The organism is Bacillus sp. MM09(2025) (assembly GCF_050496725.1).
GTDB classification, from domain to species: domain Bacteria; phylum Bacillota; class Bacilli; order Bacillales; family Bacillaceae; genus Bacillus; species Bacillus pumilus.
Window position 1 is genome coordinate 1,092,663 of record NZ_JBNWEN010000004.1, and the last position, 57,671, is coordinate 1,150,333.

General features: G+C 42.6%; 60 protein-coding genes and 2 riboswitches (1 of these 62 only partly in view). Of the genes, 14 read left to right on the plus strand and 46 right to left on the minus strand.

All coding sequences use genetic code 11. The features are described 5' to 3' along the window. From cydD to ACQYAC_RS12035, 14 genes are all read right to left on the minus strand, one after another. Nucleotides 1–840, minus strand: the beginning of a protein-coding gene (gene cydD, locus ACQYAC_RS11970) for a thiol reductant ABC exporter subunit CydD (protein ID WP_429943358.1). Its footprint begins 897 nt before the window's first position; only the first 840 of its 1,737 coding nucleotides appear in the window; the start codon lies at nt 838–840; the stop codon falls past the left edge of the window. Next, nucleotides 840–1,856, minus strand: coding sequence for a cytochrome d ubiquinol oxidase subunit II (gene cydB, locus ACQYAC_RS11975; protein ID WP_429943359.1), 1,017 nt, complete (start codon nt 1,854–1,856; stop codon nt 840–842). The genes cydD and cydB overlap by 1 nt, the downstream gene beginning before the upstream one ends. Next, nucleotides 1,843–3,258 (minus strand): cytochrome ubiquinol oxidase subunit I, encoded by a 1,416-nt coding sequence (locus ACQYAC_RS11980; RefSeq protein WP_003214979.1) that lies wholly within the window; start codon nt 3,256–3,258, stop codon nt 1,843–1,845. Before ACQYAC_RS11980 ends, cydB begins: the two co-directional genes overlap by 14 nt. A gap of 321 nt (nt 3,259–3,579) precedes the next feature. Next, a complete protein-coding gene (isdG, locus tag ACQYAC_RS11985; protein WP_429943360.1) occupies nt 3,580–4,701 on the minus strand; it encodes a heme oxygenase in 1,122 nt (373 codons plus the stop codon). Nucleotide 4,702: 1 nt separating this feature from the next. Continuing rightward, complete coding sequence (locus ACQYAC_RS11990; protein ID WP_429943361.1) at nt 4,703–5,716, minus strand: FecCD family ABC transporter permease; 1,014 nt, start codon at nt 5,714–5,716, stop codon at nt 4,703–4,705. Further along, complete coding sequence (locus tag ACQYAC_RS11995) at nt 5,713–6,651, minus strand: ABC transporter substrate-binding protein (protein ID WP_429943362.1); 939 nt, start codon at nt 6,649–6,651, stop codon at nt 5,713–5,715. The genes ACQYAC_RS11990 and ACQYAC_RS11995 overlap by 4 nt, the downstream gene beginning before the upstream one ends. Before the next feature lie 18 nt (nt 6,652–6,669). Further along, on the minus strand, nt 6,670–7,422 hold the full coding sequence (gene srtB / locus ACQYAC_RS12000; protein WP_268497375.1) for a class B sortase: 753 nt from the start codon (nt 7,420–7,422) through the stop codon (nt 6,670–6,672). Between the two features lie 26 nt (nt 7,423–7,448). Continuing rightward, nucleotides 7,449–8,219: an ABC transporter ATP-binding protein gene (locus tag ACQYAC_RS12005; protein ID WP_061410003.1), complete on the minus strand. Its 771-nt coding sequence runs from the start codon at nt 8,217–8,219 to the stop codon at nt 7,449–7,451. Beyond that, complete coding sequence (locus ACQYAC_RS12010; protein WP_429943363.1) at nt 8,206–9,192, minus strand: FecCD family ABC transporter permease; 987 nt, start codon at nt 9,190–9,192, stop codon at nt 8,206–8,208. Before ACQYAC_RS12010 ends, ACQYAC_RS12005 begins: the two co-directional genes overlap by 14 nt. Nucleotides 9,193–9,225: 33 nt before the next feature. Further along, nucleotides 9,226–10,113 carry a heme ABC transporter substrate-binding protein IsdE gene (gene isdE / locus ACQYAC_RS12015; RefSeq protein WP_429943364.1) on the minus strand — a complete coding sequence of 296 codons (888 nt, stop codon included), beginning with the start codon at nt 10,111–10,113 and terminating at the stop codon, nt 9,226–9,228. A 75-nt stretch (nt 10,114–10,188) separates the two neighbouring features. Further along, entirely contained in the window at nt 10,189–12,096 is a 1,908-nt protein-coding gene (locus ACQYAC_RS12020) for an NEAT domain-containing protein (RefSeq protein WP_429943365.1), read from the minus strand. A gap of 18 nt (nt 12,097–12,114) precedes the next feature. Further along, on the minus strand, nt 12,115–12,768 hold the full coding sequence (isdC, locus tag ACQYAC_RS12025; protein ID WP_339164465.1) for a heme uptake protein IsdC: 654 nt from the start codon (nt 12,766–12,768) through the stop codon (nt 12,115–12,117). A gap of 20 nt (nt 12,769–12,788) precedes the next feature. After that, a complete protein-coding gene (locus ACQYAC_RS12030) occupies nt 12,789–13,247 on the minus strand; it encodes an NEAT domain-containing protein (RefSeq protein ID WP_058013342.1) in 459 nt (152 codons plus the stop codon). A gap of 370 nt (nt 13,248–13,617) precedes the next feature. Continuing rightward, on the minus strand, nt 13,618–13,950 hold the full coding sequence (locus ACQYAC_RS12035) for a winged helix-turn-helix transcriptional regulator (RefSeq protein ID WP_058013341.1): 333 nt from the start codon (nt 13,948–13,950) through the stop codon (nt 13,618–13,620). Between the two features lie 178 nt (nt 13,951–14,128). Here ACQYAC_RS12035 and ACQYAC_RS12040 point away from each other — a divergent pair, with 178 nt between their 5' ends. From ACQYAC_RS12040 to fosM, 4 genes are all read left to right on the plus strand, one after another. After that, nucleotides 14,129–15,022 (plus strand): VOC family protein, encoded by an 894-nt coding sequence (locus tag ACQYAC_RS12040; RefSeq protein WP_429943366.1) that lies wholly within the window; start codon nt 14,129–14,131, stop codon nt 15,020–15,022. After that, a complete protein-coding gene (locus ACQYAC_RS12045; RefSeq protein WP_012011730.1) occupies nt 15,000–15,761 on the plus strand; it encodes a GTP cyclohydrolase II in 762 nt (253 codons plus the stop codon). Before ACQYAC_RS12040 ends, ACQYAC_RS12045 begins: the two co-directional genes overlap by 23 nt. Beyond that, nucleotides 15,748–16,839, plus strand: a complete 1,092-nt coding sequence (ribD, locus tag ACQYAC_RS12050; protein WP_429943367.1) for a bifunctional diaminohydroxyphosphoribosylaminopyrimidine deaminase/5-amino-6-(5-phosphoribosylamino)uracil reductase RibD — start codon at nt 15,748–15,750, stop codon at nt 16,837–16,839. Before ACQYAC_RS12045 ends, ribD begins: the two co-directional genes overlap by 14 nt. Nucleotides 16,840–16,901: 62 nt before the next feature. Beyond that, the gene (gene fosM / locus ACQYAC_RS12055; RefSeq protein WP_339164469.1) at nt 16,902–17,327 is read left to right on the plus strand and encodes a FosM family fosfomycin resistance protein; all 426 of its coding nucleotides are present in this window, start codon (nt 16,902–16,904) and stop codon (nt 17,325–17,327) included. 119 nt (nt 17,328–17,446) lie between these two features. On the opposite strand, the gene ACQYAC_RS12060 is transcribed toward fosM, so the two are convergent. From ACQYAC_RS12060 to ACQYAC_RS12090, 7 genes are all read right to left on the minus strand, one after another. Next, on the minus strand, nt 17,447–18,301 hold the full coding sequence (locus ACQYAC_RS12060) for a polysaccharide deacetylase family protein (protein WP_268497367.1): 855 nt from the start codon (nt 18,299–18,301) through the stop codon (nt 17,447–17,449). A 65-nt stretch (nt 18,302–18,366) separates the two neighbouring features. Then, nucleotides 18,367–18,696 (minus strand): PTS lactose/cellobiose transporter subunit IIA, encoded by a 330-nt coding sequence (locus ACQYAC_RS12065; RefSeq protein ID WP_024423898.1) that lies wholly within the window; start codon nt 18,694–18,696, stop codon nt 18,367–18,369. Nucleotides 18,697–18,715: 19 nt separating this feature from the next. Further along, the gene (locus ACQYAC_RS12070; RefSeq protein WP_058013336.1) at nt 18,716–19,039 is read right to left on the minus strand and encodes a PTS sugar transporter subunit IIB; all 324 of its coding nucleotides are present in this window, start codon (nt 19,037–19,039) and stop codon (nt 18,716–18,718) included. Between the two features lie 12 nt (nt 19,040–19,051). Next, entirely contained in the window at nt 19,052–20,485 is a 1,434-nt protein-coding gene (locus tag ACQYAC_RS12075) for a glycoside hydrolase family 1 protein (RefSeq protein ID WP_429943368.1), read from the minus strand. Continuing rightward, nucleotides 20,482–21,546 (minus strand): mannonate dehydratase, encoded by a 1,065-nt coding sequence (locus ACQYAC_RS12080; RefSeq protein ID WP_429943369.1) that lies wholly within the window; start codon nt 21,544–21,546, stop codon nt 20,482–20,484. The genes ACQYAC_RS12075 and ACQYAC_RS12080 overlap by 4 nt, the downstream gene beginning before the upstream one ends. 14 nt (nt 21,547–21,560) lie before the next feature. Next, complete coding sequence (locus tag ACQYAC_RS12085) at nt 21,561–22,871, minus strand: PTS sugar transporter subunit IIC (RefSeq protein WP_050944554.1); 1,311 nt, start codon at nt 22,869–22,871, stop codon at nt 21,561–21,563. A gap of 87 nt (nt 22,872–22,958) precedes the next feature. Then, nucleotides 22,959–24,917 carry a BglG family transcription antiterminator gene (locus ACQYAC_RS12090; RefSeq protein WP_429943370.1) on the minus strand — a complete coding sequence of 653 codons (1,959 nt, stop codon included), beginning with the start codon at nt 24,915–24,917 and terminating at the stop codon, nt 22,959–22,961. Nucleotides 24,918–25,053: 136 nt separating this feature from the next. Here ACQYAC_RS12090 and ACQYAC_RS12095 point away from each other — a divergent pair, with 136 nt between their 5' ends. Continuing rightward, on the plus strand, nt 25,054–25,266 hold the full coding sequence (locus tag ACQYAC_RS12095) for a hypothetical protein (protein WP_429943371.1): 213 nt from the start codon (nt 25,054–25,056) through the stop codon (nt 25,264–25,266). 45 nt (nt 25,267–25,311) lie between these two features. Here the strand turns inward: ACQYAC_RS12095 and ACQYAC_RS12100 are convergent, their stop codons facing one another. From ACQYAC_RS12100 to ACQYAC_RS12125, 6 genes are all read right to left on the minus strand, one after another. Then, entirely contained in the window at nt 25,312–25,737 is a 426-nt protein-coding gene (locus tag ACQYAC_RS12100) for a YwqH-like family protein (RefSeq protein ID WP_003214784.1), read from the minus strand. A gap of 281 nt (nt 25,738–26,018) precedes the next feature. Continuing rightward, a complete protein-coding gene (locus ACQYAC_RS12105) occupies nt 26,019–26,282 on the minus strand; it encodes a YwqI/YxiC family protein (RefSeq protein ID WP_058013332.1) in 264 nt (87 codons plus the stop codon). Nucleotides 26,283–26,318: 36 nt separating this feature from the next. Then, nucleotides 26,319–26,744 (minus strand): YwqH-like family protein, encoded by a 426-nt coding sequence (locus ACQYAC_RS12110; protein ID WP_050944558.1) that lies wholly within the window; start codon nt 26,742–26,744, stop codon nt 26,319–26,321. Nucleotides 26,745–27,041: 297 nt separating this feature from the next. Beyond that, nucleotides 27,042–28,448 carry a Na+/H+ antiporter NhaC gene (gene nhaC, locus ACQYAC_RS12115; RefSeq protein WP_429943372.1) on the minus strand — a complete coding sequence of 469 codons (1,407 nt, stop codon included), beginning with the start codon at nt 28,446–28,448 and terminating at the stop codon, nt 27,042–27,044. A 143-nt stretch (nt 28,449–28,591) separates the two neighbouring features. Then, complete coding sequence (gene aspA / locus ACQYAC_RS12120) at nt 28,592–30,013, minus strand: aspartate ammonia-lyase (protein ID WP_012011744.1); 1,422 nt, start codon at nt 30,011–30,013, stop codon at nt 28,592–28,594. A 28-nt stretch (nt 30,014–30,041) separates the two neighbouring features. Then, nucleotides 30,042–31,031, minus strand: a complete 990-nt coding sequence (locus ACQYAC_RS12125; RefSeq protein WP_058013330.1) for an asparaginase — start codon at nt 31,029–31,031, stop codon at nt 30,042–30,044. 207 nt (nt 31,032–31,238) lie between these two features. On the opposite strand from ACQYAC_RS12125, the gene ACQYAC_RS12130 reads away from it, so the two are divergent. Next, a complete protein-coding gene (locus ACQYAC_RS12130) occupies nt 31,239–31,586 on the plus strand; it encodes a helix-turn-helix domain-containing protein (RefSeq protein ID WP_003214932.1) in 348 nt (115 codons plus the stop codon). 57 nt (nt 31,587–31,643) lie between these two features. Here ACQYAC_RS12130 and ACQYAC_RS12135 read toward each other — a convergent pair whose 3' ends face one another. From ACQYAC_RS12135 to ACQYAC_RS12155, 5 genes are all read right to left on the minus strand, one after another. After that, a complete protein-coding gene (locus tag ACQYAC_RS12135) occupies nt 31,644–32,111 on the minus strand; it encodes a helix-turn-helix domain-containing protein (RefSeq protein WP_169055997.1) in 468 nt (155 codons plus the stop codon). Between the two features lie 107 nt (nt 32,112–32,218). After that, nucleotides 32,219–32,737, minus strand: a complete 519-nt coding sequence (locus ACQYAC_RS12140) for a YfjD family protein (RefSeq protein ID WP_429943373.1) — start codon at nt 32,735–32,737, stop codon at nt 32,219–32,221. 21 nt (nt 32,738–32,758) lie between these two features. Further along, nucleotides 32,759–33,517: a hypothetical protein gene (locus ACQYAC_RS12145; RefSeq protein ID WP_429943374.1), complete on the minus strand. Its 759-nt coding sequence runs from the start codon at nt 33,515–33,517 to the stop codon at nt 32,759–32,761. A gap of 12 nt (nt 33,518–33,529) precedes the next feature. Beyond that, complete coding sequence (locus tag ACQYAC_RS12150) at nt 33,530–34,726, minus strand: DUF6861 domain-containing protein (protein WP_268497358.1); 1,197 nt, start codon at nt 34,724–34,726, stop codon at nt 33,530–33,532. A gap of 4 nt (nt 34,727–34,730) precedes the next feature. Then, nucleotides 34,731–35,054 (minus strand): WXG100 family type VII secretion target, encoded by a 324-nt coding sequence (locus ACQYAC_RS12155; RefSeq protein ID WP_429943375.1) that lies wholly within the window; start codon nt 35,052–35,054, stop codon nt 34,731–34,733. A 226-nt stretch (nt 35,055–35,280) separates the two neighbouring features. Here ACQYAC_RS12155 and pepT point away from each other — a divergent pair, with 226 nt between their 5' ends. Together pepT and ACQYAC_RS12165 are read left to right on the plus strand one after the other, a co-directional pair. Further along, the gene (gene pepT / locus ACQYAC_RS12160; protein ID WP_429943376.1) at nt 35,281–36,513 is read left to right on the plus strand and encodes a peptidase T; all 1,233 of its coding nucleotides are present in this window, start codon (nt 35,281–35,283) and stop codon (nt 36,511–36,513) included. 287 nt (nt 36,514–36,800) lie between these two features. Next, on the plus strand, nt 36,801–36,980 hold the full coding sequence (locus tag ACQYAC_RS12165) for a hypothetical protein (RefSeq protein WP_041816054.1): 180 nt from the start codon (nt 36,801–36,803) through the stop codon (nt 36,978–36,980). A gap of 79 nt (nt 36,981–37,059) precedes the next feature. Here the strand turns inward: ACQYAC_RS12165 and ACQYAC_RS12170 are convergent, their stop codons facing one another. Next, complete coding sequence (locus ACQYAC_RS12170) at nt 37,060–37,737, minus strand: DUF3298 and DUF4163 domain-containing protein (protein WP_058013325.1); 678 nt, start codon at nt 37,735–37,737, stop codon at nt 37,060–37,062. 161 nt (nt 37,738–37,898) lie between these two features. On the opposite strand from ACQYAC_RS12170, the gene ACQYAC_RS12175 reads away from it, so the two are divergent. The 5 genes from ACQYAC_RS12175 (at nt 37,899) to ACQYAC_RS12195 (ending at nt 44,053) form a co-directional block, all read left to right on the plus strand. Further along, on the plus strand, nt 37,899–38,756 hold the full coding sequence (locus tag ACQYAC_RS12175) for a MurR/RpiR family transcriptional regulator (protein WP_186306799.1): 858 nt from the start codon (nt 37,899–37,901) through the stop codon (nt 38,754–38,756). Between the two features lie 196 nt (nt 38,757–38,952). Further along, nucleotides 38,953–39,846: a 2-hydroxy-3-oxopropionate reductase gene (gene garR, locus ACQYAC_RS12180; protein WP_058013323.1), complete on the plus strand. Its 894-nt coding sequence runs from the start codon at nt 38,953–38,955 to the stop codon at nt 39,844–39,846. A 7-nt stretch (nt 39,847–39,853) separates the two neighbouring features. Then, on the plus strand, nt 39,854–41,275 hold the full coding sequence (locus ACQYAC_RS12185; protein ID WP_429943377.1) for a four-carbon acid sugar kinase family protein: 1,422 nt from the start codon (nt 39,854–39,856) through the stop codon (nt 41,273–41,275). Nucleotides 41,276–41,327: 52 nt separating this feature from the next. Further along, a complete protein-coding gene (locus tag ACQYAC_RS12190; RefSeq protein WP_410581504.1) occupies nt 41,328–42,647 on the plus strand; it encodes a gluconate:H+ symporter in 1,320 nt (439 codons plus the stop codon). Nucleotides 42,648–42,728: 81 nt separating this feature from the next. Beyond that, nucleotides 42,729–42,841: riboswitch (SAM riboswitch) on the plus strand. Between the two features lie 87 nt (nt 42,842–42,928). Then, a complete protein-coding gene (locus ACQYAC_RS12195) occupies nt 42,929–44,053 on the plus strand; it encodes a 5-methyltetrahydropteroyltriglutamate--homocysteine S-methyltransferase (RefSeq protein ID WP_058013320.1) in 1,125 nt (374 codons plus the stop codon). Between the two features lie 54 nt (nt 44,054–44,107). Here the strand turns inward: ACQYAC_RS12195 and ACQYAC_RS12200 are convergent, their stop codons facing one another. The 11 genes from ACQYAC_RS12200 to ACQYAC_RS12250 form a co-directional block, all read right to left on the minus strand. Next, complete coding sequence (locus tag ACQYAC_RS12200) at nt 44,108–45,526, minus strand: glycoside hydrolase family 1 protein (protein ID WP_429943378.1); 1,419 nt, start codon at nt 45,524–45,526, stop codon at nt 44,108–44,110. Then, a complete protein-coding gene (locus ACQYAC_RS12205) occupies nt 45,498–47,405 on the minus strand; it encodes a beta-glucoside-specific PTS transporter subunit IIABC (protein WP_429943379.1) in 1,908 nt (635 codons plus the stop codon). Before ACQYAC_RS12205 ends, ACQYAC_RS12200 begins: the two co-directional genes overlap by 29 nt. Before the next feature lie 327 nt (nt 47,406–47,732). Next, the gene (gene licT / locus ACQYAC_RS12210; RefSeq protein ID WP_058013317.1) at nt 47,733–48,566 is read right to left on the minus strand and encodes a BglG family transcription antiterminator LicT; all 834 of its coding nucleotides are present in this window, start codon (nt 48,564–48,566) and stop codon (nt 47,733–47,735) included. A 224-nt stretch (nt 48,567–48,790) separates the two neighbouring features. Then, the gene (locus tag ACQYAC_RS12215) at nt 48,791–49,606 is read right to left on the minus strand and encodes a YwqG family protein (RefSeq protein WP_429943380.1); all 816 of its coding nucleotides are present in this window, start codon (nt 49,604–49,606) and stop codon (nt 48,791–48,793) included. 172 nt (nt 49,607–49,778) lie between these two features. Next, the gene (locus ACQYAC_RS12220; RefSeq protein ID WP_169056010.1) at nt 49,779–50,618 is read right to left on the minus strand and encodes a methyl-accepting chemotaxis protein; all 840 of its coding nucleotides are present in this window, start codon (nt 50,616–50,618) and stop codon (nt 49,779–49,781) included. 150 nt (nt 50,619–50,768) lie between these two features. Then, the gene (locus ACQYAC_RS12225) at nt 50,769–51,503 is read right to left on the minus strand and encodes an energy-coupling factor transporter transmembrane component T family protein (protein WP_058013314.1); all 735 of its coding nucleotides are present in this window, start codon (nt 51,501–51,503) and stop codon (nt 50,769–50,771) included. Beyond that, nucleotides 51,493–53,091, minus strand: coding sequence for an ABC transporter ATP-binding protein (locus ACQYAC_RS12230; RefSeq protein ID WP_429943381.1), 1,599 nt, complete (start codon nt 53,089–53,091; stop codon nt 51,493–51,495). The genes ACQYAC_RS12225 and ACQYAC_RS12230 overlap by 11 nt, the downstream gene beginning before the upstream one ends. After that, on the minus strand, nt 53,066–53,665 hold the full coding sequence (locus ACQYAC_RS12235) for an ECF transporter S component (protein WP_429943382.1): 600 nt from the start codon (nt 53,663–53,665) through the stop codon (nt 53,066–53,068). Before ACQYAC_RS12235 ends, ACQYAC_RS12230 begins: the two co-directional genes overlap by 26 nt. Continuing rightward, nucleotides 53,662–54,348 carry a thiaminase II gene (gene tenA, locus ACQYAC_RS12240; RefSeq protein WP_429943383.1) on the minus strand — a complete coding sequence of 229 codons (687 nt, stop codon included), beginning with the start codon at nt 54,346–54,348 and terminating at the stop codon, nt 53,662–53,664. Before tenA ends, ACQYAC_RS12235 begins: the two co-directional genes overlap by 4 nt. 87 nt (nt 54,349–54,435) lie before the next feature. Further along, a riboswitch (TPP riboswitch) is annotated at nt 54,436–54,539 on the minus strand. Nucleotides 54,540–54,595: 56 nt separating this feature from the next. Beyond that, a complete protein-coding gene (locus ACQYAC_RS12245; protein WP_058013310.1) occupies nt 54,596–55,723 on the minus strand; it encodes a hypothetical protein in 1,128 nt (375 codons plus the stop codon). A gap of 141 nt (nt 55,724–55,864) precedes the next feature. Next, nucleotides 55,865–56,521: a type 1 glutamine amidotransferase domain-containing protein gene (locus ACQYAC_RS12250; protein WP_169056014.1), complete on the minus strand. Its 657-nt coding sequence runs from the start codon at nt 56,519–56,521 to the stop codon at nt 55,865–55,867. A 254-nt stretch (nt 56,522–56,775) separates the two neighbouring features. On the opposite strand from ACQYAC_RS12250, the gene ACQYAC_RS12255 reads away from it, so the two are divergent. Next, nucleotides 56,776–56,940: a hypothetical protein gene (locus ACQYAC_RS12255; RefSeq protein ID WP_003214630.1), complete on the plus strand. Its 165-nt coding sequence runs from the start codon at nt 56,776–56,778 to the stop codon at nt 56,938–56,940. A 34-nt stretch (nt 56,941–56,974) separates the two neighbouring features. Here ACQYAC_RS12255 and ACQYAC_RS12260 read toward each other — a convergent pair whose 3' ends face one another. Beyond that, entirely contained in the window at nt 56,975–57,346 is a 372-nt protein-coding gene (locus ACQYAC_RS12260; RefSeq protein WP_429943384.1) for a DUF1304 domain-containing protein, read from the minus strand. A gap of 5 nt (nt 57,347–57,351) precedes the next feature. Beyond that, on the minus strand, nt 57,352–57,606 hold the full coding sequence (locus tag ACQYAC_RS12265; protein ID WP_012011773.1) for an ORF6C domain-containing protein: 255 nt from the start codon (nt 57,604–57,606) through the stop codon (nt 57,352–57,354). Nucleotides 57,607–57,671: the final 65 nt, after the last annotated feature.

A 57,671-nucleotide genomic window follows, 5' to 3' on the forward strand; every position in this document is an offset into this window, starting at 1 on the left:
CGGTGCCAGCATGAGCGCCGTCAGAGCCGGCAATAACAGAAGCTCTCCTTCAATCAATCGCAAGCCAAGAAAGACAGCGACAGTAGCAATCGACAGCATGGAAAAGAAATCAAGCGCAAACGATGAAAGAAATGCGACCTTCAGCGTGCTCATGGTCGCCTTTCGATATCGCTTTGACACTTCTCCGATATTGCGGGAGTGTTTTTTGCTAATGCCTAAGTAACGAAGCGTTTCAAGGCCGCGGAGAGAATCAGTGAAATGATTGGATAATTTCTCATACGATCTCCATTGTTTGGCCGCTTTACGCTGAGCGACAAGACCTAGCAATATCATAAAGACAATTAAAATTGGCAGCGTCACGATTAAAATGACGGCAGATGTTTCGTCTAATGTCCAAACATAGATGAGAACCATTGCCGGTATCACAGCCATGTTCACCATTTTCGGTAAAAACAGCTGTAAATACTGACGATATTGAGCAATCCCCTCCATCGCTAATGTGACAAGCTTTCCTGTACCCTTTTTCTTTGTGAAAGCAGGACCTAAACGAAAGAGTTGGTCTAACAGCTGTTTTCTGACGTCTGCTCCAATTCGGGAAGAGTAGGTAAACATGACCTTCTCCCGAATCAAGGTGAGACCGTGCCGCACCAGAAAGGCAGCAAGAAACAGCAGGACATAAGGCGTTGCCTGCGAAAGGCTTTTCCCGTCAAACAGCGTAGTAATGGCATGTGCCAGCCACTGTGCTTGGAAAATAATACTTGCTCCTTGGATGAGTGACACAATACCTAAGAGGGCAAGAAGCCCTCTCATTCCTTTTAATTGAAGCAAACGTTTATCCATTAGTAGGTCATTGGCTCCTTACCGCTTACACGTTTACGGAAGACGTAATAGCTCCAAATTTGATACCCAAGCACAAAGGGCAGCAAAGAAATGGCAACAATCGTCATGACCGTCAGTGAATAAGATCCAGATGCAGCGTTTTGAATGGTCAGATCAAATGTATGGTTGATTGAACTAATCATGACGCGCGGGAACAATGCAGTGAAAAGCATCGTCACTGTCACCATGATGCCCGCACCTGTGAATAGGAATGTCCAGCCATCACGTTTCTTTTTCATAAAGAATAGAGCCGCTACGTAACAAACCACAATGAGGACAGTTAACGGAATGGTGATGATCGGGCGTACCGTATAAATGTCTGTCTCCATGATAGATACACCAACAAATAGGACAAGAACTGGCAGCGCAATAAGCAGGACACGCTTGCCAAGCTTTCTCGCACGATCTCTTAAATCACCCTCTGTACGAAGTGTAACGAAAATCAATCCGTGCAGAAGGCAAAGAACCGTTACAGCTAACCCGCCAATCACTGAATAAAGGTTCACAAAATCCGTAAAACCAGCGTACATGTTCATGTCTTGATCAATTGGCATCCCGCGTAAAATACTTGTGAATAGCACACCGAGTAAAAACGGCGGCAGCAGACTGCCAAAGAAGATGACCCAGTCCCATGCTTTGATCCAAGAGGCTTTCTCAACCTTCCCTCGGAATTCAAAGGCGACGCCGCGCCCGATAAGTGCTAAGAGGAGAACCGCAAACGGTATATAGTATCCACTGAACATCGTGGCATACCAGTGAGGGAAAGCAGCGAAAATAGCGCCCCCAGCTGTAATCAGCCAGACCTCATTCGCATCCCAGAAAGGACCAATCGTGTTAATTAAAATGCGGCGTTCGTCCGCATCCTTTCCAAGCAGCTGCATGGACATCCCAACACCAAAATCAAACCCCTCTAAGAAGAAAAATCCAATAAACAATACTGCGACAAGAATAAACCAAATCTCGTTAAGATATGCCATGATATGCGCCTCCATCAAATGGATCTGTAGACAGGTCCGTTTCATCCTTTTGATCTGTATCCTCTTCCGAATGTGCACCTTTTTTAATTTCTCGAATGAATAGGTAGGCAAGCAAGATGGCAAGAATCAGATACATCGTCGTAAAGCTAATGACTGAGAATAACAGCATGCCGTACGATACGTTTGGCGAAATCGATTGAGCCGTCGTCATCATACCAAAGACCGTCCACGGCTGACGCCCAATTTCAGTCATGATCCAGCCAGCTGAGTTCGCAATAAACGGGAATGCAATCATCCCTACCATGAAACGTAAAAACCATTTGTTCGTTTCGAGTTTTTTTCTAAAGCTCAAGTACAAGCCAATCATACTGGCAAAAATCATCAGCATACCGGCACCAACCATAATTCTAAAGCTCCAGAAGGTTGTTTTTACTGGCGGAATATAGTCTCCAGGACCAAACTTTGCTTCATATTCTTTTTGAAGTGTCAGCATGCCTGGCACATCTCCACTAAACTTCGAATAAGCCAAGTAACTTAAAGCAAACGGAATATTGATCTCCGCAGAGTTTTCTTTTTTATCTGTATCAATGTTGGCAAATAGTGTCCAAGCCGCTGGATCTCCACTATCCTTCCAAAGGGCTTCACTTGCCGCCATCTTCATCGGCTGTGATTCCATTAAGTGCTTCGCTTGATCATGTCCAGAGAACGCCACACCTAAGCCAGAAATTAAAGCGAGAACCATGGCAATCTGGAAGGACTTTTTGAAAAAGGCAATTTCTTGTTTTTTGATCATTTTATAGGCACTAACTCCTGCAATAAAGAATGCACCTGTAGCAAGCGCACCAAACAGAACGTGCGGGAATTCAACCCAAAGCTGCGGGTTTGTTACAAGTGCGCCAAAGTCATTCATTTCTGCACGGCCATTTTTAATGACAAACCCAACTGGCTCTTGCATAAATGAGTTGGCGAGTAAAATCCAAAAAGCCGAAAAGATCGTACCAAGGGAAACAAGCCAAATACACAATAAATGAATCTTCTTCGGCAGACGATCCCAGCCGAATATCCAAAGTCCAATAAATGTAGATTCAAGGAAAAAGGCAAGCAGTGCTTCAATGGCAAGCGGTGCACCAAATACATCACCGACAAACCTTGAATAATCTGACCAGTTCATCCCAAATTGGAATTCCTGGAGAATCCCTGTCACCACACCTACTGCAAAATTGAGTAAGAATAGATGACCCCAAAACTTCGCCATTTTTTTATAAATCTCTTTTTTCTTGACAACATAAAGGGTCTGCATCAATGCAACGATAAACACCAAACCTATTGACATAGGAACAAAAATAAAATGAAATAATGTCGTTGAAGCAAATTGAAATCTTGCTAAAAACAGCTCACTCACAGCCTTACATCCTCCCTTACTTTCACATGCCGAATGATTGGAAACGCTTATGCTCATCACTTCACAAAATATTCACTATTTGTTCATTGGTTCACAAATAATAGCCTGTTTGAAATGATTTACTCGGTGAAATTTTACTCTTGCTTTTCATTCGGTTAGTTATTTATACCTGTACTTTACACCCATACGCTTCAAAAATAAAGTAAATTTTACCTAAAAATTGGGTGGTATTGTGTCAGTTGTTTGAATACTTTGTCAAAAATATGTGACAGAAAGTAAAAAAATAGCGCTGCACGTGAGCTGCAGCGCTGTGTTTCTTTTTTAGGCTTTTTTCTGTAAAGCTGGTCTAGTGACTTGCACTTCATAGTACGTAATTTTATTTTTTAATAGGCCTTCAGGTTTCGCTTTTCCATGAGCATGCGCATCACCAAATGCCTGAGATTTTGTCCAATTCACAAAGTCTTCTTTTCGATTCCAGCGTGTATGAATGGTCACTTCATCGTAATCGGTTGTCTGCTGTGTGACCCATACTTCCATACCTAAAAATCCTTCCATGAATTCTACTTGTCCCTGCTTGTTAAAACGCTTGACGAGGTGGTCGGCACTGCCTTTTTCTACTCTTACCTGGTTGTTGACAATGATCATGTTTTGTTCATCTCCCTTTTGTTGTTGAATCGAAGCGATTGGAATAATCAGCGGCTGCTCACCGTCTAAGTGAACCTCAGCCTGAATCCCAAAGACCTCTTTGAAAAAGCTTTCTGTTAATACTTCTTTTGGTGTCCCTATTTGATAAACCTGACCACGCTTCATCGCAATAAGGCGGTCACAATATTTTGCTGCCTGCTGCAGGTCGTGAAGAACCATTAAAATGGTGATTCCATGCGTCTTATTCAGCTGTTTGAGCAACTCTAGTAAATCAAGCTGATGCGCAATATCTAAGTAAGTCGTCGGCTCATCCAGAATAATCGTCTCTGTCTTCTGAGCGAGTGCCATCGCAATATACGCTTTTTGCCTTTCTCCGCCAGACAATGTATGCAGCATTCTATTTTCATTGATACGGCTATTGGTCACATCAAGCGCCCACTCAATCGCTTCTCGATCTGTCTTCGAGCTTTTTTTCCAGATCGAACGATGCGGGCTGCGTCCAAGTGCGACCAGCTCCCGTACGGTCATAGATGGAATGGCTGTTCTCGTTTGCATGAGAACGGCGATTTCCTTTGCAATCTCCTGAGCTGTCATCTCTTTTTGCGGTATATCGTGAATGTATATCGTGCCGCTTTCGATTGACGTAAGACGTGCGGCTGCTTTGATAAAAGTCGACTTCCCTGATCCATTTGGTCCAATAATGCCTGTCACGCTTCCTTTAGGAACAGCTGCTGATATAGAGGACAACTGAAAGCCTCCTTGACTGAGACTCACGTCATCCATAGCGATCACATCCAACTTAACCCCTCCCTTTCTTTTTTAATAAATAGAGGAAGAAAGGTGCACCGATGCAGGCAAGCAGGATACCGACAGGCAGTTCAACTGGTGTAAACCATACCCTTGCCGCTGTATCTGCAAAAACCACAAGCACGCCTCCGCCCAGCATCGAGATCGGCAGCAGGTACCTATAGTCATCTCCAATTAAAAGACGGATAAAATGAGGAACGACCAGTCCGACAAAGCCAATTAAGCCGCTCACACTTACTGCTGCACCAGCTAAAAGTGCCGCCAGTGCAATCAAGAAAAACCGGGTGCGCTCTACTCTGAGACCGAGCAGCTGAGCCGATTCATCGCCAAGCAAAAGAAGATTTGCCGGCTTGATGGCAAAAAAACAAAGGCACAGCCCAGCGAGCGCATAAGGCGACACGAAGGTTAGATGATGCCAGCTCCGTCCATTTAATCCTCCTGATAAAAAGGGCAGGACTGCCTGCACACGCTCACTATAAAGCACCATAAACCCATTCATCACCGCCCCAAGCAGGGCATTGACTGCCACTCCCGCCAAAATCAGCTTCAGCGGTGAAACCCCTTGATCAAATGAGAGCATATACACCACAAGTGCCGCTAATAAAGCGCCAAGGAAAGCAGCGGCTGGCAGCAAATACGTGAATTGCGGAAACACAATCATGCTGAGCACAGCAGCCAATCCGCCGCCAGCCGTCACACCGATGATGCCAGGGTCAGCGAGTGGATTTCGGACGACTCCTTGTAAAATCGCCCCTGATGCCGCGAGACATGCCCCAACGATGAAACCGATGAGAACGCGCGGCAGGCGTAAATCCATCACAATTTTCTCATGGACAGGCTGACCTGATCCCGTCAAAGCAGCGAATAAATCTTGCAGTGATAAATGAACAGAACCTAATGCAAGCCCTAGGCATGCACCTACAACTAACGAGATGAATAGTCCGGGTATCAGCCATCTTCGCCTCGACTGTCTTTTTTGAAAATCTAATTCTGCATTCATTTTCATGATGATAATCGCTTCAATCTTTTCTCTAGCTCATCAATCGCTCTGATCACGTCTGTGCCTGGATTCGTTCCAAATAGATCACTAGGCAGAATCTCGACGTGTCCATGTTTGACGGCTGATACATCGTGCCATGCAGCATTCTGTTTCATTTCACTCATAAAGCCCGCTTTCACATCTTCAGGATTGCTATGGGTCATGAGCAGGATAAGATCAGGATCAGCTTCGATGACCTTTTCTGCATTGATTTGAGCGTATTGAGGGAATTTCTCGAGTGCTGGTTCATTCTCAGCAATGTTCGTCCCTCCAGCGATGTGTAGTAAATCTCCGCTTAAGGATTGAGGAAGAGCCGCCATATATGTGCCAGGTGCCCCGTACACAACGAGTGTCTTCACTTTTTTCTGAGGCTGTTTGACCTGCTTTTTCCGCTGATCGATTTGCTTGTTAAGCTCTTTTGCCTTTTGCTGCTTCCCTAGCAAATCTCCGAATAACGTAATTTGGCGCTGGATGTCCTTCACAGAATTGGCACTTGTCAAAAGAAGCTGTGAACCAATTCCTTCTATTGTAGAGATGTCCTTGCTGTTTAATTGTTCATTCCCAAGTACAACATCGGGCTTTAAGCTTGTGATGAGCTCTACATCAAATTGATGTGTTGTACCAATTGTTTGGACTGATGCAGCCTGTTGTAAGCTGTCTGGTAATTCGGCGGCCGGACGACCGACCACCTCACCGCCTAAGGCATATAGGATGCTCATGTCTCCAGTGGACAATGAGACAATGCGCTGAGGGGATTCTTCAAACGACAGCGTTCTGCCGGCAAAGTCCTTAATCTTCAGCGCACCTTGACCGCTCCCTTTCTCTACAGGTGCTGCCTGACTGCATCCGCCGAGGAGAAGCATCAAGACAAGTCCCATGAAGATCACATGTGAAAATTTCAACCGCCTGTCTCTCCTTTTCTAGTAAACTTTCTTTAGCTTTGCCTGTACCACGAGACGCCCGTTTTTCGGTGCCAGCACATGATCACAGGTCGATAGAGTGAGAATGAGGTCATCTGTGGACACGTCTGTCTTCGTTTGGTAGATTGATTTTTTTCGCACAGATTGCAAGTAGTGCGCATATTCGCCAAGATCTTGAAAATCGGTTTGTATATAATCAAAGTCCACCGTTGTTTCATACACGGCAAAAATCTCCGCCTCATAGCTTTGATACAGCGTATCGTACTGAAATGTCCGATGCTCATCGAAGAAATCCTCTTTTAAATAGTTTGTGAGTCCAGCGAACATGGACCCATCCCTCATTCGATGCCCGTACACCACAGTATTCGGGCTTTCATGCAAGACATCATTGCGATAATCCATAAAAATACTGCCTGCCCTAGTGTCGTTTTTTAAGTAATTACGGGTTAAGTAGAACGCATTGTCGCGAGATTGGACAATTGGGTACTGGATCATCGTGTCCTTCATATTGATCCAGCCGACAATGTCGTCGTTTACCTTCCGCAGTTCATCAAATGACGTACGAATGGTCCCCGGCTCCCGGTTTTCATTCATTCCTTGCTCATGTCCATACATCGTCTGAGCCTTTGCTAGCACCTGACGATTTTGATAATAGCCGAACAGTTCTAAGCCAATGGCCGAACCACTATAAATGAATACACCTAAACAGACGATTGTCAGCACACGCTGACAGACCCGTTTTCCTCTTTTCACACTGTCTCACCTGCTTTTTGCACAGCTTATATCCCAACAGGCACGATGTACATCCCTGTTTCTGCATCCTGTTTAATCGTGACAGACACATCATAAATGTGCCGCACATTCTCTTCTGTTAACACATCGCTTGGCTGTCCTTCACTCATAATCCGGCCATTCTTCATCGCAATGATGACATCACTGTAGCGGACAGCCTGGTTCATGTCGTGCAGTACCATAACAATTGTTAGTCCATGTACGACATTGAGTTCACGGATCAGCTCAAGAATGTCAAATTGATAGTAGATATCCAAATAGGTTGTCGGTTCATCTAAGAAAAGGATTGGTGTTTTTTGCGCAAGTGCCATCGCGATCCATACTCGCTGCCGCTCACCACCTGACAATGAGGCGAGCGGCACCTTTCGTTTTTCCGTTAGCTTTGTACTGGAAAGTGCCCACTCTATCGCTCTCTCATCCTCTTCCTTGTCTCCACCTCGCATCGTCTGGTACGGCGTTCTGCCGAATGCCACGACCCTCTCGATCGTTAAATCAAGTGGCGCTTCGTTTTGCTGATGGACGACCGCCAGCTTTTTTGCCAGCTCCTTTGGCTTAAACGCATTCAACGCTTGGCCGTCTAAATGAATCTGCCCTTTGTTTGGCGCATGGTTATGCGCCATTAATGAAAGCAGTGTGGATTTCCCTGAGCCATTCGGACCGATAATGGTTGTGATTTTTCCCTTTTCAATCTGTGTTGTGACCGATTGAAGGATGTCCTTCTGCTGGTCATATGAGAATGACACCTCACGAATGTCCATGGCGACGATCCCCCCTTCTTAGTAAAAAGATCAGAAATGGCCCGCCAATCACGGCCATGATCGTAGAAGCAGGAATTTCATTTGGCGCGACAAGCGTCCTGCCGAGCGTATCAGCCGTCAGAATCAGCAACGCCCCGCTTAACGCAGAAAATGGAATGAGTACCCGGTGATCCGACCCGACAAGTCTTCTTGAAATGTGCGGGATAAGCAAACCGACAAAGGCAATCACGCCCGCTACCGCTGCTGTCACCGCCGCAAGCAATACAGCTGTGATGGAAATCAAAAGGCGCATTCTGGTCACACGCAATCCTAAATTTTTCGCTGTCTTGTCCTGAAGAGCCAAGAGGTTACACCATCTGCTAAAGAAAAGGGCTACGACAAGGCCGACGACGCCATAGACTCCGATTAAACGGACATCCCCCCACGTTTTCATCGTGAGATTCGACTGTCCTGACTGATTGATCGTGATATTGAAATAACTGCAAATGGTCACAAATGCTTCAGCCATTCCAGTAAACATGGCATTGATGGCGATCCCAACCAAAATCATACGGATGGGGCTTAATCCACCCTTCCAAGACAGAACGTATACGAGGAAACACGCAATGGCTCCGCCTAACACCGAAAATAAAGGAGAGTAGAAATAAAATTGAGGAAGTGCTGTTATTGCCATTAAAGAAAAAAAGCTGGCTCCTGATGAAATTCCAATGACGCCGGCATCAGCTAATGGATTCCTCATGACCGACTGCAGCAGTACACCGGAGACAGATAAGGCGGCCCCTGTAAACATGGCAATGAGTATGCGAGGAATTCTGAGATCTTTAATGATTTCTACCTGTGCATGTTGACCGGTGATGAGCCCTTCCAATAATTCAATCGGGGTGACATGAATGCTCCCAGTAATGGCGGAATAAATAAACACGCACACCAGTAAGACACTGACTGTCAGAAATAAAATCCCTGTTTTTTTCATCTTAAACGTCCTTTTATCATTCAGATTCGTCACTTATAACGGATACAGCATACGCGTTAGTTCATCTAATGCTTCAGCTGCTTTTAAATTGCCCGTTGTCCCAAATAAGCTTTCTTCGAGGTCATACACTCGATCTTGCTTGACTGCATGAAAATGCTTCCAAATGTCATTTGTTTTAAATTCTTGATCAAACATGCGGACGACTTCATCTGGCATCCCATGTGCGGCCCGGAGGATGATATCTGGATTGGCTTTTTGTAAATACTCCGTATTGGAAGCCAAGTACTCCATTTTCTCACCTTTGACAATATTCTCCCCGCCTGCGATACGTACAAGATCACCAATATATGAATGCTCTGTCGCCACCAAATAACTGCCTGGTACACCAAGCAAAATCAGAACGGATGGCTTTCGTTTTCCCTTCGTCTTCTCTTGTATGTCTTTCTTTTTTTGCTCAAAATCAGACACAATGCGCTTGGCTTGTTTCTTTCTGTCATACTGATCTCCGAGCTTCGTGATCGCCTTCTCCATGTTAGCCATGCTCTCGAGATTTAAGTATGTGGTAGGGACACCTGCTTGCTGAAAGGGTGTCTCTAAATCATATTGAAGGGTTGTCACAGACAGGACATCTGTCGGTTGAAGTGATTGGATGATTTCCATGTCCGGGCTCATTGGATTGCCGACTTCCGGCAGTCCTTTATAACGAGCTGGCAAGGATTTTTGGCTTGTTGGCACCCCGACAAGATCGATCTCTAAGGCATCCATAATCTCCACAGCGGCTACAGTCGTTGCCACAATGCGTTCACTTGATTCTACGCTTTTTTTGCCTTTTGCTGAGCTTGCAGCTGACTGTGAGCAGCCCGATAAGATCACGCACACACTAAGGGCAGCGATCAAGGCACATAACATTCGATGCTTCAAAAACAAAAGCCTCCTTTCGAAAAAAGAGAGTGGATGCGTCGATGATCTCGGCGCATCTCACTTCAACTAAACCATCTATCTTGTTCTTGTTTGATACTTTCTGACGAGTACGAATAATGACCCGCCGAATAAAAGAATATACACCCAAAGAAGAGAGGTATCTCCTGTTTTTGGATTCAACTGTCCAGTCTCAGACTTGGTTTGGTCATCTGATGGAGTAAATGTTAGCTGCTCTGCGCCTGTTTCCTCTGGCGCTAAATTCTCAAGTTGATTTGGTTGATTTGATTGAGAATCGCGATCATTTGGATTTTTGACAAAGCCGATACTCTCATCGTCTCCGATGATCGATCGAATCCCGCTTCCTTCACCAAGAGCAATTCCTTTTGTGTCATAGATAAGTTTGACATCGTACTGCTCATGATAATTCGCAGCTGGAATATCAATTTTCACGCGTGCTGCCTGAGCCGTGCTTAAGCTTTTGGCTTCGTATTGAATCACTCGTGTATCTGATTTTTGATCTGTTTTTGCAACAAGCGTCTCTTCAAACTTTCCACCTGATCCTACTTGGAAGGACGTGATAGCTGAGCTATTCTTCACTGTATAAGAAACGAAATGGCGGCCATTTTTCACAACCAATGTCGCAGGGCTCACGACGTAATCGTTCATACGAGAAAGCTCATCCTTGTCTGCTTTCTTCATTGAGAAAGGAAGCTTGTATACACCATCTTTAAGCTGAGCCGTCTCTTGAGGAGCTCCGCCGTTATTTGTTTCTGGTGATGGTGTGTTTGGTTTTGGTGTTTCTGGTGCAGCAGGTGTTTCTTCCTCTACCTGTCCGCCTTTAAGTGGCGCGATACTCTTTGCATCGAATTGAAAACGAATATCGTAGGTTTGCTCATAGTGAGCGGCTGCTACTACAACGTGTACTTTTCCTTTGACCGCTTTTTTCAAATCAGCGACATCAAATGACACCACTCTTGTGTTCTTTGCTTTATCTGTGCTGACAGTCTTCACTTCTTGAAAAGAACCGTTTTTCTCTGTTTTCAAGGAAGCGACAGATGTATCGTCCTTCACCGTAAAGGAGATGGTTAGCTTCCCATTTTTGATGGTTAAGGATGCAGGATGTGAGAAGTATTGGTTCATCCGAGATGCCTCATCCCCATCTCCTTTGAGCACACTGTAATTGATGCGGTACTCGCCATCTTTCAGTTGATTTTGCGTAGAATCCACTGGCTTTGTGCCATTTTGATCATCCGGCTTTGTTTCGTTATCGTCTGGCTTTGTGCCATTTTGGTCATCCGGCTTTGTTTCGCTATCGTCTGGCTTTGTGCCATTTTGGTCATCCGGCTTTGTTTCGCTATCGTCTGGCTTTGTGCCATTTTGGTCATCTGGTTTTGTTTCGTTATCGTCTGGCTTTGTGCCATTTTGGTCATCTGGTTTTGTTTCGTTATCGTCTGGCTTTGTGCCATTTTGGTCATCTGGTTTTGTTTCGTTATCGTCTGGCTTTGCAGGTGTAACGAGCGTTAGGCTGCTTTGATCGAATGCAAGCTGTACGTCATATGCTTCGTCATAGATAAGGCCGCCTAAATCCCAGTAAATTTTCACCCAGCCGTTTAATTTGGCTGATAAGTCGGCAACATCAAACTTGATTACACGTGTATTGGCAGTTTCATCCTCACTGACGGTTTCAGTGGTGACAAGCGCGCCATTTTGTTCAACCTTGAAATCTGTAATCTCTTTGCTTTGCTTCAGTGTGACATAGGCAGTCGTCTTGCCATTTTCCACAATCAGCTTAGCTGGCTTTTCTGTATACGTATCCATCATGGACGCTTCTGTGCTGCCATTTTTTAAAATGGTGAATCCGACCGTGTATTCACCATCAACAAATGATGCAGCTTGAGCCGTTCCTTGAGGAATCTGAAATGCAGTCAATAAACTGAATAAAACGAGCAGAATGGCTGCCTTTAGATGAAAAAGACGTTTCAAATGGTGACACTTCCTTCCTTAATGCTTAATGATCCACTTTCTTGCTAAAAATCCGCCTGAGCATAGAGCAAGCACAAGGAGCCACCCTGTCTGGTTTGTATCACCAGTTTGAGGATTCTCTTCTTGTTTTGTCGTGGATGAATCAGATGTTTTCGTTGATTCTTTTGATGGCTGCTGCTTTTCTGCTTCACCTGCTGTTTTGTTTGTGCTGTTAGACGAAAGTGATTTCATGCTGCTCTCATCAAATTTCAGCTGAATGGTATAATCATGATCATAATCAGCAGATTTTACAGTGACATGAATTTTTGATTTGATTGGTTTAGACAAGCTCTGAGCTTTGAACTGAACAATCCTTGTGTTGGCTTTTTTATTGGTTGAGAGAACCGTTGTATCGACATAGCCGCCATTTCCGGGAACTTTAAATTCCGTCACCCAGCTGCTATTTTTAATGGTCATTTGTACTGTCAGCTTCCCATTTTTTGCAATCACTTTTGCTGGCTTCAGCCAGTAGTCATTTGCCATGGAGACCGCATTTCCTTCAGCCTTGAGCACAGTATAGTTGACGGAGTATGTACCATCCTTTAACGTGGCAGCCTGTGCGTTTGAAAAAGGCAGCATGAGTGCCAATAATAAAGCGGTCATGAAGACTGATAGCCTCATCATTTTTTTCATCAAGCGAATTTCCTCCCTTTTTATTGAACAGATGCTGCATCAAACTTGAGACGGATGTCGTAATTGCCTGTATATCCAATGACCGGTACAGTCACGCTCACTTTTGCTGGTACGACTTCCGTCAGGCTGTTCACGTTAAATTCTACTGTTCTCTTATTCGCAGCTGTGTTTGTACTGATCACTTTCGCATCTTTGTAGACACCTTGTTCAAGTGTTTTAAAGCTAGTGATCCAAGAGCTATTCGTTAACGTGACTTGTGCTTTGATTTTTCCATCCTTCACGACAAGCTTTGCTGGTTTTTCAAAATACGTATTCGCTGTTGAAGTCGAATCGCTATCTGCCTTCCATACCACATATTGTGCCGAATGTTGACCATCTGCTAAGCCTGCTGCTGAGGCTGAGCTAATCGGAGCTAGAGCAAATAATAGAACAAAACTAAAGAACAATAATGCGTGTGATGTTGAACGAATGGCTTTCATGTGAACCCCCCTAAATGATATTGATAATTATTCTCAACAGACAATAAAAAAAATAACCTTCATAAGCGCTTGAACACACTTATAGATGATTATGATAATCATTATCAATTGGGTTGAAAAAATAAATCTTTGCTTCCTAAAAGCCAAAGATTTCTGTTTCTAAATGATGATTTGACACGTGTTTTAGGCAATCTGTCCCATTCATGATTCCATGGCATGACCTCCATTCCATTACAGGGAAAAGAACCCTCTTCTTCTTGATCTTATATGATGGGTGAATTTATTGTCAACATCATTTTTCATACTATTGACTTAGATTTCTGGAAAATCGCACAAAAAAATTTCGATCAGACAGACTGATCGAAATCGATTAGGAAGGAACATGTTCCACTTTTTTGCTATTTTTACGTTCTAAAGACCAAGCATACATTTCACGAATAATCGGCTCTATTTTCTTCCCTTGCGCTGTTAATTCGTATTCAATCCGTACTGGAATGTCAGGGTATACGTTTTTCTCCACGAGTCCTTCAGCCTCTAAATCCTTCAGCCTTTCAGATAATAATCTGCCGCTGATGTTCATTTCATTTTCAAGCTGACAGAAACGCTTAGGGCCTGTCAGAAGCTGATTGATGATGAGAATGACCCACTTCTTGCCTAGAATCTCCATGGCATCTGTGATTGGACAGCCATCTACTTGAGCCATACCTTACTCCCTCCCGCTTTTCTCTCTTTTTTTCATTATAACATAATTAATTACTTGAAATAAGTCACTAACTATTATATAGTTCAGTTACTAAAAGTAACAAGGTATTCATTTTTATCAATTTTCAATAAACCATTGAACATGCAGATGCATATAACATGAAGGAGATGACCGAGCTTTGAATACAATAGAGCAGGTAAGATTAGGTGTAACAGAATTACATGTATCCAGCTTTGAGCGTTCTTTGCCTTTTTATACAGACATTTTAGGTTTTACTTTATTAGAACAGACGGAATCCACCGTCACTCTTGGAAGCAATGCAAAGGAACCAATCCTTTTGTTAAAAGAAGATGCACAGCTCAAGGAGAAGCCTGATCATGAGCCAGGACTTTATCATTTTGCTGTTTTATTACCTACCAGAAAAAACCTGGGCACATGGCTGGCACATGTGATCAAAAAAGGCTATCCTTTAATTGGAGCAAGCGATCACTTTTTCAGTGAAGCCATTTATTTAAGTGACCCTGACGGCATTGGCGTAGAAATATATGCTGATCGCCCTGAGGACGTTTGGGTAGGTGAGCATGGAGAACTGAAAGGTGGCGGAAATGCACCTCTTGATGGAGATGTTCTCCTGCAAGAAGCCGCTGATACGACGTGGGAAGGAATTCCAGCTGGGACAGTCATGGGACACTTACATTTCCATCTGAACCCAGAAGAAGCTGATTCCTTTTATGTCAATACGCTCGGTTTTCATATCCGAATGGCTCCCACAGCAAGCTTATTCATTGCAGGTGGCGTCTATCATCACCACCTTGCCTTTAATGCATGGGGACGCGGAAGAAAAGGAGCCATTGATCCACGTTTTTCAGGAATTAGAAGCTATACACTCGTATTCCCACAAGAAGCAGACAGACAGTCCGTCGTTGAGCGCCTAACAAAAGCAGGCACTCAAGTGAAAACAATAGGGGAAAGTAACGAATTTGTTGATCCATTTGGCGTTCTCGTTCGTTTACAGATTGAAGAAACAGACAAAAAAGAAGGTGCAGAATATGGACAAACACACAGATCTTAAAACAGCCATTTTAAAAGATAAAATCAAACGAGTACAGCAAGAAGACGGGTATATATACATCACTGGACCCATTAAATTGCCAGTGAATTTAGACGGCAGAACGGTGATGTTCAACTGGTATTCATGGTTAAAAGACGACGGATTAGAGCCATTGTCAGATGAAGCTTTAATCGAAAGCCTCTCGTCCCGCCAGCTTGCCGATCATCAGCAGTCAAGCGTGCTAGTGTATGGAGATTTCGAACACGCTGACGAAGCTCTCATCCGCATGCATTCTATTTGCCATACTGGTGATATTTTTGGAAGCAAGCGCTGCGACTGCGGATTCCAATTGAAGCAGTCCATGCGAATGATTGAGGACAATGGTGCAGGTGCCCTGTTCTATTTAGCCAACCATGAAGGCCGCGGTATTGGACTTTTCACGAAAGCCATGGCTTATATCCTTCAAGAAAATGGCTACGATACAGTAGAAGCGAACGAAGCACTCGGCTTTGAAGATGACACGCGTCAATATGAAGAAGCCATCGCGGTTCTTCAAACACTTCGTACAAAGCCAGTCAGACTCATTACCAATAATCCGAAAAAGACAGATGCCATCAGCCATGCAGGTTTATCTCTTTCTGGACGTATTCCGCTTTGGGGTGATGTCTCGGAGTTTAATGAAAAATACTTGCAGACAAAAATTAACCGCTCAGGTCACATGAAGGCGGATCAAGAGGTGCGTACGATTGCCACATCATGAACGATATATGAATCTAGCACTTGAAAATGCACGGGCAATGAAAGGTCAGACATCTCCAAACCCGCTCGTCGGGGCTGTGATTGTGCGTGAGAATGAGATTGTTGGTGTCGGTGCTCACATGAAAGCCGGTGAACCACATGCTGAAATTCATGCACTTAAAATGGCCGGAGACAAGGCAAAAGGAGCCACCATTTATGTGACCCTTGAGCCTTGTTCTCACCATGGTCGTACAGGTCCTTGTGCGGAGGCACTTGTGAAAGCAGGCGTCGAAACGGTTGTCGTGGCGGCTCTTGACCCGAACCCGCTTGTCGCTGGCCGCGGAATCGCCATTTTACAAGATGCTGGCATCCAAGTGATTACAGGCGTACTTGAACAGGAATCCATTCTCATGAATGAAGTGTTTAATCATTTTATTACGAAGAAAACACCTTTCGTGACACTCAAGGCAGGTATTACCTTAGACGGAAAAATTGCGTCTGCTACGTCTGACAGCAAATGGATTACATCTGAGACATCGCGTTATGATGCTCATCATATCCGCAGTATCAATGATGCGATTTTGGTCGGTGCTCAAACGGTTATTCATGACGACCCTTCACTAACTGCACGGATTCCAAATGGGAATCATCCGATTCGAGTTGTATTAGACTCTAAGCTGTCAACACCACTGACAGCAAAGATCGTCACTGATCAGATGGCACCAACATGGATCTTTACAACAAAGCAAGCCGATGAGGAAAAAAGAGACACTTTAGAAGCAGCCGGCGTCAGCGTCTTTGTAACAGACAGCGAGACGCGGGTGCCCCTGCAAGAAGTGCTTCAAACGCTGGGAGAAAGAAATATCTCCTCGCTCATGATTGAAGGCGGCGGTCAGATCAATGCTTCATTTTTAGAACAGCAGCTTGTAGATAAATTGGTCATTTATATGGCACCCAAACTCATTGGCGGAAGACTTTCTCCTTCCTTTTTCGGAGGCGAAGGCATACGCCTCATGAGTGATGCCATTGAACTCGATCAGCTCTCAGTAGAAACACTAGGGAAAGATATTAAAATAACGGGATATCCCGTATATCAATAAACAAAAAAGCTTGTAGACCCCATCTACAGGCTTTTTTAAAATGACAGTTTGAGGTGGATGTGATGTCGATAAAAGGAATGAATCATTTGTTATTTTCTGTTTCTGATTTAGAAACCTCTATTGATTTTTACACAAAAGTATTTGACGCCACTTTATTAGTAAAAGGGAAAAAAACAGCTTACTTTGATTTAAATGGGCTATGGCTTGCACTGAATGTGGAAAAGGACATTCCTCGTCAAGACATCCAGCACTCTTACACACACATCGCTTTTTCAATCGATGAAAAGGATATAGATCACATGTACAACAAGCTAAAACATTTGAATGTCAACATCTTACCAGGTCGCCCAAGAGATGAAAAAGATCATCAGTCGATCTACTTTACGGACCCTGACGGACATAAATTTGAGTTTCATACAGGTACCATGAAAGATCGAATCGATTATTACAAACAAGAAAAAGCACATATGGAATTTTTTGATGAATGATAAAAAAACAGAACTTCCATTTACATGAATGTTCTGTTTCGCTTTTGAACCGCCAATGTCGATTCACCCATCATCACCGTGAAACTTGTCGTAAATTGTTTCATGTGAAACATTTATCGTTAATTCCCTTCTACCAGCCTGCCAAAGCTTTCTGGTGAAAGTCCCGGTGAAATGCGGACGCGGTGCAAGGACATCATGCCTTGTTCCTTTTTCGCATGTCCTGGTTCAGTGGTGACAGCCATTTGATAACCGGCTTCTTTCGCCAGCTTTAGCGTGTCTTCGTTATAGCGCCCGACAGGATAGCTGACCATTCGCGTACGCTGAGAAAAACGTTGATCAAAGAATGCCTTTGATCCTTTTAATTCCTCTTTCTGCTGCTCCTTTGATAAACGATTGAGCTCTAAATGATGTATTGTATGACTCTCGATCGACAGCCCATTTGCTATCATTTCATCCATCTGTTCATCCGTTAAGTGGTTCGGACGGCCAATAGATTGCTCAATCATGAAAATCGTTGCCTTCATTCCATACTGCTTTAAAATCGGAAATGCCTTTGTATAGTTATCGGTATATCCATCATCGAATGTAATGAGGACACACTTCTCACTTGGCTTCGTATTTGTTGTGAAGACGCGGTACGCTTCTTCTGGCGACAGCGTGACATAGTCGTTGTCCTTCAGCCATTTCATATGAGCCGCAAACTCGCGCTTTGGTACACGCAGCGAGTTACCACTGGAGATGCTGTGATACATCAAAATCGGAAGCTCTACCGGCTCCTCTTGCTCAATCCAGCTCTGTGTATCAATCTCTATCGCTTCTGCCTGCTGAATCTCTTCTGTTTCTTTTAATTGTAATGGACCCTTTTCCTCTTTGACCACCTGCTGGTTTCCTTCCGTTTGCTCCTTCGTTCCCATACAGCCCGAAATGAGCAGCGCCAAAAGACCAACCGTCATCAACATACATGTTTTTTTCATTCTCCAATCCTGCTTTCTCTCTATCTATCGAATGATTATAACAGAAATTGGTTACTAGCTGATATCTATTTTGACAGAGTGTTCATTTTTTTACACATTTCAATCATTTCGATGGCAAGCAGATGAATGGTCTCTGTTGTGAGCATTTGATCTTCTGCATGTATTAGCAGCAAAGAAAAGGGAAGCTGCTCACCTGCCGCCTCTTTTTGGATCAGCGACAAGTGAAGGTTGTGGATGCTTCGAAACGCTTCCTCCCCTTTTTCAATCAACTGCTGTGCTTTTTCAAAATCATCAGCTCTTGCTAGACGAATGGCTTCGACATAATGGCTTCTTGCCTCGCCCGCATGAGCAATGATTTGAAAGGCTGCTCCCTGCATTTCCTCTAATACCGTCATCTGCTTCTCCTCCAATTACTTAAGATTCATTTGCTAGTTTCAGAGCATGCTCTAGTATTTTTTCTCCGTTCGCTGTTCCGTATAATCTCACATTGATGACATCGACAGGTACTTGGTAAGGTGCCGCTGTTTTTTCTGCTGCCTTTTTCATAAAGCTTACTTGCGGTCCAAGTAAAATCACCTGCACATCTTCTCCGTGCTCTTCTAATTCATCCGCAATAGCCCCTTCAGGTATAGCGTATATATCATATTCCAGCCCCTTAGCTTCTGCGGCTGCCTTCATTTTGGACACTACAATGGACGTCGACATTCCTGCTGCACAAGCGAGAATGATTCGTTTCATATCCCAACACTCCTATCGATAGTTGACTTCTGTTTCGACCTTCAGTTCCCTTGTTTTAATTAATGTCTGGTACCAATATGCTGATGCTTTCAACTGGCGATTCCGTTCATTTTCCAGCTGGATTTCGACTAATCCGTAGCGGTTTTTAAAGGCATTCATCGGCGATACATTATCCGTAAAAGCCCAAAGCATATAGCCCGTGCAATTTGAGCCTGCTGCTTTTGCTTGAAGCGCTCGCTTTAAATGCTGGCTGATAAAGGAAATGCGATACTGATCATCAATGATACCGTCTTCTCTTTTAAAACGTTCTTCCTTTTCCACACCCATGCCGTTTTCGGCCACAAACCACTCAATATTTCCGTATTCTTCTTTTATTCTCATGCCCATATCATAGACAATGTCCGGGTAGATTTCCCAGCCTCTGAATGGATTCATTTTTCTTCCTGGAAGCTCAAACATATCGTAATAATAAGACGGATGAAATGGCGTCATCTCATTCCACGCCTTACTCGGTGCTTTGACCCGATGCGGATAGTATAAGTTGAGCCCGACGACATCGACCGTATGATTCTTGATGACCTGAAGCTCTTCCTCTGTCGCATCAAAAAGAATCTCATGCTTTTTCAACACATCGAGCAATTCCTCTGGATACTCCCCTTTGATGGAGGGATCTAAGAACACTCGATTGAAAAACAAATCATACATCCGTGCCGCTTCTTGATCATGCGGAGCAGAGGATCTTGCATACGTCACTTCTGGATTGAGAATCACCCCAATTTTTGCACCTGTTGATTCCTTCAATCCCATCTCCCGAAACAGCTTCACCACTTTTGCTGTTGCCAGTGCTTTATGATAGTTCCACTGCATCCATTTCTTCGTATTTTGCTCAAAGGGATAACGGATAGCATCTAGGAACACGCGTGTTTGGACAACAATCGGTTCATTAAAGCTAAACCAATGCTTGACCCTGTCTCCATATCGCTTAAACACCTTTTCCGCATAGAGAACAAACAGCTCGACGACATGCTTTGATGACCATCCGTCGTACTTTTCAAGCAGCACGGCTGGAAGCTCATAATGCTCTAAGCAAAACATCGGCTCTACACCTGCTGCGATTAATTCATTGATCAAATCATCAATGTAACGAGCATAGTCCTCATCCACAATCCCCTTCTCGTAATCGATAAAAAATCTCGACCAATTGATCGATGTCCTATAATGAGTCAGGCCGATTTCTTTCATGATGGCTACATCTTCTGGATAGCGCTCGTAAAAGTTCGTCGCACCAGCCGGTCCATATCCTTCGTGCCATACGTGATACCCATTCTTATACCATAAATCGATATACGAATCCTGATGCGCCTCCTTCCCCTTCCATCCCTCCGTTTGCCAAGCAGAGGCCGCAGCACCTAGGATAAAATCTCTTGGAATCTCGATTCTGTTCATGTCGCCACCTTTCCTTTCCTCGTTTGAACGTGAAGTCCTTCCCAAATTCCTTGCAAATACATAGCCCCAAGCGCCCGATCATATAAACCGTAGCCAGGCCTGCCTGTCTCGCCAAAGATCATACGCCCATGATCCGGACGGACGTAGCCAGCAAATCCCTCTTCATACAAAGCCTTCACAATTGTCCCCATATCGAGACTTCCTGCTGATGAAAGGTGCGCTGACTCTTCAAAATCACCGCTTTCATGCACGAGAACATTGCGCAAATGAGCAAAGTGGATGCGTCCTTTTTTCGCATATTTACGTGCAAGTGACGGTACATCGTTCTGCGCATGACAGCCGAGTGATCCCGAGCAAAACGTAAAACCGTGCTGGGAGCGTCCATCGATCTGAAGAATACGATCCAACTGCTTTTCATTACTGACAATACGAGGCAGTCCGAAAATATCCCAAGGAGGGTCATCTGGATGGAGTGCCATGTTGACCTTTTCTTCAGCTGCTACCGGAATGATATGTTGCAGGAAATAAGACAGATTCTCGAATAGCCTTTCTGCCCCTAATTCCCTGTAATCAGCCATCAATTGTTTCATTTCCACCTGTGTATAAGAGGTATCCCATCCTGGCAGTGAAAATGGGTCTTTCTCTATGTCCATATGTTCTAGTTGATGCTGAAAATAGGCTAGGGTCGTCGATTGATCAGCCAATGAAAGGTCGAGCTGCGTTCGTGTCCAATCGAGGACAGGCATGAAGTTATAACAAATGACCTTCACACCGTGCTTCGCTAATCGTCGAATGTTTTCTTGATAATGCTTGATATAAACGTCCCTCTTTGGTTTACCGAGTTTGATGTCTTCATGGACCGGAAGACTTTCGACAACCTCGAAGGAGAGATCATGTTTCTCAATCTGTTCTTTTACATGAGCAATCCTTTCCTCAGGCCACAGGTCACCAGCTGGCACATCATAGACGGCACTCACAATGCCTTTCATGCCTGGGATTTGACGTATATGCGCGAGTGATACGGGATCACCCTCTCCGTACCACCTGAATTGCATGTTCATTCATGTCACTCCTTTTATTCTGAATCTGGTGCCGCTTCTGGTTTGCGGTTAGACAAGAGAACAAATGGCAAATAGATGAAGACTGCGACCACAATACAGATAAGCTGTGTGATGACAGCCCCCATGCTGCCGGCGGTGGACAGCCATGCATTCACAATCGGTGGTGTCGTCCACGGCACCATCACGACGGCTTTTCCAGCAAACCCTGTAGCCGTCGCAATGTAACCAATCGTTCCTGTCACAAGCGGTGTGACGATAAATGGAATTGCCATCACAGGATTTAACATGACAGGCAAGCCAAAAATAACGGGTTCATTGATGTTGAAGAGGCCCGGACCAGATGAGAGCTTGGCAATACTTCGCATCTCTTCCCTTCTTCCAGCAATAAAAATCGCAATCAAAAGCCCAATGGTCACACCTGAACCACCGATGCTCATATACACATCCCAAAATGGCATCGTGATGATATTCGGAATCTCTTTTCCTTCTTGAAATGCTGTCATATTTACTGCAATTGATCCTAATAAGAGCGGCTCCCGAATCGGTTTGATCATCTGGTTGCCATGGATGCCGATCACCCAGAAAAATTGCGCCACAAACATCAACGTTAAAATCCCTGGCAGACCCTGTACAACACTTTCTAGCGGGCGCTGCACCACGTTATACACTGCTTCATGCAAATAAATGCCTGTCAAACGATGAAATGCAAAGCCGAATGAACTAATGATCGTAATCGTAATGATCGAAGGAAAAAGTGACGAAAAAGATGTTGCCACATTCGATGGAACAGAATCCGGCATCTTGATTTGCAGCCATTTCACCTTGGTCAGCTTACAAAAGATTTCCACAGATACGATTGCAATGATCATCCCTAAAAATAAACTTTTTGGATCGGAAAATTGCCTTGCCAGTACATCTACAACTTCACGCATCGATCCATCCACTTCAAGAAGAAGTGTCGTTGGAATAACAGATATAAATGAAATCAATGCCATCAGCCCTGGGAACAGAGACTTGTGCCCGTTGATTTTCCCAAGCTCTATCCCGATGAGGAACACAGCCCCAATGGTTAAAAAGTTCAGCGTGGCATAATTGATTGCCTTCATAATTGGCTGAAGCTCCGCTAAAAATCTGAACATCTCAAAATGAGCAAGCCCTGTTTCCGGGCTCATGATCATATTTGCCACCAATACAGCAAAAGCCCCTGTAATGATGATTGGCATCAATGTGACAAATGCCTGTTTAATCGCCATAATATATTTTTGATTCGTGATACGATAAGCCACATTCCCCATGACGTCTGCCGCTTTCTCCTTAAAGCTCATGATCTGTCTCCCCCTTTGCAAAAACTCGTGATCATCCTCCTTTGATGTTATTTTAAAAGCGCTTTCATTAACATCTAATCTTTTTCCTCACAGATGCGGAAATGGGTGTCCCGTTTTTTCATTCGGATGCTCCAATACTTGCAGCGCCGCCGTCAGTTCCTCAAATGAAGCGGCCTTGATGAGCTGCTCTACCACTTCCTTGCGCTCTGTCAGCCGTACAAGAAATTGATACAGTGACTGTAATTCTTTTTGATACATCTTCTGAATACTCAACAAACAAACGACTTGCACCCGATTTTCACCCCACAACACCGGTTTTTTCAACGTACAGATCGCACAAAACGTGTCATCTGTTGCTGGCTTAATCGGATGAGGAATCGCAACTAAATGACCGAACGATGTCGGTGACACTTGCTCTCTTTCCAGCAATAATTGTTCAAACTCTTCTGGGATGCGATCCTCTTCCTTGAGCACATTTACGAAAAATTGCAGTACCTCTTCCCTTGATTGAAGGTCTTGCTGAAAATATGTCAGTTCCGGACTTACATACCGCAAAACCCCTGTATCCTGCGGACCCTGCACAAACCGTTTCAGCCGCACAATATCATCGTCACTTAGAATCGTATGTACATCAATTACTGGCACCGGCAACGTGTTCTGAAGTGGAATGGTACTAATAATAAAATCAATGCTTCTCAAATCGTACGAAGAAATTTCCCCAACACTCGCAGAACCAGCGATATCCAGCCTTCCGCTAAAAGCTGCTTTCAGCTTATGAAGAAGGAGCTGACTGCTGGCGACACCCGTCGCACACACAATCAGGCATCTCTTTTTCACATGCTGTGATTTTGTCCGCTCGATTGCAGCCCCAATATGAAGCGCCAAATACCCAATCTCATCCTCATGAATCTCAATTCCCTCTTTTTCTTTCAGCCATCTCCCCATATAAACGCCAGCTTCAAATGCAATGGGATAATGTCTTTTAATGTCCGTTAAATAAGGATTACGAATGTTCATATCGTACCTAAAACGATGAATAGCGGAACGTAAATGAAGACTTAATCCAACGATGAATTCTTTATCAAATTGAATACCAAGTGACATGTGCTCCTCTACATAAGCAAGCAATTGGTGGATGAAGCGAAAGTGATCTTCTTCTAGAAGGTGAAATAGCGTATGACCCGCATCTCCGTAAGCCATCATCTTAGCTCCCATCAAGTGAATCGCAATATACGCCATTTCAGATAATGGAAAATCAATTGCTAGGACATGCCGAATATCCTCTGCCATTTGTTGAGCTACTTGGAAAACAGGCTGCACTTGGATCTCTTTTAATTCCGTTTCTGGCATCATGACCAGTTTTTTCTCTTCAATTCGTTTGCATGCTATGGCGATGTGGGTGACTAAATTACTTAAACCGATTTCTGACAGATGAAGTCCACTAGCTTTTGTACGTGAACGCACGATATCCTGGATCAATTGATACGTTTCTTCAGGTAACAGCGCCGAGTTCGCATGCGCTTGCTGAAACACATGCTCAGCCATACAATATCTCAATTTCATTTCATCTCCTGTCAGCCGCAATCCATATTTAGGACGATGTGACACAGAAAGTCCATGTAATGAAAACAAATGTCTGACCGCTTTCAAATCATTTTTCACTGTCGATTCACTCACAAATAATTCCTCTGACAACGCATCTAACTTAATATAGTCTTCTGATAGAAGCAGCCTTTTCAATAGATAGGCTACACGGTCTTCAGGCTGATTGGGAATGACCTGTTCCTTTTTTTCGCTTCTTTCTCTCAATGACTTTTTCAAAAATGTACGAAAAGACCCATAATCCTCGACGGTCAATGTATACCCTGCCCCGCGTTTGATATGCAGTACGGCTCCACATTCTTCTAAAATAGATTTAAGCGCTTTCATATCTGTTCGGATCGTTCTTGATGTGACGCCAATCATGCGGGCAATTTCTTCACTAGTCAGTTCCTGTTCCGCTTGCATCAGTCGTTTCAGAAGCTCCTCCTGACGTAGAGATAGCATGATCTCTCCTCCCTTGGTATTTACTTTTGCCTATCATCATAAACGAAAGTAGAACTCTTTGCCCAGTTTTTCTTTCAAGTCGGGAACCATGATATGGCTCATTCGTATGAATAGAAAACAAGAGGAGGGATGCATCATGGGTTCTTTTATGTTTGTTATTATGATGATATTGGCTTCTTTAGGAGCAATCATTGCCCATTTATTCACATCAAAGGATCGGCGTACGTCTGCTAAGCGTTCTTCACATCACAGTTCAACAACAAGTAACTATACTGATTCTTATACTCATTACGCTTCTGATGCCTCCTGCGGAGGAGATTCCGGGGATAGTGGTGGTGGATGTGACTAAACAAAAAAACAGCCGCTCGCTAATGAGACGGCTGTTTTTATTATTTTAAAGAGCCTTCCAGCCCCGTTCAATCAGATGTTTAACATCAAGTGCAAAATCCTCACCCTTTTCCATCACGTCCTGGGCTCTTCCGGCAAAGTTACTGGCAACAGCCAGCTCCATTTTTTTTAATTCAAAGTGCAAGATTTTTTGATCAATCTCTGCGATATATTTTTCATACTCATTGTTCACGATGTCATGCATGACATGATAAGCATCTTTTCGGTGGCGATGAAAGTCGGTTCCTCTCTCACCTTTCCATGACGAATCTAAAGCAGGCTTCTTGATTTCCTTTATGTCAGACTGCGCAAGATCTTGTTCTGTTCGAATATTGCTTTTGGCTGTCTTTAACCGAGAGATCATGTCATCAAATTCTGCACGTCTGTTTTCAATTCCCATATGCAGATGGTGTAGCATCTCGGATAAACTCATGTCATCCACCTCTATCGCACCTCATACGAAAGCACAGATCAGAGCCTTGAAAATGATCGACTCACTTGGTTTTTCCAAACCTGGCATTTCTATCGTTTGGCTTTCATTAAGTATAGTATAAGGTGAAAAGCCTCAGTCTTAAATAGGGAAAAGGTGTCCTTTTAGTGACGTGTTTGGAAGAAAAACGGAATAATACAAGGTCGTAAATCCCGATTTATATATGAGTCCTTAGATCTATATTTCGCATCATACCATGAAACCCATTAGAAAAATGATTGCCATTATTTTGCCGCAATCGCTTCGTCCTGTTCTTTTAAGGTTTTCACATTCGAGCGCGTGTCCTGGACATTTTTGGTTAAAGCTTCTTTAAAACTTGAGACCATTTCGTTGACCTCTGCCTCGCGTGCCGTCCACTTGGTTACAAATTCAAGGCTGTTTTCACCTGCTTTATCTGCTGCTTTTTTCATCGTTAATGCTTCGACTGCTTGGGAGACTTCATCTAGTTGATCCATAACTGTTTGGTAGTTTAATTTAATTTGTCCCATCTTGATATCCTCCAGGTTTGTTCAGCATGAAGGGGCTTATAAGCTGCTCCATGCTTTTGAGATCAAGCGTTTGGCGTCCTCTACTGCGTCTTCTCCTTTTTCAGCAAGACGTGCGGCGTCTCCAGCTAGGGAACTGGCAAAGGATAACGCAGCTTGTTCGGCTTCCAACGTACTGATTTTGAATTCGATGCGGCTCACGTAACGCGGGTACTTATCGTTTACAATCGTTTGCAGCGCATCATGTGCTTCATTCCGCTCTGATTTGAAATCCTGGCTTCGTTCACCTTTCCAAGAGGTCCCAAGCTTTGGCTGCTTGATTTGCTTCAGGTCTGTTTCTGCCGCATCTTGTTCACGTTCGACCTTACTTTTCGCCTTTTTCAGTCGAGCGATTTTCTCTTCGATTTCTGCTTTTTTACTTGTAATGCCACCGTTTAGGGCAGACAGCATATCCGATAAGCTCATTATGGGTTCCTCCTCCTGACAAAAAATAAAAACGCTGCTTAGAGTTCATCTAAACGAGCGTAAGGTGAATAGCACTTTTTCCATTATTGTTATTATAAGGTTCAAAGACTCACGTTTGAATAGGGATTTGTGCCCTTTTTATGGGATAAATATGCTTTCATTCTGCTTCTCATTACCCCTTAAGACCTCTTTTATAGGGGGTCTTAAATCCTGATTATTTGTTACATGTCACATATAGCCATAAAGACCCAGGACAAACAAAAGCCGCCCGGTTGAGGAGCGGCTTTTGTAAACGGCTTATGAAGCCGATTCTTCTGATTCTTGTGGATTCTTAACGTACCAGATGAATTTCCCTGTATATCCATAAATAATAGCAAGACCGATGGCAACAAAGCTCAACCACATAAATGGTAAATAAGAGAATGTGGATACGCCTAGAATTCCCGCCATGTAAATCCCGTTATCTGACCAAGGGACCATACCAGACGTCATTGTTCCACCGACCTCAGCGTTTCTAGATAGAACGCGTCTGTCTATTTTCAATTTATCGTAGCTTTTTTCCATAATTTTCGGTGTAAGAATTAATGAAACGTACATTGCACATCCAAAAATATTTGCAAAGAATGCTACAACAAGTGTAGATAGGGTTACATTTCCTGCATTATATAATTTCTTCTCAAAAGTAGAGACAATCACTTTTAGAACGCCTAGATATTCAAGTACGCCACCAAACCCAAGCCCGAGAATAATGACCACTAAAGATCCAAGCATATTCACAATACCACCACGATTTAACAGCGTATTTAAGAAATCTACATCTGAATTAATAGAGAAGCCATTGTATGCTGAACCAATCGCATCTGCTGGATTCATTCCTTGGAAAGCCATCGCCCAAATAGATCCTAAAAGAGCACCAATGGCAATAACAGGCATTGAAGGTTTCTTAAATACGAGCAGTAATACAACCACTACTGCTGGGATGACCATCCAAATGTTAATGGTAAATGTATCATGCAGGGCATTTTTCAAAAATTCTACCTTATTTTGATCAATGTTGCGTCCACCATACATAAAGCCTGTAACCGTAAACATAATGGCCGTAATGACAAAGGCTGGTACGGATAAAACCATCATCGCTCGAACATGTGCCAGCACGTCCACTTTTGAAAGAGAGGAAGCGAGCACTGTACTATCTGATAATGGGGATAATTTATCTCCAAAATAAGCACCAGATAAGACGGCACCTGCCACGATCGGAAGTGGAATACCTAGCCCTTCACCAATTGCGATCATCGCAATCCCTGCCGTTCCAACCGTCCCCCAAGAGGTTCCTGTTGCAATGGACATGAGTGCACAGATGACAAGTGTAGCTAATAAGAAGATATTAGGATGAATAAACTCTAAACCATAATAGATTAACGTAGGTACAACCCCACCTGCAATCCATGTACCAACAAGTGCACCTACTGCAATTAAGATTAAAATGGCTTCTAAACCATTCGATATCCCTTTTGTGATCGCATTTTGAAGATCCTTATAGGAATGCCCCAATCGAATACCTAATGCGATAACCATAAACCATGAGATAAACAATGCTAGTTGAATATCCAATTTGAAATAAAGAGTAAAAGATAAAACAATTGCTAAAAACAAGCCAAGTACAGACACGACTTCTAACATAGACGGCAGACGTGGTGATTTCATTGTGTTTCCTCCCTTTGTGTACGCGTTAAGCGTTTTCAAAATATTGTGAAAAAAGTGTGTCAATTCGAAAGAAAGCGAATTGCCTGTTTTTCTCTATTTCACAGGCAATTCTACATATTAATAAAATAAAATTTTTGATATTATTATCGCTCTAGGAGCTCTGCACCCGCAATGCCGGGCTTTGTCATCTCGAATGGATTCAAAATAATATCAAGTTCTTCTTCTGTTAACACATCATTTTGCAAGCAAAGATCTCTGATCGATTGTCCTGTCAAAATGGCTTCCCTTGCGATTCTAGCCGCTGCTTCATAGCCTAAATGAGGATTCACGGCAGTGATCACACCTGCGCTTTTTTCTACATATTCTTTCAAACGTTTTTCATTTGCTTCAATGTCCACTAAGCAATGATCTGTGAATGAACGGAATCCGTTATTCATTATACTAATAGATTGAAGTAAGTTAAAGACCAAAACAGGCTCCATCACATTTAACTCAAGCTGACCTGCTTCAGAGGCAAGACAGATGGTGTGGTCATTCCCAATGACCTGGAATGCGATTTGGTTAATGAGCTCTGCCATGACTGGATTGACTTTCCCAGGCATAATGGATGATCCTGGCTGACGAGCTGGCAATGCAATTTCAGCAAGACCTGCACGCGGACCAGAAGCCATTAGACGAAGGTCATTGGCAATCTTAGACATGTTCATCATGCATACTTTTAATGCGGCAGAGACTTCTGTGTAAGCATCTGTATTTTGCGTCGCATCTACAAGATGCTCTGCGCCTACAAGCGGAAGACCAGAAATATCGGCTAGCTTCTTCACGACGATCTCAATATAACGAGGATCTGCGTTTAGGCCTGTCCCAACTGCTGTTGCCCCCATATTGACTTCATATAAATGCTGTTTTGATTGGTTGATCCGCTTAATATCGCGGCTGAGCACGCGGCTGTAAGCTTCAAATTCCTGTCCTAAACGAATTGGAACAGCATCCTGCAGGTGCGTACGTCCCATTTTGATGACATGATCAAATTCTTTCGCTTTCTTTTGGAATACGTCCTGCATCGTTTGCATTGTCTCAAGCAGAATGTCTAACTGCTTCAATACAGCAATATGGATCGCTGTTGGAAACGAGTCATTCGTTGATTGTGACATGTTTACATGTGTGTTTGGGCTTAAATGGATGTATTCACCCTTTTGATGTCCCATGATTTCTAGCGCTCTGTTTCCAATTACTTCATTGGCATTCATATTCATCGACGTTCCTGCGCCGCCTTGGATTGGGTCTACAATAAAGTACTCATGCAGCTTGCCTTCAATGACCTCATCAGAAGCTTGTACGATGGCATTTCCAATTCCTTCATATAAACGCCCAACCTCCATATTGGCTTGAGCTGCTGCTTTTTTCACGATGGCAAAGGCTCTAATCAGTTCCTCGTGCATGCGGTACCCAGTAATCGGGAAATTTTCCTTTGCACGAAGAGTTTGAACTCCATAATACACGTCTGCCAGAATTTCTTTTTCTCCAAGAAAATCCTTCTCATAGCGATAAGTTGCTTGAACCATCTGATATGACCTGCTTTCTATAGAATAGTTAAATCACTAAATCTTCTGCGATCGGCGTTTCCATAATCTTTTTCACTTCTCTTGGGTCTGTTGTTTTACCTAATGCCCACATGAGTTTCGGCACGATGGCCTCTGTGTTCATGTTTCGTGAACGTGCCACTAGTTCTTGATTGATTTTGCGTCCTACTTCATACACGCTCATGTCTTCTCCTTCTTCAAGACACTGAGTTGTGATGACAACAGAAATGCCTTCTTCAAGCAATTCGTTGATTTTCTCTAAAAGGTTTCTTCCTTCGAAAGGAATTCCGCCGCTGCCGTAGCTTTCGATGACGACTCCTTTGTATACACCTTTGATTGCATCTAAGAATTCAGGCTTTAGACCTGGGTGCAATTTCAAGAGACAAACGTCGGTGTTTAAGGATGCGTCTAATTTAAGCGGTTTCATTGACGATCTTTTTACTTTGCTATTGTATTCAATTTGATGGTTTTCAATCGATGCAATATATGGATAGTTAATACTTTCAAATGCATCATAGCTTTTCGTTCTTAGTTTGATTGCGCGTGTCCCTTGAATGACTCTGCCATCAAAGACAACATACACGCCGCCTACGCCGTCACATGCAAAGCGAATCGCATCGGTAATGTTTTTCTTTGCATCTGTTTTCTTGAACGTAATCGGAATTTGTGAGCCTGTAATGACAATTGGCTTATCCGGATTTTGCAGCATATAAGATAGTGCTGCTGATGTATAGGCCATTGTATCGGTTCCATGCGTGACGACAAAGCCGTCATATTGATCATAATTTTCATAAATGGCTGTTGCGATATCCACCCAGTATTCAGGCTGCATATTTGTACTATCTATACTCATTAGGGACTTTGTGTCCATTGTGTAATCTGCATTAATTTCGTTTAAATAGCTTAAAAGGTCCTCAGCTTTAACACCTGGAGCCAAACCATTTTCACTCTCTACAGATGCAATTGTCCCTCCAGTGGTTAAAAGCAATAATTTCTTCAACAGGTCCACCTCTTTCAGTAAAATTACTTCGTTTGTCACACATATTATAAGCCAGCTTGTGCTATTCTATAATATACGCTTTACGCGTACCTTCATTGCCATTATAGTCACATAACGCGAATTAATCAAGAAATTATTACGCATAACGCGTACATTCTATTACAAAATATGATATACTGTTGTTGTATATAAAGGAGCGTTCATGTAATGATACTCGATCGTTTAACCACTCTTAGAAAAAAGAAAAAATGGTCTCTCCAGCATACGGCAGATCGCCTAGGTATCGCCAAAAGCACCTATGCCGGTTACGAATCTGGGTACCGACGACCTTCGCTTGAAGCAGTGAAGCGCCTGGCTGATTTGTATGATACGTCCATTGATTTTTTACTTGGTAGAACGGACGAGCCAGAGATACAACGTAAAATCTCTGATATCAAAATTGAACTGACGGAAGCAAAAGAAGGAACAATCCTTGTAGACGGGGTTCCCCTAAATGATGAAGAAATCAAACAGCTTGTTGCCTTTATTCGGGCGAAAAACACCCTAAAAGTATAAAACACAGAAAAGAGAGGCCCCTATTAATCGGGTGCCTCTCTTTCCTTTTTCAGCTGCTTAAGAATAAGGAGAAGACAGCTGACTTAATTCCTCTAAGCGCCGCTTCGCTTCTTCTTTATTAAACGAACTATAATAGCGATAATTCTCATCATCTAAGATGCGGTAATGCTGACTCAGCACATTTTGCTGAAGACGAAATGTGCCTTTTTTGATAGACGTCCGCCACCAAACCTTTCCGCCGATTGTACGTTCCACCGATAGATGCAATTCATCATGTGCCACAACTTCCAGAATCTCAAGCGGATCATCCCCAAGTGTCCCTTTTAAAATGTCACTGTCCCTGAATAATGCACATACGGCCGCAGTCTGCGTCCAGCTAAGGCGCAGCCTGTTTTTTTCTACCTGCTGCAAATGCCGTTTCGATAAACCAAGTACCTCAGCCATGCGGTCCTGTGTATAATTCTTTTCTTTTCGAATCCGTGCCATTTGTTCTGTGACGAGGTCGATTACCATCTCTTTATCCATCTCTCATCACCTCTCCGAGTGTTCAGTGTTTACTGACATCATACACGATTTTTCCGAAAAAGTGGCGCCTCATCCTTTAGAATCTTGGCAAATACTACCTAGTTAATCTATTCTTCGACCTGACCATGCTGCTGTCTCCAGCTCTCTTGGGCTGCCTGATTTAAATGTGGGTAGATCTCTTGTTTGACGGTTTGCTCGAATACTTCTTCATCTAAAATACTGTACGCTGGAATCTTAATCAATTTCCCATCTATTGTCCGAATGAGCACATCCATGAAGAGAAATCCTCTTACACTGTACCGATGCCTGCGCATATCAATGGATTGAATGTCATGAAAAGAGATCGTCCGCTCTCGATGCAGAACAGCACCATTTTTTCCGCGCTGAATGCGAAAAATCACGTTTCCCCTCTTCGTAAAAGCCGGTAGAATCATCAAAAAAGAGATCAAGCCATAGAAAATGCCTAATAATCCGCCTAAAAATAAAAACAATGTATAATTCGATTCAAATGTAAGAGCTTCTGAAAACAGCCAAATACCGATGATACCGAAGCCGCCCGTTGCTAAGAATGCCCATACCCTTAGAAAGGTCCTGCTTCTCACTTCTATTACATCACTTGGATTCAAGCGTCATTCTCCTTTTCTCCATTAGAATATAGAACGTAATCTGTCTCTATGAGCCGTCTCCACGCGAAATTCACTTTCTTTTATTCCCGACACAAGCCACGAATGTTCCTCACCTGGAATGACAAATAACATGGATTCCACATCAGGCGTATTATTTTTGTCGTAGACGACCTTCATTAGGGAGTCCATCTTTCCTTTTCTCTTCTGTACATCAGAAACAAATGCCTGCACGAGTTCTCCGTTCTCTGCTCGATGAAGGAAGGAGGGCCACTCATTCTTCGCCTCACTTGCTTGCTCTAATAGCTTTTCAAATTCCTCTGCTTGCAGGGTAATGACAGATTCAGGGTGATCACTCATCTTTATGTTGAAAAAGGCCGTCACTTGCTTCTCTGCCTGCTGGTCGTCTTTCAGTTTTTGAATCTGATGGACTTGTTGATCATACAGCGTATGGTGCGCATATACGCCCTTCTGTGTCGTATGAAAGGAGGTACTGACTTCTTCATCTTCATCCCCAAATCGAGACGCCTTGACGGTGTGAGATGCGTCATTCATCGCCTGGATGAAATGACGGTATTCCGCTTTATAACGATATTGTCTGTTTCGAAATTCAAGTACACCTTTTGCGAGCAAAGAGCGACATGCAATTTCAAATAAAAACCCTAGGCGCTCGTCCTCTACATCAGGATAATAGGCTTCCTTTAAGGACATGCCTTGTTCAAAATAGCCTTCACTGTAAAAACTAAAGATGAGTTCCTCAATACTTAGACTTAGCTGATCCAACTTGATCTCTCCTTATCCAAAAGAAAATGCACCCTTAAAGAAATCGCCTGCACCTTTTATGAGCGAATCTGCGGTTTCTTTTGTTTTTTCTATCCCTTTATGTATCACCTGATTTGCCTGATCAATGGTGTCATTGACTGCTTTCACACCTTGACCCGCCAGCTCGAATGCTTGTTTCCCTTTATCCACGACCGCATGAATTGGGTCCTTTAATTTCACTGCAACCTGCTCAGCAAAGCCTGATGTCAGCTTGGCAACTTTTTCTCCTATAAATCCACCGACTGCGGAACCAATGGCTCCTCCAACGACGGTTCCAATCGGTCCCGCAAAGCTTCCAAGAGCTCCTCCGACAACGGCACCTGCGACAGACCCGCCAGCAATAAAGACCGTATTGTTCACTGCATTTCCAACAGCCTTCGCATTTTCACGCTTAAGGACTTCTGGCTGATCACCGAATTCTGCATAGTTCTCAGCAATTTTCAAACCACAACCGACCGTTTCTGTTGCGCCAGTGACAACCGTTGCAATGATGGCATTTCCTTTGGCGAATCTTGATCCATTTTTCAAAACAGACTTGATCGCAGCTGTGTCCTTCCAATTGATACTTCCTTTTGTAAAGTCACGGACACTATTCGTGAATGCAACTGTATCGTCAGGATAAAATTTTGTGAATTTCTTATGGACCAAATCAGCCATCGACCAGTTTGATCGTTTTAATAATTCTTTTTTACTCAGCCAAATCCTTGCTAGTCGGTCAAATCTCGTTCCTTCTACCCGGCTGGTCAGATCAAGCAGCAGCTTTGAATGCTGCGCTGCATAACGGCCATTGTCTTTAATGAAGGTCGTCATCCCAAGCCCGTAGTATTTCGCCTGCATCATCACAATACCAGCTAAGCTCGTGAGTGTACCATATTGATCATAGATACTGTACAACTTCCGTAAAATATCATCCGCTTCGACCATTTTATCTTTTGCATGACGAATCGCAATATCATCACTGCTCAATTTACTGATCAATGCTTGTCCTGCTCCCCATGCATCCCCGACGCCTGAAAAACAGCTTCTATACCGAGGATCACAGCCTAAAATGAGACCATCCAGTTCACTATGTAAATCGCGGTGCTTCGTTTCTATGACAGAAAGTTCGCTTACAACATCATTCGCCAGCCCTGTCAGCTGATCTGGATCAACCACTATGTCACGTGCCATCACATCATCCCCCTTCTCGGTTTCTTTCTCTCCGTTCTTCTCGTCTCTTTCGCTCAAGCTCTTCCATTCTGGCTATTTCAGCTTTCCGTTCCTCGATTTTAACTGCTGCATCGCGCAGTTCCTGACTTGTTTCAAGCAAATCCTTTTCGAATTGATCATAGCGTGCCGTTGTTTCCTCAAAGCTTTGATCAAATTTATTCCTTGCTTCTCCCTGCCAGCCTGATCCTACTGCCTTGAGCCGATTCACAAGCAGCTGCTTTGACTGCCGAATCTCCTCAGCTGCTTCCTGAAACTTTTGAGCGAGTGCCAGCGTTTGACTAGAATCCAACTTTCGCACCCCTTTCTCCCAATTTAACGTACAAATGGATGATTTTATATGTCCTCATTATAAATAAAAAGACACCCAAAAAAATCACCCTAAAGAACCATTCAACACATCACAAAATGAAAGTAGGTCTTTTTCCTCTCTAATTGCCAGAGAAAGCCTTTCTTGTTATGAAGCGCATTCAAGACGTGATAAAATGAACGTATTCTACAAAAGGAGTGACGTATACATGAAAGAAGAAATGATTCAGCGATTCACAAGTTATGTGACGGTAGATACGCAGTCGGATGCAGATAAGGAAAGCTGCCCATCGACTGAAGGACAGTTGAACTTAGCGAGACAGCTAGTCGAAGAAATGAAGTCCATCGGAATTCAAGAAGTGACAATGGATGAAAACGGCTATGTCATGGGAACGATCCCGTCTAACACAGAAAAAGACGTACCCACTATTGGCTTCCTGGCTCACATCGACACAGCGACTGACTTCACCGGCAAGAATGTGAAACCGCAGCTTCATGAAAACTATCAAGGCGGCGACATCACCTTAAATGAAGATTTACATATCGTTTTATCTCCATCACAGTTTCCAAATTTACAAAAGTATCAAGGACATACGCTGATCACAACAGATGGCACAACCTTGCTTGGTGCAGATAACAAAGCGGGTATCGCAGAAATTATGACTGCCATGCATTACCTGATCGAACATCCAGAAATCAAGCATGGAAAAATTCGCGTCGCCTTTACACCAGATGAAGAGATTGGCAGAGGGCCGCACAAATTTGATGTGGATGCCTTTGGCGCTTCCTATGCGTATACAATTGACGGAGGACCGCTCGGGGAGCTGCAATATGAAAGCTTCAATGCAGCAGGTGCGAAAGTATCCATTAAAGGAAACAACGTCCACCCTGGGACAGCAAAGGACAAAATGGTCAGCGCTGCGAAGATTGGGATGCTCTTCCATAACAAGCTTCCTTCTGATGAATCTCCGGAATACACAGAAGGCTACGAAGGATTTTTCCATCTCACGAAGTTTGTAGGAGAAGTTGAAGAAGCAGAGCTGCAATATATTATTCGTGATTTTGATAAAGACAAATTTAACGATCGCAAAGCACTATTTGAAAAAATAGCAAATGACTTAAAAGCCATTTACGGAGAAAACAGCATCAATCTCAAAATTCAAGATCAATATTATAATATGAGAGAAAAAATTGAGCCGGTGAAACACATTGTGGATATTGCCCATGAAGCATTGGAAAACCGCTCAGTGACACCTGTGATCGAACCGATCCGCGGCGGTACAGATGGCTCCCAGCTTTCATATAAAGGTCTTCCAACGCCAAACATCTTTACTGGCGGGGAAAACTTCCACGGTAAATATGAATTTATTTCTGTCGAGAACATGGTGAAAGCAACAGAAGTCATCGTTGAAATCGCCCGTCTATTTGAAGAAAAAGCATAGATATGTTTAAAACCGTTCCTGTTCGGGAACGGTTTTTTAATAAAAGTTTACAATTTTCTGAAACTTTTATGACACTTATTCGTACTAATAGAGACAACCCCAGAAAAATTCTTCTTGACGAGTGCAATAACTGGAAATATAATAGTTGAAAACAACCAGTATTTTAGACCTAAATTAGCAGATCATCTAAACCTTAAGAACTAAACCGATTTGCTGCTTATTTTCAGTTATAAACATCACTCACCCTGTCTACACTTAAAGAATAGGATGAATTGGAGGAATGTCATATGATGATTTTATTGATTATCGCTTCACTTTGCTGCTACTTACTATTCTCTTTCAAAAAAGATAACCGCACACCAAAACGAAAAAGCGCAGAGCTTTCGGAGTTTGAAATCTTTCGTATGCGCCGCCACTACAACGGAAAACGCCGTCACCCACTAAACGAGGCACCTAAACAAGTATAAATCTAAAGAAAGAGCCTCATAAGGGGCTCTTTTTGATTGAGTAAATAGCAAAAAACGACCAGATACAGTGGTCGTTTTTTTATTTATATACCTTCGCAGGAACTTGAATCATCGGAATTCCTACATAGTAAGGTGAAATCTCATATGGTTGGAAGACAACAGCAATTCCCTTTTTCGTGAAGTAATACTGCGTGTTGTAGTTAATTTCAATGTCTCTTTTTTTCAGGTTCGCATAGAATTTGCTTTTATGTTTCTTTGTGTAGTTATAAATATAATCTCTTACTTTCGTACGCTTTTTCTTTGTTTTCACAACGTCTGTCAAGAACACTTGCTTTGTCTTTTTCTTCGTTAGCACATAGTTCATGCTGGAAACCATCGTATCGCCGTGCATTCCACCATCATTCATGTAGTCATAGTTTAAGATACTGAGTTTCTTCCCATTGTTAAATTTCGTTTTAAACGATCTTTCGTACGTGATCTTCCCAAAGCCTTCCTTTTTCGCTTCGTCCTTTAAGAACAAGTAAGTAGAATAAGAGAACGCGATGTCTTCTTTTAAATCACGATTGATGGTTTTCATATGCGCCTTACTTAGGTTTTTCACCTGTGCATATTTAAACGTTTTTTTCTTTTTATAATAGTGTGTGCTTACTTTCGCTTTTTTTGCTTGTTTGGCATCCGCAGATCCAACTGGCGCAAACAACGAAACAATCAGTGAAAAAATGAGTAGACTGATCGTTAGGCCTTTTTTCATTGTCATAGTAAAAACCCCCATTTTTGTCTATTACCAATCGAGTATACCATGACAAAAGAACCAAAAGAAGCAATATTTCCATTTTATTCTTCCTTTTTCCACTTCGGGTTTGTTTACCGTTTTCATAAGTTCCTGTATGCTTAATGTAGAATGCTAGATGAAGTGTGGTGTTTATCATAGAAGAGAATATTTTTAGTCACATCCGGACGACGTTTCATAGTTTGTCTCCAACCCAGAAAAAGATTGCCAATTACATTTTAGAAAACCCTCAGAAAGTTGTGCTTCATTCCATTAGTGCACTCGCTGCTGAATGCAATACAAGTGAAACGACGATCTTTCGGTTTTTACGGAAAATTGGCTATGAATCGTACCAAGTGTTTCGTGTCCATGTCGCACAGGATATAGCAACCAATACACCCCAGTCCATATATGGTGAGATCGAGGCATCCGATAGTGTAGCTGACATTAAACATAAGGTCATAGAGTTAACAACAAACTCTATTCAAGACATGAAACATATATTAGAAGACCATGCCGTCACGCAATTCATTGAACAAATGAATCAGGCACATAAAACCGTCTTCTTCGGAGCCGGTGCATCCAGCTTTATTGCTGGGGATGCTTATCATAAGTTCCTCCAGCTTGGTTTTGAAGTGAGTCTATGCAGCGATCCGCATATGATGAACATGATTGCAACTCACGCCACGGAACACGATTTTATCGTTGCGATCTCCCATTCAGGAGAGAGTAGAGAAATTCTTGATGCCGTGCAATTTGCTAAAGAAAAGGGAGCAAAGGTTGCCTCTATCACCAGCTATCCGAAATCAGAGCTCGCAAAGCGATCTGACTTTCATCTGCTCAGTTCCTCTAGGGAGACAACCTATCGATCTGACTCCATGATCTCCCGTATTAACCAGCTTGTGATCATTGATGTACTATACGTCGCCGCTGTTTTAGAACTAGGATCAAATGCCATAGAAAATGTGAAAAGATCTCGATTAGCCGTAGCTAAAAATAAAACATGAACGCAAAAGGCCGGAGCTGATTCCGGTCTTTTTTTGTGACTTTTCTCATATTTTCCGTTGACACATTCCTAACACGTCATGTACATTAAATGGACAATAGTTTATTTACTACTATCAAAAATGGAAGATAGTATATATACTAACAAATGAAAAAGAAAGCGCTTTTTGTAAGGGTTTTCTATAGGAGGCGTTCCATGTGACAAAGAAAATTGGATTCATTGGATTAGGTATTATGGGAAAGCCTATGGCGCTCAATCTATTAAAAGCCGGTCATACTGTGACTGTGTTCGATCTAAATGAGGAAGCGATTCAAGCGTTACAAAAAGCCGGAGCAAAAGGTGCCGTTTCAGCAGCTGATGCCGCTACTGAAAGCGATATCATTATTACAATGCTTCCTAAAGGAGAGCATGTAGAGGCAGTTGTTTCAGGTGATCATGGTATTTTAGCTACAGCTAAACCTGGCACTATTGTCGTAGATATGAGCTCAATTTCCCCTGTTACTTCTAGAGCTTTAGCTGCTCTTACAAAACAGCATCAGGTGGAATTTATCGATGCGCCTGTCAGCGGCGGAGAACCGAAGGCAATAGACGGAACACTTGCCATCATGGCTGGCGGCGAAGAAGCCATCTTTGAGCAAGTGAAGGATGTCCTGCTTGCGATGGGCACAGAGGTTGTATTAGTTGGCACAAATGGAAGCGGAACAACAGCGAAGCTCGCCAATCAAATCATCGTCAACTTAAATATTGCCGCTATGTCCGAGGCGCTCGTTCTTGCTGCTAAATCGGGCATTGCCATTGACAAAATGTATGAAGCCATTCGCGGTGGGCTGGCAGGAAGTGCTGTTCTCGATGCAAAGGTCCCTCTCATTTTAGAACGAAACTTTGAACCAGGCGGACGTATCGACATCAACTTAAAGGATTTAACCAATGTGATGGAAACTGCTCATGATATCGGCGTTCCTCTCCCGCTTTCTAGCCAGCTGCTCGAAATTTTCCACGCGCTCAAAGCGGACGGAAAATCTGGGCTTGACCATGGCGGCATCGTTCAATATTACGAAAAAATGGCTCATGTCGAAGTGAAGAAAGGATGAGATAGTCATGAAGAAAAGCACTGACATACTGAATACCCTTCCGAAAACGGATGTAAAGATTATTCAATCAGCATACGAACAAGCACTGAACAGCTTTCATCATAAAGTCATTGTATTAGATGATGATCCAACAGGGATTCAAACCGTACATGGCGTCTCTGTTTTCACCGATTGGTCAGAAGAAAGCATCAAAGCCGGTTTTCTTGAAGACAGCCGCATGTTCTTTATTTTGACCAACTCTCGCAGTATGACAGAGAAAGAAACGGCGGCTGTGCACGAAACAATCGCTTCAACCATTGTAAAGGTAGCGGAACGGGTTGATCAGGACTTCATCATTGTCAGCCGAGGAGATTCCACTCTTCGTGGACACTTTCCGCTGGAAACTGACGTACTCAGAACCTCGATTGAACAACAAAGCTCCCGCCAATTCGATGGAGAAATCCTTCTTCCTTTTTTCCAAGAAGGTGGACGCTTGACGATCAACAATATTCATTACGTCCAAGAAGGACACGAATTAATTCCTGCTAGTGACACAGAATTTGCACGAGACCGCACATTCGGCTTTCAGTCATCTCATCTAGGAGAATGGATTGAAGAAAAGTCAGACGGATCGTTCACGAAAGAGAACACCACCTACATTTCGTTAGATGATCTACGGGCTTTACGAATTGATCAAATAAAAAAACAGCTCTTGAGTGTGACCGATTTTAAAAAGGTGGTTGTAAACGCTGTGGACTATGACGATGTCAAAGTCTTTGTCACCGCTCTCATTGAGGCCATTCAAGCAGGAAAGCAACTCATGTTCAGAAGTGCGGCGGCACTTACAAAAGTTCTTGGCGGTATAGGGGATCGTGCCTTATTAACAAGACATGACTTGATACAGGAAGAAAGCTCGCACGGTGGTCTCATTATGATTGGTTCTCATGTGAAGAAGACAACAGATCAATTAAAGGCGCTTCAACAAAATAAAGAGGTAGCTTTTATTGAATTCAATACACACCTCGTGCTAGAGCCTGAAGCATTCCAACAAGAAATTGACCGCGTGATTCAGCAAACTGAAGCATTATTAGCATCTGGTCAATCTGTGGCTGTTTATACAAGAAGAGAACGGCTTGATCTTGGGAATGATCGTCAGGAGGAAGAATTGAAGCTCTCTGTAAAAATTAGTGATGCTGTGACAAGCATTGTCCAGCGTCTCACAATTCGTCCTAAGTATCTCATTGCCAAAGGTGGCATTACCTCGAGCGATATTGGTACTAGAGGACTTCACGTGAAACGTGCAACCGTAGCAGGGCAGATCAGACCAGGGATTCCCGTGTGGCAAACAGGCGAAGATAGTAAATTCCCTTTTATGTCTTATGTGATTTTCCCGGGAAATGTTGGTTCAAGGGATACGTTAAAAGAAGCTGTAGACATACTTGAAGGATAAAGCATAGGGGGTGTTTTCGCGCTCCCTTATGCACCACAAAGGAGGAAAGATGATGTCGTTAGTGTTTATCGGACTTGGCGTTTTATTATTGCTTTTACTCATGGTTGTCTTTAAGTTAAACGCTTTCATATCTTTGATTATTGTTTCTTTAATTGTTGCTGTTTTAGAAGGAATGTCACCACTTGAAGCGATTGCTTCTGTCGAAAAAGGACTCGGCAGTACGCTCGGGCACCTCGCACTCGTTCTCGGTTTTGGTGCGATGCTTGGTAAATTGATGGCTGATTCTGGCGGAGCTCAGCGTATTGCGATGACACTCATTGACCGATTCGGTATTGGAAGAATTCAATGGGCAACGATGCTGACTGGATTTGTAATCGGAATTGCTCTATTTTATGAAACCGGATTCATTATCTTAATTCCACTAGTCTTTACGATCGCACAAGCTGCAAGACTTCCTGTGCTTTATGTGGGTATGCCCCTCGTCGCTGCACTCATCACCACACATGGCTTCCTCCCTCCTCATCCAGGGCCGACTGCCATTGCAAATGTCTTTCAAGCAAACATGGGACAAACCTTATTAGTTGGGATTATTTTAGCGATTCCTGCTGTTTTAATAGGCGGACTTCTCTTTACAAAACTATTTAAACAAGATCAGTTACACGCACATATTCCAAAGAACTTGTTTAATCCAAAGGAATTTACAGAAGAAGAAATGCCAAGCTTCGGCATTAGCATTTTCACCGCTGTTTTGCCTGTACTGCTCATGACATTCAGAGCATTTTTAGAAATTTTCTTCCCGTCCTCTCCATTACTGCCAACCGCTGAGTTTTTAGGCGAACCGGCCATTGCACTGTTAATCTCCGTGCTTCTTGCTATCTACACGTTTGGACTTGGCAGAGGCAAGAGCATGCAGGATGTGATGAAATCGATCACAGATTCTATCGGTTCTATTGCAATGATTTTATTAATTATTGCAGGTGGCGGCGCCTTTAAACAGGTGCTCATTGATAGCGGTGTTGATCAATACATTGCAGGAGTCATGCAAGGAAGCACACTTTCTCCACTGCTTCTCACCTGGCTGATTGCCGCGGTCCTTCGTGTATCTTTAGGATCAGCCACTGTCGCCGGTCTCACAGCGGCTGGCATTTCTGCTCCTTTGATTGGATTGACAGGTGTGAGCCCAGAATTAATGGTGATCGCAACAGGTGCCGGCAGTATTACGTTCTCTCACGTGAATGATGCGGGTTTCTGGATTTATAAAGAATACTTCAACCTGTCTATGGCCCAAACCTTTAAAACGTGGACCTTGATGGTGACCGTTCTTTCACTTGTCGGACTAGCAGGTGTTCTCGTCGCTGATTTGTTCATGTAGAAAATTAACTGTAAAAACCATTGACTTTCTCTCGTAAAAGTTTAATAATTATGTTTATTAAGAAAATTGAATCAAAAGGTAACCTTATTAAGAGTGGTGGAGGGACTGGCCCTGTGAAACCCGGCAACCGCTGTTCCTTGGAACAGAATGGTGCTAATTCCTTAAGCAAGCAGATGCTTGTTTGAAGATAAGGCAGAGTTCTCTCAGTATATGATGCTCTTCCTTATCCAAGGAAGAGCTTTTTTATTTGATTTTTAACCTGTAGAAAGAAGGGATTCAGCATGACACAAGTACAAACCATTGGAAAGAAAACAACGAAACCGCCATTTCGCGCAGATCAAGTAGGCAGTTTACTTCGTTCAGAACGTATCAAGGAAGCACGCAAGCAAAAAGCAGACGGTACACTCACAGCAGAGCAGCTCCGACAAATTGAAAATGAAGAAATTACTCGTATTGTCGAGAAGCAAAAGGAGATTGGATTAGAGGTTGTCACAGATGGAGAGTTCAGACGTGCTTGGTGGCATTTTGACTTTCTTGAGGGATTAGATGGAGTCGAAGGATTTGAAGCGGATCAAGGTATTCAATTCCACAATACGACGACAAAAGCGCGGGGCATCAAGGTAACGGGCAAGATCGACTTTACCGATCATCCAATGCTGGAGGATTATCGATTCCTTCACAGCATCGCTGGTGATCATACAGCTAAAATGACGATTCCAAGTCCGAATATGCTCTTTTTCCGTGGAAAGCTTGAAGAAGGAGTATACGACAGCCTAGAGGCATTCCACCATGATGTGGCACAAGCGTATAAGAAAGCCATCCGTGCTTTTTATGATGCAGGCTGCCGTTATCTACAGCTGGATGATACAGCATGGGCCGTGTTCTTTTCTGAAAAAGGGCATGAACAAATCAAAGCCTTTGGCCGAGAAGAAGATGAACTGCGTGAGTCATTTGCGAAGACAATCAATGAAGCGGTTGCTGATCGTCCAGAGGATTTGGTGATCACTATGCACATTTGCCGTGGTAACTTTAAATCGACGTGGGCAGCTGAAGGCGGATATGAAGCAGCGGCAGAAACGATTTTTGCTGGCTTAGATCTGGATGGTCTCTTTTTAGAATTCGACGATGATCGTTCTGGCGGTTTTGAACCTCTTCGCTATGTGAAAAACCCAAATCTCCAAATCGTACTAGGGCTTGTCACTTCAAAATACGGTGAGCTTGAGCCGGCTGAACAGATTAAAAAACGAATCGCGGAAGCGGCTCAATACGTCGATATTAACCAGATTTGCTTGAGTCCGCAATGCGGGTTCGCCTCAACGGAGGAAGGCAATCTGTTAACAGAAGAGCAGCAATGGGAAAAGCTTCGTCATGTGATTGAGATTGCAGATCAAGTGTGGACTTCATAGTCCCCTTGACGAAAAAAAGACAAACCGCAGTATGAACGGTTTGTCTTTTTTCTTTTATGCATCTAAATGATCACCATTTGTCGCAATCACTTGTTTATACCAATCAAAGCTTTTCTTTTTCTTTCTATCTAATGTACCTTTTCCTTCGTTATCACGGTCGACATAAATGAAGCCGTAGCGTTTTTTCATTTCAGCTGTTGATGCGCTGACAAGGTCAATTGGGCCCCAGCTTGTATAACCCATCAAGTCTACTCCGTCTGCAATGGCTTCTCTCGCCTCTAGCAAATGGCTTCTGAGGTAATCAATTCGGTAATCGTCTTGAATGGAACCGTCTTCTTCTACTTGATCGACAGCTCCCAATCCATTTTCTACGATAAACAATGGTTTTTGGTAGCGGTCATATAGTTGGTTTAGTGTTGTACGAAGTCCTTTTGGATCAATTTGCCATCCCCAATCACTTGCTTCTAGATAAGGGTTTTTCACGCCTTCAAATAGGTTACCGCCAGTCACTTGTCCAAGAACCTCTGGATCTGTACTTGTCACAAAGCTCATGTAATAGCTGAAGCCAATATAGTCCACTGTATGGTTTCTTAGGATGTCTTCATCACCATCTTGGATCTCAATATGAATTCCATTTTCGCGGAAGTATCGTTTCATGTAACCTGGGTAGTAGCCTCTTGCCTGTACATCTGAGAAGAACAATGTTTTACGGTCCTGATCCATTGCAGCAAACATATCTTCTGGTCTTGAGCTGTACGGATAAGTTGTCATCGCTGCAATCATACAGCCGATTTTCGCATCAGGAATGATTTCGTGTCCTGCTTTGACAGCTAAAGCACTTGCAACAAATTGGTGATGCGCTGCTTGATATTGAATGCTCTTCTCGTCTTCGCCTTCTTCAAACACAAGGCCGCCCCCTGTGAAAGGTGCATGTAACACGACGTTGATTTCATTAAAGGTCATCCAATATTTCACTTTGTCTTTATAGCGAGTAAACAACGTTTTCGCATATGTTTCATAAAGATCGACAAGCTTACGGTTTCTCCAACCGCCGTAGTTTTTCACAAGTGCAAGCGGCATTTCATAATGAGAAATTGTGACAACTGGTTCAATTCCATGCTTATGCAGTTCATCAAATACTTTGTCATAAAAAGCAAGACCTGCTTCATTTGGTTCCGCATCGTCGCCATCTGGGAAAATACGCGGCCAAGAAATAGAGAGTCTGAAGCATTTGAATCCCATTTCTGCAAAGAGTGCAATATCTTCTTTATAGCGATGGTAAAAGTCAATCGCATCATGATATAAGTTTAAGTCTTTCATTGATTCATCGAATGGATGCATAATCCCGTGCGGTGATACATCAGCTGTCGATAAGCCTTTTCCATCTTTATTATAAGCACCTTCAATTTGGTTGCCCGCAACAGCGCCGCCCCATAAGAAACCTTTAGGAAATGTTTTTTCTAACTTGTTCATGTTGAATGCCCTCCTCATTTTCTTCTACACTGACTGTGAGCAGTGTCTCTTGTACTGAAATCGTGCCTTCTGTTTTCGCATCAACTTGTGCAAAATCGTTTGTGTTAGTCACAATAATTGGTGTGGTGACATCATAGCCTTCTTGCTGAATGCCCTCGATATCAAATTCAACGAGCACATCTCCTGCTTGAACAAGATCACCTGACTCTACATGACTTGTGAAATGTTTTCCGCCGAGCTTCACCGTATCAATTCCAACATGAATGAGAAGCTCAGTGCCATGGTCACTCTTTAAGCCAATGGCATGTTTCGTTTGAAAAATGGTTTCAACCTTGCCGTTAAATGGTGCTACTACACGTCCAACTGCTGGGACAATAGCTGTACCTTTACCCATGATTTCATTAGAGAATGTTGCATCATTTACTTGATTTAGCGGCTTTAGTTGACCTTCAAGCGGGCTTTGTACCACTTCATTTTGAAGTGTTACTGTGTCTTTCTTTTCTTCTGGTTTGTCTGCTTTTGTATCATCTTTCACTGGTACATCTTTGAATCCTAGAACAAGTGTCATGATCGTTGCTACGACAAAGGCAATTACTAAGCCGATGATAGAGTAGACAAATGTTGGGCCAATGAATGTCGGGAGACCCGGGAGACCTGCTGATCCAGATATCACATATGATTTTACTTTAAAGATCGACATGAACACGCCGCCGCCTGCTGCACCAATGAGGGCTGCAAGGAACGGTTTTTTCAATCGCATGTTCACACCATACATAGCAGGTTCAGTAATACCCATTAATGCAGTGATACTTGTAGACATCGCCAATGATTTAAATGTTTTGTTTTTTGATCTTAAGAAGACACCGAATGCTGCGCCTGCTTGTGCCATATTTGCTACAAACATCATTGGAAGAATGAAGTCAAAACCGTTTAACGTAATGTTGTTGATCATAATTGGGAGTAGTGCATAGTGCATGCCCGTAATGATCAATGGTGACATGAAGCCACCGATCAAGAGTCCAGCCAAAATACCTGCATGTTTGAACAATAAATCAATTCCACCTGAAAGGCCATTTCCGATAATCCCACCAAGCGGTCCTACTGCAATAAGCATAATTGGTACTACGACAAGAAGTGTGACCGTTGGAACAAGGATAATCTTCAATGATTTTGGGCTATATTTTTCCGCGAATCTTTCAACATATGAGCCGAGCCAGATGGTGAGTAGAATCGGAATGACCGATGAAGAGTACACAACGGCAACCACTGGTAGCCCTAGAAATTCTGTATTTCCTGCGCCTAGTAAAGCCGTTAACTGCGGGTGCAGTGCGGCGGCTGCAATGGCAGCGGCGATATACTGATTTGTGCCAATTTTTTTGGCTACGCTTACAGCAAGCAGAATCGGTAAGAAGTAAAAGGCTCCGTCGCCGATAGCTGTTAAAATTGCATATGTGCTGCTTTTATCCGATATCCACTGGAACGTAAGCATGAGTGCCAAGATCCCTTTGATCATACCGGCACCAGCAATGGCTGGAAGAATCGGTGTGAAGACACCAGAGATAAAATCGAAAAGCTTAGATATCACATTTTGTTTTGACGCTTCTTCTGTACCGCCTGATTTTACATCTGTTGACAGGCCTGAGTCAGCAATCATCGCTTGATAGACATTTGAAACATCATTGCCAATAATGACATGATATTGACCTCCGCTTTGATTCACACCCATGACCCCGTCTGTTGATTGCAGCTTCTCTTTATCCGCTTTGCCTTCATCGTATAAGTTGAAGCGAAGTCTTGTCATACAATGCGTGACTTGCTTTACATTCTTTTCACCGCCGACAAGCTCTAGAACTTCTTTTGCTGTTTGTTTGTGGTTCATTGTATTACCCTCCAATCGTTGATTAAATCATGATATAGAAAAAACCTAAACATCCATTAATGTCCGAAAAATAGCGATTCAGACATTAATCGATATTTAGGTTTTGCCTGCTTAACCAGTAACAATCCTTCATAGCGATTGATCGTTATTTAATTTTTATAAGTCTTTGGATACAAAAAAACCTAAATCACGCCTTATCAAAGATAGGGACAATGATTTAGGTTTTGCCTGCTTGACCAGTAACAATCCTAAAAGATTGTGGGTTATGTTGTTTATAGTTATAAAGTATCATGTTAATTTTATGATGTCAACGCTTTCTTTTTAAATTTATTTTCTTTTTATCACTCTGTCGATATGCAAAGTTAAATATAGCATCTCATCTTCTATGAGACTTCGGTTGTGTTCTTTTTGAACATAATCGTTAATTTTCTCAGCACATTGGAAAGCTGCAGTGTTTTTCTCTTTTACGACTTCATACAGGAATTCATTTTGATTTTCCATTTGTGTTTCGTTAAACAGACGCTGTCCAAAAAACTTCAAATGCGTGACAAAACGGAAATAGTTTAATGATTCCTCGTCTAAATCAATTTGAAAGTGATACTTAACGATATTTAAAATATCTTGAATGAGTTTGGTAATTTGAATTACGTTCGGCATTTCTTCATTGAGCTCTGCATTGACAATATGCATCGCAATAAAACCGGCTTCATCCTCAGGAAGATGAATATTAAGCTTGTCCTGAATAATCCGAATCGCTTCTACACCACACATAAACTCATCTTTGTACAACCGCTTAATTTCCCAGAGTAGGGCATTTTTGATGTCCATTCCTTTTTGATGACGTTCAATAGCAAAGGTGATATGATCTGTCAGTGTTACATAGATACTGTCATTCAAATTTTTATTAAGGGTTGTTCTCGCATGATCAATAATCGCCTCACACACTTGCATATACTCGATTGGAATATCATAAAGCAGGGTTTTGAATTTTTCTGATATATCTTTATTTTGAATGGAAAATACTTTTTCAATACGTTCTTCGTCAATCGGGTCTCCACTTTTCTTTTGAAAAGCGATCCCTCTGCCCATAATGACCAGCTCATGCTGCTCGTCATCATACGCACTGACCACATTATTATTGATTACTTTCGAAATGATCAATTGATACCCCCCAGTACATTCCGCTTTTTCGAGCATCTCATTGTTGATTGATATGTCATGTTATTATTATTTTCAAAAAAGAGGACTTTAAGATGATTTTACATTTTTTTTTGATACGGTCAACTAGAAAGAATGACATATTACCTCTCAAAAATGACGAAATAGGGGCAAAAAAGTCTAAAAACATACACAAAAACACTCTATAAAGAGTGTTTTTTACAAAATCAGGAGCAATCCCAATTATAGACGACATTCTCGAAACTTTTTCGTTTGAGGTCTTCTGGTTTGATAAAAAAGTTGGCGATTCCGCAATCTCCCCACAGCATATCCACTTCATCATCTGAGTCGATTTGTAATAACAGAACGGTATGTTCCTGATCTTCGTAGGTACGCGGGTCCTCTTGTGTAAAGCCTGGATATCCACCCAATTTGTGACCAAAGCCACTCTCTGTTTCATAAAATTCATCTAACAAAGCATCCGCTGCATCTCCATCAATACCTTCAACATCTTCGAATAGGTCCCAGCTCCGCTTACCTGTGATTTTCTCAAAGCGGAAATCTCCTACACTAATCGTTTCACTTGATCGTTCACCTGTAATGGCGCCTTCCTTCGTTACAGGAAAATAAAAATCATCAGGAATTTTCACAAAAGAAAAATCAGTCAACAACTCTTTTTCTGCTAAGAAAGGTTCCTCAATAAATTTGATCCGAAAATCTTTTTGCTCTGTTTTATGGTCAATATTCATCCCATAAAGATCATCATGCACAGAAATAAAAATTTGTAGAAGTCCTGTTTCTGGATAATCTTTCAGCTTCGGCAGCTGGCCAAAATTAATTTGTGCCAAAAGCTTCATAGGGTGTCCTTCACCATCAACTGGATATTCGTCGTTTTTAGGGAAGTAAGGATCACCTGCAATTTTGCTGTCGTATGGTCCTGTTTTTCCTTGTTTCATCTTTAGTTGAATCGTTGGCTGTTCCGTTTGGTCTAACATTTTCCGGTAAGGTGCTATGATTTCTTGCAGCTTCGCTGATTGTGTCACGATGGTCTTCCTCCTTATGTATGGGTCTACTGACCAGACTAGTATCTCTTTTTCTATCATACAGAAGTGTACCCTGCCTGTCAGCGATAAATCGGTCAATATCCTAACAACTTTCCCACCTTAAAACGAAAAAAACCTCCATTTTATTTGGAGGTTTCGGTCAATCTATTTTTTATTTCACTTGATAATTCACTAAGTCTTCTGCGAGTGATTTCATCGTTTCATTTGTTTCATGAAGGCCTTCAATAATTTTTGTGAACGTGCCTACAAGCTCTGCTTGATGCTCAGAAGAAGCGACAATTTGTGCTATTTCTTCTTCCATTCCTTTAATCGATCCCTGCACATCTTTTAACGCTGTTTCAATATCAGTCGTCGCTTGTTTCGCATGAGTTGACAGCTTTCTCACTTCCGTTGCGACCACTCCAAAGCCTGCTCCTGCTTCACCTACTCTTGCAGCCTCAATTGATGCGTTGAGTCCAAGTAAGTTCGTTTGATCAGAGATACCTTTGATAAGATTGGACACTTGATTGATTTTAGAGGAATTTTCTACAGTGGTTTTCGTGTTTTGCAGAATTTGTTCACTTGTCGCTTGTAGTTCCTCTGAATGTGCAGCAACTTGCTGTACCATTGCGACTAGTTTTTCGGAAGCTTGGTTGCTCTCCGTCATGATATCATCTAATCGTTGTTGATTGGTTTGATCATAGGCCACGCAGAAAGCAGCGACTACTTGACCCGTTTCATCTTTAACTGGAACAGCTACAATATCCATTGGAATCCCGTATACTTCTTTCGGAATTTGAATAAACGATGGCTCTCTCCCATTTTTCAACATAGAAAAGTTTTCGAATCCTGGAGCTACGATATCTCCAGCTTTAAACCCTAGGTCAATGTTTCCGTGTTGCTGATAATAAAGAACCTTCTCTTTCCCTAAAACAGAAAAGGTTAGTTGCTCTCTCATAGCTAGTCCAATGATTGGTAAAGCGTCTATTATGTTATCAATTTTCTGTGACATTCGCTCACGTTCATCCTCTCTTTTTCTCAGTACATCCTCTTTATCGGTTCGTTATAAGATCTATTACAGCCTGTAATGTGTACTAATATCAATCAAATGACCTAAGACATATAAAAAGCCCACATTCTATCAAGAGAATGTGGGGGATTTTTAAAAAAAGGTCATGCATATCAAGACACTGATAACGATGAGCAAAAGATACATATAGTCGATCCATGAAGTGCTGATGACATGATAATACGTCCGCTCCCTCTCACCCGTGAAGCCTCTTGCTTCCATCGCAATGGCCAAACGTTCTGATTTTCTTACGCCTTGTGTAAAAAGTGGAAGTGCATAACGCATAAAGGCTTTCCAGCTGTTTTTTTGCTTATAGCCTCTGATTTTATGTGCCGCCTTCATTTGCTTTAATTCACTTTGAAATAACGGAATAAACCGGAAGCCAGCAAGCATTCCATACGCCCATTTTGGCGACATTTTGCACTGATGAATGAGGCTCATCATAAATGCTGTCAAATCTGTTGTGGACGTAAACAAAAGACCGAATGTCACAAAGCCAAGCATTCTGAGAGCGATGGTGAGTCCATTTCTTAAACTCTCCTCTGTCATATGAAACCATGCCCATTTCCAAACAGTATGATCCCCCTTGCCAAAGGCCGCCATCATCCAAAACACGAGAATAAAAAAGAGCAGATAAGGGACAAGCCTTGTGAAAAGATACTTCAAATTCCATCCGCCTAAGACAAGTCCAACACAAAGTGCAAACAGCCAGATGATGAAGGTTGTTTTAGGATCAGATATCGCCATGAGACAACACATGGCAAGCAGATGAGCGAGTAATTTGATGACTGGATTCACAGTGGAAAGAAAGGAGTGATTACTTTGCAATCGTCAGCACATCCTTTCTTTCAGCCACATAGCGATAATGCAGCGGGGCTCTCAGCTGATAAGCATCGACAAGTTCCTGATTTGAAAACAAATCATAAGGCGTGCCATCATACACATGCTTTCCTTGATGAAAAAGAAGCACTTGATCGGCACACTCATCGACAAGGTCCATATCATGTGTGACCATTAAAATTGTGGTACCTTGGCGTTGACGCTCTTTCAAGCGCCTGATTAATTCCTTCGCTGTTCTTTCATCCTGTCCGAAAGTTGGCTCGTCTAACAATAGGACATCCTGATCAAAAAGGAGCATTGTGGCCACACTCAACCTTCTTTTTTGGCCTAAGCTTAAAGTGAAAGGATGAGCTTTTGCATGTTTTTCTAAACCGAACTCTTTCAATAGCTGAATTGTTTTTTCTTGCACAACGGATTCTGGCCAATTACGCTGCCTTCCACCAAATGCAATTTCATCGAACACTGTATCTTGTATGAATTGAAGCTCCGGATTTTGAAACACAAAGCCTGCTTTTTCATATAGTTCTCGGTCAGACCACTGTTTTAGAAGCGTCTCTTTTAAAAAAATACGGCCTTTTTTCGCAGGCTCTAAACGAACCAAATGTTTAAGACATGTACTTTTCCCGCTTCCATTTTCCCCAATGATCGCCACCCAATCCCCTGCTTTGATATCAAGCTGAAGATCATTCATAATCCTTTTTTTCCCGTAGCTTAATTGAAGATCTTCTGAGCGAATGATGGTCTCACGCTCAGTCGACGGCACTTGTTTATGCTGCTCTTTTCTCGTTTCAAAGGTTTGCTTAAGCGTGTGACTCATCGGATGAAATGGATCTTGAAGGATCGTAGACCATTTCTCGGGAAATAATTTCGGCCGCCAAATTCCTGCCTCTTTCGTTTCTTTTTCATATGTCACGAGCACATCTTTTGGAGAACCATCTGCTAAAATGCTGCCTTGATCGTCTAATAAAATCACCCGGTCCATCCATTCGATGACACCATCTAACACATGCTCTACAAAAATCATCGTTTGCCGCTCATCAGCTGCAAGCAGCTGTAGAAGTTGAAATATCTCCATTCTGCCTGCTGGATCAAGCTGTGCGGTCGGTTCATCAAAGAACAGCACATCTGGCTCTAATGCTAGTAAACAAGCAAGCGCCAATCGCTGTTTCATGCCGCCAGATAATGTGTGAATGTCTGTATTCGGATCGACATCGAGTTGAACTTTTTGCATGAGCTGTTGAATGATGCCATCCATCTCGTCACGAGGGACGGAGCGGTTCTCTAAGCTAAAGGCAATTTCTTCATTGACGCGATGCATACAAAACTGGGAATCAGGGTCCTGAAACATGACGCCTGTATGTCTTTGCAATATCACTTCACCCTGCATGTCAGCTTCTAAATGTTCTGGAATGATGCCAGCCAGAACGGAGATGAGCGTGGATTTACCGCTGCCGCTTGGTCCTAAAATAAGCACCTTTTCTCCTTTTTGAATGGAAAGAGAGATTTGATGCAAAACGGGCTGAGGCTGTTCATAAAAACGGACAGTGAGATTATTGCACGCGAGAAATGAATCCATGCTGTTCACCTTTGTTTCGTTTTTCTTTCATGATGGCATATTGATTTAGTACACCGGTTTTAGATAATGCGTCCACCACTACTTTCGATAAACATCCGCCCAGTATCATTCCGCTAATGATTTGAGTCATCAGTGTGATGAGTAAAACTTGAGGCGTGTAATAACCAAAGCCATTTGCGACGAGGCTGTAAGCCATTGCTCCAACAGCTGCAAAGGCACCTGACAGCATCAGTGTCCACATGCGATATTGTTTATAACCAAAAAGAGCAAAGGCGATTTCTGCCCCAAGTCCTTGGCATACACCAATCAGCAGGGCTGAAAGACCGAAGTGGCTGCCTGTCAATAATTCCACAGCGGCAGCGGCTGTTTCTGCAATCAGGGCAGCTCCCGGCTTTTGGATGATATACGCGACGATTGGACTGGCAATTACCCAAATGCCAAACATGATGTTGCCTCCTGCTGGGCCAACAAGTGCTGTAATGGGTAAGTAAAGTGTGGACCACCCTAAATAGATGACACCACATGCAACGGATAAAATAACAGCAAGGACAACTTCTTTCATCTTCCATGTCATGATGAATGCACCTCCAATGGAACTGGCCAATCTTCCACCGTAAACGCCATGTCCCAAAACTTGTACTCAAGCTGACAGCTTAAGATAAAGTGCTGTTTCATTTTTTCCTTTTCTTTCTCACTTGCTGCTTCCGCCAGCTGATCGAGCCGCTTGCAAAGCTCTACTGTAATAGAGTCGGTTAACCCTCCATAAAATGTGATCCATTCATAAAACGGATGTGATGGGTCAGGCTGCACATCTGCGAGCATTCGTTTTCCAATTTCCCAATATGTCCAAGGGCATGGAAGCAGGACAGCGATGATTTCCCCAAGCGTGCCTTCCTTGGCGACTTGCAGCATATGATGAATATAGTGATGAGCACTCGGAGCAAGCGGGGCACCTTGGAGCTCATCATAAGATACACCTGCCACTCGGCAAAGATTTTGATGAGGGTGTGTCTCGCTATCTAGTACAAACGCAATCTGCTGATGGAAGAAGGCAATATCTTCTTTGTCTGCACATCTGCTAAGAGCCGCTGCATAAATTTTAATAAAAGCATGTAAGTATTCTGCATCTTGTTTGACGTAATGAATGATTTGTTCCTTTTCCAGCTTTCCTGCTGCCAGCCCTCTGACAAACGGATGCTGATAAATGGCTTCAAATAATGGTTCTGTTTCTTCTCTTAATTGCGCTGAAAACGTCATAAAAAAAGCCTCCTCTTCTTCAGTTGAATAAATGAAAAAGCCACCCCGAATGGAGCGGCCTTCTTATCAATTCAATCATGAATAAGACGAGGTCCAGCTCCACTTCCCTCCGCTAGTACAAACTAGATCAGGTTCAAAGGGTCCAAGATTTCCTCTTGTCTCAGTCATACATGACTCCCCTAGTGGACTTTTGTCATTTAATTATCTTTACTCTACACATGTGGAGATTTGCTGTCAACCGCCTTTCTTAATTCAACGTTCTGATCGTAGGCAGCTTTTCGATCCCTGCAGCATAGTAAAAATTAAGGACACTGAAGAAATCAATTGGTTTTCCCGTTTTCAAATCAACAGCTAAAATATGATCGCCGTAATTTGTCATATCATCAATATCTAAACGCCTTGGCGTTGTCTTCCCAAGTGTATCAACAAAGCTACTATGGTAGTATTGCCCGCTAGCAAACGATGATTCATGATACATAAATAACGTCTCCACATCTAAGTAGACGAGAATAGCCTCAGATGAACTCGCATAAGGAGCAGAGTACGATACTGGTGCAGAAATACTTTTCACTTTCACACTTTCAACAGAATGGGTTCTCTGATCATATTTTCCGTCATACGAGAAATAAAATACACGCTCCCATTTATAATCGGCGGTCTTAGATTGTTTGTTATACACTTTAGTCCCATTAGCGAAAACATCCCCATTCGCATACTCAGCTACAAAGTATTGCAAGGTTGAGGAGAGGGAAACAGCCCCAGTGAAATTGGGTGGGTTTTTTGCATTCACTTGTAACGTGTAAGAGTCTCCGAAATCTCCACCGCTTGTGATACCGAATGCGTAGTCACCTGCTGGTAAATTGGTCAAACCAAGGAGACTGCCTGCCGGCTGAATCAAGTCCGTCGGATAAGCTTGTCCAGTTTCATAATCAACAACAAATAATTGTACGAAATAATCGGGATTTGAAGAGGTAATTCGGCTGATGAGTGCCTGAGGTGAAGTCGTACTTAACAACCATAAATCGACTGGGTCATTTTCTGATAAGACAACCGATTGGTTGATGGCTAGTCCATCAATGGAGCGAACAGAAGATGTACGCATCTGACCATCTTTAGCGGCTTTTCGTTTGATACTGATTCCATTTTTCTTATCTACTTTAAAAGATTTTTTTAGCTGCTTCTTTTGGATAGCGGTTCCTTCATCCTGTTTCAAAAACGAGTCTTGCACTTGCTGAATGGCTTTTTCCGTCAGTGGTGACAATTTCCCATCTGATTTCGGTGCTTCTTCTGCTTTTAATGCTGGTGAAAATAAACCTGTTGTGACGAGTAGAATGGATAATAAAGCTGCAGTGATTTTCCCAAAAATTGCTCTCACAGGAACATCCCCTTTTTCCTTAATTGGGTTTTATACCCTGTGAATATTTTACCATTGTTTTATTCTATTTTTGGACTTTTTTAGGAAATTTTTATGACAAAAAAACCAGCCGTTTTTGCTACGACTGGTTTTTTGATCACTTTATGAAATGGTTTTAACAAACAGGCGTGCTGTTTCTGCACTAGACCCTGGGTTTTGTCCAGTAATGATTTGTCCGTCAACTACAGCGTATGGCGCAAAGGCATCTCCTTTTTCAAACGCTGCCCCTTGCTCACGAAGTTTTGTTTCCAGTAAAAATGGAACTTTTGATGTCAGCTGAACAGCTTCCTCTTCTTCGTTTGTGAAGCCTGTCACTTTTTTACCTTCGATAAATGATTTTCCATCTTGATCCTTCACATCAATGAATGCTGAAACGCCGTGACAAACAGCTCCGACTGCACCATTTTTGTTTGAAATAGCTAAGATTGCATCAGCTACCAGTTGATTAGACGCAAAATCGATCATTGGGCCGTGTCCTCCCGCAAAGAAGATGCCATCATAATCAGCTGGGTTCACATCTGTAAGCGCCTTTGTGTCTTGAAGTAATTCATATACATCTTCATATTGTGCTGGAACACCTTCTGGAATTGAATTTTTATCAATCGGGACAGTTCCACCTTGAATAGAGACTATTTGAACATCTAGTTCATTTTCTTTAAAAATATGAAACGGCTCTGCCAATTCTTCTAGCCATAAGCCTGTTGGATGTCCGTTCATTTCTGAACTGCTTGTCGATACTAATAACACTTTCTTACTCACCTTGATCATCCTTTCGATTTATCATGTGGCTATTTTACATTTTGCACAATTAAATATCAAGCAATTGAACTTCGATGTAACTCTTTATGGTATACCCGATTTCCTAAAAATTATGGCATGACATCAAATCTAATCAATATGTCACATTCTATTGGCAGGGAATTTCATGTAAAATTGTCATTTAGTGATATCATATGAAGTAAGATGGATAGACCTCACGGATGTAAGGGGACTTTTAAAGGAGTGGAAAAGAGATGAAAACCTATTCGATTGTGATGATCATCATCACGCTCTGTATCATATTGGCTGTCTTTTTGATGAACTTAACAGGGGTCATGTATGGAAAAATTATTTTGGCTGTTGCTGTTGCACTATGTCTGACATCCATTATTCGTCTGATGGGTCTTCGAAAAAGATAAAAACCGCCCTTCACTAGAGCGGTTTTATTTATGGTTAAATTGCTAGGATAAGCGCAATTAACGCAAGAAGCGCTGGTACTCCTTGCTTGAGAATAATTGATTTATTAGAGGTCACACCGCCAAATACCGCAGCGATGATCACACAAAGAATGAAAAATAGCTGAATCATATATCCAACAGTATTCGATCCGAGAATGAGCCCCCAAATCAGTCCTGCAGCTAAAAACCCGTTATAAAGCCCCTGATTGGCAAACATCACTTTTACATTTGGATCCTTTTGCAAGTGTTCTGGCAGCTTAAAGGATCTCTTTGCCATCTTTGATTCCATAAAAAACATTTCTAATAACATAATGACAAGGTGTTCTAATGCGACAATTCCTACTAGTATTATTGCTAAAATATTCAATTTAGTTAATTCCTTTCTGATAGACGATCACGAATCTCTATTTTATCCGTGTATAAATCAAAGTCTTGTATTAATTCAAGCGCTTCAGTAAAGCGGCTTTGTGGAATGTCTTTCATTTTCCTCACACCAAACTCCTTTTTAATAAAAGCCATGATGGTATTGATATGAAGCTTACCGTGACCATCATACTCCAAATGGCTGCAAAAAGTCTGCATCGTCCCTCTTATCACCTTTAATTGCTTAGCAGTGACACAACTCATTGGTAACGCTCATCCTTTCCTTTGTTTTAACAGCTAAAAAGAACCATGTATGAAAGAAAAACCTT

What these genes read in the sequence shown, in the direction of transcription:
- cydB (WP_429943359.1), bottom strand. Translation starts at nt 1,856, where the DNA reads ATGGCATATCTTAACGAGATTTGGTTTATTCTTGTCGCAGTATTGTTT.
- ACQYAC_RS11990 (WP_429943361.1), bottom strand. Translation starts at nt 5,716, where the DNA reads ATGAAAATGAATGCAGAATTAGATTTTCAAAAAAGACAGTCGAGGCGA.
- ACQYAC_RS12005 (WP_061410003.1), bottom strand. Translation starts at nt 8,219, where the DNA reads ATGGACATTCGTGAGGTGTCATTCTCATATGACCAGCAGAAGGACATC.
- ACQYAC_RS12010 (WP_429943363.1), bottom strand. Translation starts at nt 9,192, where the DNA reads ATGAAAAAAACAGGGATTTTATTTCTGACAGTCAGTGTCTTACTGGTG.
- isdC (WP_339164465.1), bottom strand. Translation starts at nt 12,768, where the DNA reads ATGAAAAAAATGATGAGGCTATCAGTCTTCATGACCGCTTTATTATTG.
- ACQYAC_RS12030 (WP_058013342.1), bottom strand. Translation starts at nt 13,247, where the DNA reads ATGAAAGCCATTCGTTCAACATCACACGCATTATTGTTCTTTAGTTTT.
- ACQYAC_RS12035 (WP_058013341.1), bottom strand. Translation starts at nt 13,950, where the DNA reads ATGGCTCAAGTAGATGGCTGTCCAATCACAGATGCCATGGAGATTCTA.
- ACQYAC_RS12045 (WP_012011730.1), top strand. Translation starts at nt 15,000, where the DNA reads ATGGACAAACACACAGATCTTAAAACAGCCATTTTAAAAGATAAAATC.
- fosM (WP_339164469.1), top strand. Translation starts at nt 16,902, where the DNA reads ATGTCGATAAAAGGAATGAATCATTTGTTATTTTCTGTTTCTGATTTA.
- ACQYAC_RS12060 (WP_268497367.1), bottom strand. Translation starts at nt 18,301, where the DNA reads ATGAAAAAAACATGTATGTTGATGACGGTTGGTCTTTTGGCGCTGCTC.
- ACQYAC_RS12065 (WP_024423898.1), bottom strand. Translation starts at nt 18,696, where the DNA reads ATGACGGTATTAGAGGAAATGCAGGGAGCAGCCTTTCAAATCATTGCT.
- ACQYAC_RS12070 (WP_058013336.1), bottom strand. Translation starts at nt 19,039, where the DNA reads ATGAAACGAATCATTCTCGCTTGTGCAGCAGGAATGTCGACGTCCATT.
- ACQYAC_RS12075 (WP_429943368.1), bottom strand. Translation starts at nt 20,485, where the DNA reads ATGAACAGAATCGAGATTCCAAGAGATTTTATCCTAGGTGCTGCGGCC.
- ACQYAC_RS12080 (WP_429943369.1), bottom strand. Translation starts at nt 21,546, where the DNA reads ATGAACATGCAATTCAGGTGGTACGGAGAGGGTGATCCCGTATCACTC.
- ACQYAC_RS12085 (WP_050944554.1), bottom strand. Translation starts at nt 22,871, where the DNA reads ATGAGCTTTAAGGAGAAAGCGGCAGACGTCATGGGGAATGTGGCTTAT.
- ACQYAC_RS12090 (WP_429943370.1), bottom strand. Translation starts at nt 24,917, where the DNA reads ATGCTATCTCTACGTCAGGAGGAGCTTCTGAAACGACTGATGCAAGCG.
- ACQYAC_RS12095 (WP_429943371.1), top strand. Translation starts at nt 25,054, where the DNA reads ATGGGTTCTTTTATGTTTGTTATTATGATGATATTGGCTTCTTTAGGA.
- ACQYAC_RS12100 (WP_003214784.1), bottom strand. Translation starts at nt 25,737, where the DNA reads ATGAGTTTATCCGAGATGCTACACCATCTGCATATGGGAATTGAAAAC.
- ACQYAC_RS12105 (WP_058013332.1), bottom strand. Translation starts at nt 26,282, where the DNA reads ATGGGACAAATTAAATTAAACTACCAAACAGTTATGGATCAACTAGAT.
- ACQYAC_RS12110 (WP_050944558.1), bottom strand. Translation starts at nt 26,744, where the DNA reads ATGAGCTTATCGGATATGCTGTCTGCCCTAAACGGTGGCATTACAAGT.
- nhaC (WP_429943372.1), bottom strand. Translation starts at nt 28,448, where the DNA reads ATGAAATCACCACGTCTGCCGTCTATGTTAGAAGTCGTGTCTGTACTT.
- aspA (WP_012011744.1), bottom strand. Translation starts at nt 30,013, where the DNA reads ATGGTTCAAGCAACTTATCGCTATGAGAAGGATTTTCTTGGAGAAAAA.
- ACQYAC_RS12130 (WP_003214932.1), top strand. Translation starts at nt 31,239, where the DNA reads ATGATACTCGATCGTTTAACCACTCTTAGAAAAAAGAAAAAATGGTCT.
- ACQYAC_RS12135 (WP_169055997.1), bottom strand. Translation starts at nt 32,111, where the DNA reads ATGGATAAAGAGATGGTAATCGACCTCGTCACAGAACAAATGGCACGG.
- ACQYAC_RS12150 (WP_268497358.1), bottom strand. Translation starts at nt 34,726, where the DNA reads ATGGCACGTGACATAGTGGTTGATCCAGATCAGCTGACAGGGCTGGCG.
- pepT (WP_429943376.1), top strand. Translation starts at nt 35,281, where the DNA reads ATGAAAGAAGAAATGATTCAGCGATTCACAAGTTATGTGACGGTAGAT.
- ACQYAC_RS12165 (WP_041816054.1), top strand. Translation starts at nt 36,801, where the DNA reads ATGATGATTTTATTGATTATCGCTTCACTTTGCTGCTACTTACTATTC.
- ACQYAC_RS12170 (WP_058013325.1), bottom strand. Translation starts at nt 37,737, where the DNA reads ATGACAATGAAAAAAGGCCTAACGATCAGTCTACTCATTTTTTCACTG.
- ACQYAC_RS12185 (WP_429943377.1), top strand. Translation starts at nt 39,854, where the DNA reads ATGAAGAAAAGCACTGACATACTGAATACCCTTCCGAAAACGGATGTA.
- ACQYAC_RS12190 (WP_410581504.1), top strand. Translation starts at nt 41,328, where the DNA reads ATGTCGTTAGTGTTTATCGGACTTGGCGTTTTATTATTGCTTTTACTC.
- ACQYAC_RS12195 (WP_058013320.1), top strand. Translation starts at nt 42,929, where the DNA reads ATGACACAAGTACAAACCATTGGAAAGAAAACAACGAAACCGCCATTT.
- ACQYAC_RS12200 (WP_429943378.1), bottom strand. Translation starts at nt 45,526, where the DNA reads ATGAACAAGTTAGAAAAAACATTTCCTAAAGGTTTCTTATGGGGCGGC.
- ACQYAC_RS12205 (WP_429943379.1), bottom strand. Translation starts at nt 47,405, where the DNA reads ATGAACCACAAACAAACAGCAAAAGAAGTTCTAGAGCTTGTCGGCGGT.
- ACQYAC_RS12220 (WP_169056010.1), bottom strand. Translation starts at nt 50,618, where the DNA reads ATGTCACAGAAAATTGATAACATAATAGACGCTTTACCAATCATTGGA.
- ACQYAC_RS12230 (WP_429943381.1), bottom strand. Translation starts at nt 53,091, where the DNA reads ATGGATTCATTTCTCGCGTGCAATAATCTCACTGTCCGTTTTTATGAA.
- ACQYAC_RS12235 (WP_429943382.1), bottom strand. Translation starts at nt 53,665, where the DNA reads ATGACATGGAAGATGAAAGAAGTTGTCCTTGCTGTTATTTTATCCGTT.
- tenA (WP_429943383.1), bottom strand. Translation starts at nt 54,348, where the DNA reads ATGACGTTTTCAGCGCAATTAAGAGAAGAAACAGAACCATTATTTGAA.
- ACQYAC_RS12255 (WP_003214630.1), top strand. Translation starts at nt 56,776, where the DNA reads ATGAAAACCTATTCGATTGTGATGATCATCATCACGCTCTGTATCATA.
- ACQYAC_RS12265 (WP_012011773.1), bottom strand. Translation starts at nt 57,606, where the DNA reads ATGAGTTGTGTCACTGCTAAGCAATTAAAGGTGATAAGAGGGACGATG.